This is a genomic window from Citrobacter sp. CK188, from assembly GCF_030333525.1.
Taxonomy (GTDB): domain Bacteria; phylum Pseudomonadota; class Gammaproteobacteria; order Enterobacterales; family Enterobacteriaceae; genus Citrobacter_B; species Citrobacter_B koseri.
Window position 1 is genome coordinate 173015 of the sequence record NZ_JAOWFU010000024.1, and the last position, 57671, is coordinate 230685.

Here is a 57671-nt window from a genome sequence, read left to right on the forward strand (position 1 = left end):
GTCTGATACGCGACGGTGACGTTAACTGCCTGCGCCTGGAATGCAATAAACGCCAGTGCGGCGAGAAGTGTGTTACGCGATGAAATACCCATTATTGTCTGCTCCCCTGTCTTGTTATGGGGGCAGTATTTCGTTGCGGCCGTGTTTGATAAAGGAATTAAAAATTCTTGCTAATAGCAAAGCGTTTTTAGAAAAAAAACGGGAATGGTTAGTGTGGAAATGTATTTAGCATTGAGTTGCAGGCCAGATCAGGCGCTTGCGCCGCCATCCGGCAATCCATGCCTGATGGCGCTGCGCTTATCAGCGCCTACCACGACAACAACCCCCTGCAAATTATTGCGATTTTGTTACATTCATTCCATAACCACACCCGGATGATTGCCAGCGCAGCGGGGGCAGGCATCATAGGGGCATTATTCGGCAAGAGAGTAAGCATATGATTCGTGTGGTGCTGGTTGATGACCATGTGGTGGTGCGTTCCGGCTTTGCGCAATTATTAAGTCTTGAAGACGATCTGGACGTAGCAGGCCAGTACAGCAGCGCGGCGGAAGCCTGGCCCGCATTATTGCGCGATGACGTTAACGTCGCGGTGCTGGATATCGCGATGCCGGACGAAAACGGGCTGAGTCTGTTAAAGCGGCTACGCGCGCAAAAACCCACGTTTCGCGCCATCGTCCTCAGCATTTACGACACGCCAGCGTTTGTGCAAAGCGCGCTGGATGCAGGCGCCAGCGGCTATCTGACTAAACGCTGCGGGCCGGAAGAGCTGGTTCAGGCGGTGCGTTCCGTCGGTATGGGCGGCCACTATCTGTGCGCCGATGCGTTGCGGGCGCTGCGCGGCGGCGAACAGCCGGCGCAGGTGCTGGAGGTGTTAACCCCCCGTGAGCGAGAAGTTTTTGATTTACTGGTCAAAGGCGACAGCGTCAAAGAGATCGCATTTAAGCTCGACCTCAGCCATAAAACCGTTCACGTCCACCGTGCTAACGTATTGGGTAAATTGCAGTGCCACAGTACCATCGAGCTGGTGCATTTCGCCCTCGACCACCAGTTGCTGACGGGGCACTGATGTCTCGCGGCGTGCGTTACTGGGTGATCTCACTGTTTATCCTGCTGGCCTGGGGAACAGGTTGGCTGATGCTATGGACGCTGGGCTTTTACCTGACCCATAATGGCCAACAGGCGGCGCTCTTTTTGCCGCACGGCGTTTATCTTGCGCTGTTGATTTTACTCTCCCGCCGTTACTGGCCCGCGCTGATACTGCCGCCAGTGCTGATGCCGTTATGGCTCCATAGCGAGCAATTGCTCAGCGGCTACGTCCTGCTGGCGGCGCCGCTGATCTGCCTGATCCCGGCCAGCATCGGACAAAAATTCTGGCACCGTTTTCCCCTGTACTGGCAGCGCCTCACGCTGCTGCTGGCCGCCGTCACGCTGGCCTCGCTGCTGAATACCGCCCTGCTGTCGCCCTTTATAAAAAGCCCGGCAATGCTGACTGGCCTGGCGTCGTTTACCGGCGGCGTGCTGCTCACCCCCTTTGTTTATCTGGTATTTGAATTTTTACGCCAGCAGCACCGTTATCACCTGTTGGGGCTGGATACCAACAACCCGCCGCTGCGCACTTCGCTGATCATCTGGTGCAGCCTGTTCTTTATTATCGGCATCGGCACGCAAATGGTGCTGTCGCCGGAAATTGAACGCCTGCTGCTGATCGTGGTGTTCCTGCCTAACGTGGTGATGGCGTGGAAGTTTGGCTGGCAGGGCGGCGTGCTCTCCGGGCTGCTGGGCAGCATGATGATCACCATCGCCCGCCAGGTCGGCGTCGGGTTTAACAACCTGGTCGAACTGGAGATTTTCCTCGCCACCCAGGCGCTACTCGGTATAGGTCTTGGGATCGCCATCAGCCGCCAGCAGCATCTGGCGCAAAACCTGCACCACTATCGCCAGCGTCTGGAGGCGGAGCTGGCGGCGCGCCGGGCGCTGACCGAAAAGCTGATCCATACCGAAGAGGATACGCGCAAAAACCTGGCGCGCGAGCTGCACGACGAGATCGGGCAGAACATCACCGCCATTCAGATCCAGTCACAGCTCGTGAAACGCGCGCGCGATCCGGCGCAGACGCAGGCCGCCGCCAGCCAGATAAACGATCTCGCCCGCCGTATTCACCACTCAACCCGCCAGCTGTTACGCCAGCTACGTCCCCCCGCGCTGGATGAGCTGTCGTTCAAAGAGGCGCTGCATCATCTGGTCAACGAATTCGCGTTCCCCGAACGTGGGATTCGCTGCCAGTTTGAGTATCGCCTTACGCTTACCCCGGAAAATGAAACCGTCAGGTTTACCCTCTACCGCCTGTTGCAGGAACTGCTGAACAACGTCTGTAAACATGCCGAAGCCAGCGAGGTCACGATTCTGTTAAGCCAGCAGAAACAGACCCTCCATCTGGAAGTTCGGGACAACGGCACCGGCATCCAGCCTGAAAAAATGCCGGGATTCGGTATTCAGGGGATGCGAGAACGGGTCAGCGCGCTGGGCGGCGAACTGACGCTCGAATCGCTGCACGGCACGCGGGTAATTGTTAACTTGCCCACAATTTTGCAACAAACCACGCCCTGACCAGGAAAAAGTCTTAGTCACTGCGGACTTTCTCTCATCCCCTTTGGTTTTCACTTTCCTATAGTCAGCACAAACGGAGACGGCCATGCACCCACGCCCAGTAAACGAAACAGACCAACGATACCGGGCGCTACGCCTGCGGTTGCTGATGTGCATGGTCATTGGGTACGCCGCGTTTTACCTGACGCGAAAAAGCGTGAATTACGTACTTCCGGCGCTGCAAACGGATCTGGGACTCGATAAAGGCGATATCGGCCTGTTGGGTTCACTGTTTTACCTGACCTACGGCCTGTCGAAGTTTACCGCCGGGCTGTGGCACGACAGCCACGGGCAGCGCTGGTTTATGGGCGTCGGCCTGTTCGCCACCGGCCTGCTGAATGTGGTGTTCGCCTTTGGCGAGTCGCTGACGCTGCTGCTGGCGGTCTGGACGCTGAACGGTTTCTTTCAGGGCTGGGGATGGCCGCCCTGCGCCCGACTGCTGACCCACTGGTATTCGCGCAACGAGCGCGGCTTCTGGTGGGGCTGCTGGAATATGTCGATCAACATCGGCGGGGCAATTATCCCGCTAATTAGCGCTTTCGCCGCCCACTGGTGGGGCTGGCAGGCGGCGATGCTGGCGCCGGGAATCATCAGCATGGCATTAGGTATCTGGCTCACGTTACAGCTGAAAGGCACGCCGCAGGAAGAGGGATTGCCAACGGTCGGCGCATGGCGTCATGACCCGCTGGAGCTGCGCCAGGAGCAGCAAAGCCCGCCGATGGGGCTGTGGCAGATGCTGCGCGCCACGATGCTGAAAAACCCGATGATCTGGCTGCTGGGCGTCTCATATGTGCTGGTCTATCTGATCCGCATCGCCCTCAACGACTGGGGCAACATCTGGCTCACGGAAAGCCACGGCGTTAATCTGCTCAGCGCCAACGCCACGGTGATGCTGTTTGAAGTTGGCGGTCTGCTCGGCGCATTGTTCGCTGGTTGGGGGTCGGATTTGCTGTTCAGCGGCCAGCGCGCGCCGATGATTTTGCTGTTCACGCTGGGGCTGATGGTGTCCGTCGCCGCATTGTGGTTAGCGCCGGTACACCATTACGCACTGCTGGCGGTCTGTTTCTTTACGGTGGGCTTTTTCGTTTTTGGCCCGCAAATGTTGATTGGCCTTGCCGCCGTCGAGTGCGGGCACAAAGCGGCGGCCGGTTCCATCACCGGGTTTCTCGGCCTGTTCGCCTATCTGGGGGCAGCGCTGGCGGGCTGGCCTCTGTCGCTGGTCATTGAACGCTACGGCTGGTCGGGCATGTTCAGTCTGCTCTCGGTCGCCGCGGTACTTATGGGTTTATTGCTGATGCCGCTACTGATGGCGGGCATCACCACCTCGCTCAGTCAAAGGATAAAACAATGAAATTGACGCTTACCTCTACCCTGATTGCATCCGGCATTGCGCTGGCAACCTTAACCGGCGCCGCGCAGGCCAAAGGCCGCCTGGTGGTTTATTGCAGCGCCACCAATGAAATGTGCGAAGCAGAAACCAAAGCGTTTGGCGACAAATATGACGTCAAAACCTCGTTCATTCGCAACGGCTCCGGCAGTACGCTGGCGAAAGTCGATGCCGAGAAGAAAAACCCGCAGGCGGACGTCTGGTACGGCGGGACGCTGGACCCTCAGTCTCAGGCGGGTGAAATGGGGCTGCTGCAACCCTACAAGTCTCCCAATCTTGAGCAGGTCATGGAGAAATTCCGCGATCCGGCAAAAGTAAAAGGCAACCTCTCTTCAGCGGTGTATGTCGGTATTCTCGGCTTTGGCGTCAATACCCAGCGCCTGAAAGAGAAAAATCTGCCGGTACCAAAATGCTGGAAAGACCTGACCAAACCGGAATACAAAGGCGAAATTCAGATTGCCGACCCACAAAGTTCAGGCACCGCGTATACCGCACTGGCGACCTTCGCCCAGCTGTGGGGAGAAGATCAGGCCTTTGATTACCTGAAACAGCTCAACGCCAACGTGTCTCAGTACACCAAATCCGGTATTGCCCCGGCACGTAACGCCGCCCGTGGCGAAACCGCTATCGGCATTGGCTTCCTGCACGACTATTCGCTGGAAAAAGAACAGGGCGCGCCGCTGGAGCTGATCTCTCCGTGCGAAGGCACCGGCTATGAAATTGGCGGCGTCAGCATCCTGAAAGGCGCACGCAACCTCGACAACGCCAAACTGTTCGTGGACTGGGTGCTGTCAAAAGAAGCACAAGAACTGGCGTGGAAGAAAGGCAAGTCTTATCAGATCCTGACCAACACCACAGCGAAAACATCACCGAACTCGCTGAAGCTCGACGACCTGAAGCTCATCAACTACGACATGGATAAATACGGTTCTACCGACGTCCGTAAGCAGCTTATCAATAAGTGGGTTAGCGAAGTGAAGATGGGTAAATAAGCCCACATTGCGTTCATTTGCCGGGTGGCGGCGTAACGCCGTACCCGGCCCACAATACCGGAACCGCTATGTCACACACACTTGCACACCATCCCGTGAAAAAACGGGATGCGATATTCTTTTGGGTTCTGCTGGGCTGGCTGGCGTTTGCCCTGCTGCCGAGCTGGAGCCTGGATTACGGCCTGCTGGAGTCCACGGGCGATGAAATCCTTGAATCCTACGGCTGGTCACAGCTCAATATCAGTTGGCTGTGGTATCTGCTGCCGAGCCTGCTGCTGATTCGCCCGTTCCATGAAGCCAGGCGCGAACAGCGCAGCCGCCATTACCTTGATGCGGGCTGGGCGCTGTTGTGTATGGCCTTTATCGTCGTCAGCGCCACCGTTGAAGGTCGTGGTTTAGGCTACGCCACTATCGTGCTGTTCGTCGCGCTGGGCGCGATCATGACGCTGGCGTTGACCCGTCTGGAATGGCTGGGCGGCGACCGCTTCGTGATCGGCTCACTTACCGCCATTGTGGCGCTGATCGGCATCTTTATCGTCTGGCCGAGTATCGCGATTTTCATCCCGATGTTCACCAACGACGCCGGGGAATTCGCGCCGCTGGCGTTTATGACGGTGCTGTCGCAGGCGCATATAATCCAGGTGATCCTCAACTCCATCGCCCTGTCGATTGCGGTGGGCGTGGGCTGTACCTTCTTCGGCCTGGTACTGGCGATTTACACCACCCGCATTGCCAAACGCAGCGCCATTATTGGCCACATCTTCTCGATTTTGCCAATCGTCACGCCGCCGTTCGTAGTGGGTTTAGGCGTTACGCTGATGATGGGACGCTCCGGCTACGTCACCGAATTTATGGTCGAGTGGTTCGGGCTGACCAACACCAACTGGCTGTACGGGTTTACCGGCATCTGGCTGGCGCAGGTGCTGGCATTCACCCCGATGGCGTTTATGATCCTCGACGGGGCGATCAAAACCATTCATCCATCGCTGGAAGAAGCCTCGTACACCCTGCGCGCCAGCCGCTGGCAGACCTTTAACGGTGTGTTTGTCCCGCTGCTGAAACCGGCGCTGGCGAACGCCTTTTTAATTGTGGTGGTGCAGTCGCTGGCCGACTTCAGTAACCCGTTAGTGCTCGGCGGTAACTTCGACGTGCTGGCGACGCAGATCTATTTCTATATCACCGGTTCGCAGCTTGATTATCAGGCCGCCAGTACGCTGGGCGCGTTCCTGCTGCTGTTCTCGCTGCTGGTGTTCTGTGTGCAGTATATGTGGATCGGTAAGCGCTCTTACGTCACGGTCTCCGGGAAATCGTACCGTGGCGACGTCCAGCCGCTGCCTGTAACCCTGGTGTGGAGCGTCATCGCCATTCTGGCCGTGTGGATAGCCTTCAACGCCCTGCTCTACGGCAGCATTTTCTACGGTAGCTTCACCGTCAACTGGGGCGTGGATTACACCCTGACGCTGGCGAACTTTATCAAGCTGTTCGGCCAGGGTATGAGCGACGGCGCGTGGCCTTCCCTGCTTGATACGTTGCTCTACGCCGGAATTGCCGCGCCGATCACCGCCATCTTCGGTCTGCTGATCGCCTGGATTGTGGTACGCCAGCAGTTCAAAGGCAAAAAGACTATCGAGTTCACCACCATGCTGTGCTTCGCCGTACCGGGCACCGTGGCGGGCGTGTCGTACATCCTCGCCTTTAACAGCGCCCCGGTGTACCTCACCGGAACGGCGGCGATTGTGATTATTTCGATGGTGATGCGTAACGTGCCGGTTGGGATTCGCGCCGGGATCGCCGGATTAGGCCAGATCGATAAATCGCTGGATGAAGCGTCGCTCAGCCTGCGCGCCGGGAGCTTACGCACCATCACGCACATCCTGCTGCCGCTGCTGCGCCCGGCGATCCTCTCGGCGCTGATCTACAGCTTTGTGCGCGCCATTACCACCGTCAGCGCCATTGTATTCCTCGTCACGCCAGACACCCGCGTGGCGACGGCCTACATCCTCAACCGCGTGGAAGACGGCGAATACGGCGTGGCGATCGCCTACGGCTCGATTCTGATCGTGGTGATGCTGGCGATTATTTTCATCTTTGACTGGCTGATCGGGGAAGCGCGTATCTCCCGTTCAAAAGCCAAAAACCAGGCGTAATGGAGCGCACTATGAGTCAGAAAAATTTTGTTGAACTGCGCAACGTCACCAAACGATTCGGCAGCAACACGGTTATCGATAATATCAATCTCACCATCCCGCAGGGGCAAATGGTGACGCTGCTCGGCCCTTCCGGCTGCGGCAAAACGACCATTTTGCGTCTGGTGGCCGGGCTGGAAAAACCGAGCGAAGGACAGATTTTCATTGATGGCGAAGACGTCACCCATCGCTCTATTCAGCAGCGTGATATCTGTATGGTCTTTCAGTCTTATGCCCTGTTCCCGCACATGTCGCTGGGAGAAAACGTCGGCTACGGTCTGAAGATGCTTGGCGTGTCGCGCAGCGAAGTGAAAGCCCGTGTGCAAGAGGCGCTGGCGATGGTGGATCTGGAAGGATTCGAAGACCGCTATGTTGATCAGATCTCCGGCGGTCAGCAGCAGCGCGTGGCGCTGGCGCGCGCGCTGATCCTCAAGCCGAAGGTGCTGCTGTTTGATGAGCCGTTAAGTAACCTCGACGCTAACCTGCGTCGCAGCATGCGCGACAAGATCCGCGAACTGCAAAAGCAGTTTGATATCACCTCGCTGTACGTCACCCACGATCAGAGCGAAGCCTTTGCGGTTTCCGATACCGTACTGGTGATGAACAAGGGGCATATTATGCAGATCGGTTCGCCGCAGGATCTCTACCGTCAACCTGCGTCACGCTTTATGGCGAGCTTTATGGGCGATGCCAACCTGTTCCCGGCGACGTTCAGTCAGGAGTATGTGGATATCTACGGCTATCGGCTGCCGCGCCCGGCGCACTTTGCCGCCCAGGGTTCCGGCACCGTTGGCGTGCGCCCGGAAGCGATTACCTTGAGCGATCGCGGCGAAGAGAGCCAGCGCTGTGTGATTCAGCATGTCGCCTATATGGGGCCGCAGTATGAGGTGACGGTGGCGTGGCACGGACAGGAGATTTTATTGCAGGTTAACGCCACCCGATTGCAGCCGGACGTGGGGGAAAATTATTACCTCGAAATCCACCCGTACGGGATGTTTGTTTTAGCAGACGCAGTGTAATTGATGCCGGGTGGCGCTACGCTTACCCGGCCTACGGTTCGTGCACGTTGTAGGCCGGGTAAGGCATCAGCCCACACACTCAACGTTGCGCGTTCAATTCAGCAATATCCTTCGGCGTCGTCCGGCAACAGCCGCCAATCAGCTTCGCACCCGCCGCCAGCCACTGCGGTAAATACTCCGCCAGCGTGGCGCACGCTTCGCCGTGATGATGCCAGGTTTTGCTTACCGCATCGTACCGCTCGCCCGAATTGGGATAAACCACCAGCGGCAGCGCGGTCAGCCCGTGCAAATGCTGCAATGCGGCGGTGACGTTTTCCAGCGCGATACAGTTTACGCCAGTCGCCACAACCTGCGGGCAAGCGTTGAGAAACGTCGCCACGTCACGTAGCGGCGTACCGTCGCTCAGATGCTCGCTGTCGCGCAGCGTAAACGAAAACCATGCCCGCGCCCGTGGATATTCGGTTAACAACTCAGCCAGCGCTTTAATCTCAATAAAATTCGGCAGCGTTTCGCAGGCCAGCAGGTCAACGCCCGCATCCAGCAGCGCTTCCACACGCGGGCGATGAAAAGCCTGGAACGCTTCGGGAGTACATACGTAATCCCCGCGATATTCCGCACCGTCGGCCAGATACGCGCCATATGGCCCGACGGAACCCGCCACCAGCAGCGTGCCCGCCTGCGGGTTCTCAGCCAGATACGCTTCCCGCGCTTTGCGCGCCAGTTCCACGCTCTTGCCGATCAGCGCTTTCGACTGCGCTTCATCAAACCCACGCGCGGCAAGTCCTGCGGGCGTTGCCTGGTAGCTGGCGGTAATCGCGCATTGCGCCCCCGCCCGGTAGTAATCAAGGTGGACTTCGCGGATCAGCGCCGGGTTTTCTACCAGCACCTTCGCTGACCACAGGCTATCGGCTAAATCACAGCCGCGCGCTTCCAGTTCCGTCGCCATCGCCCCGTCCAGCAACAGGAAATCCTGTTTATCAAGGATGGCGCTCAACGGATTATGTTGCGACATAGTCTGGCTCCTGTTTCTGCTTATGAAATCGGCAATGAAACAAGCACCATAACACAGCGCGCCGGGCGGTAATCGGGAGCGCTACGCAATTATTAAAGACCCGTCAGCCTTGTACCAGCCGCAAACGCGCGCGCCGGGCGCTCAGCACCGGGTGAGGAGTAACAATGAGATAAAGAAAGGGTCGCCAGCTCATAATGCCTCCGCTGCCAGAATCTCTTACAACTCTGGCAACAAGGCGGCGCACCGGCGCTCAGACAGAAGTGGGAACATACCGTCCCCACTCATACGACGGAATGAGGACAACGTCAGGATCCGGGGTCAATATCAGCCGACAAACTGACGTCAGCCCGGCAGAATGGCGAAAAACCTTCAGGGTGTGGCATCATAACGCGCAGATAACAACAAATTCAGGGTGATGAATGTGAAACCGGTAACGCTCTATGATGTTGCAGACCGTGCAGGCGTCTCTTATCAGACCGTCTCTCGCGTGGTGAATCAGGCCAGCCACGTTTCCGCCAAAACCCGTGAAAAAGTCGAAGCCGCGATGGCGGAGCTGAATTACATTCCCAATCGCGTCGCGCAGCAGCTGGCGGGTAAACAAACTCCTCTCATCGGCGTCGCCACCGCTAACCTCGCGCTGCACGCGCCGTCGCAAATTGTCGCGGCGATTAAATCCCGCGCCGACAGGTCAGGCGCCAGCGTGGTGATCGCGATGGTGGAGCGCAACGGGGTAGACGCCTGCAAAGCGGCGGTACATAACCTGCTGGCGCAGCGGGTAAGCGGGTTGATCATCAACTACCCGCTTGATGAGAACGATGCCATTGCCGTTGCCGCCGCCTGCGGCAACGTGCCGGTACTGTTTCTCGACGTGTCCGATCGGTTCCCCGTTAACAGCATTATTTTTTCCCATGACGACGGCGCGCGTCTGGGCGTTGAGCATCTGGTAGAACACGGGCACCAGCGCATCGCGCTGTTGACAGGGCCGCGCTCGTCCGTCTCTGCACGGCTAAGACTGGCGGGCTGGCATAAATATCTGACCCACTATCAGCTGCGACCGGTGGCAGAAACGGAAGGCGACTGGAGCGCGATGTCCGGTTTCCAGCAAACCATGCAGATGCTCAATGACGGAACGATGCCCACCGCAATACTGGTGGCTAACGATCAGATGGCGCTGGGCGCCATGCGGGCGATCGCCGAGTTTGGCCTGCGCATCCCGCAGGATATCTCGGTGATAGGCTACGATGACACCGAAGACAGCGCCTGCTACATCCCACCGCTGACCACCATCAGACAGAATTTCCCCCTGCTTGGCGCAACCAGCGTCGACAAACTGCTGCAACTCTCCCGTGGCGAACCCGCCACCGATAACCAGCGACTCCCCGTTTCATTGGTTCAGCGTAAAACCGTGCAGCCCCCCAATGCTCAGGTCACTTCTCCGCAGGCGTTGGCCGACTCCCTGATCCAACTGGCTCGGCAGGTTTCGCTGTTAGCGCCGAAAATGTGAACGTATAACAATTGTGTGAGTCAGTTCACTCATTGAACCTCCTGTCCTTTACAGCAGGAATCCCTTCTTCGTATTTTGACTGAAATTGTGAGCGAATAACAAACCCAATCAGGATACCGCTATGCCCCAGAATACAGATTCACTCGCCGTCGTTCTGAAACGTCGCGACTGGGAAAACCCTGGCGTAACGCAACTTAATCGCCTGGAGGCGCACCCTCCTTTTTGCAGCTGGCGTAATGCCGATGACGCCCGCGTGAACCGTGACTCCGCACAAAAGCGCAGCCTGAACGGTGAATGGACGTTTGCCTGGTTTTCAGCGCCTGAAGCAGTACCAGAGAGCTGGCGGACAAGCGATCTGCAACAGGCGAATAGCGTGCGCGTGCCGTCTAACTGGCAAATGGACGGTTACGACGCCCCCATTTATACCAACGTCACCTATCCCATTCCGGTTAACCCGCCGTTCGTTCCGGCAGATAACCCAACCGGATGTTACTCGCTCACATTCAGTATTGACGCAGACTGGCTACAGGCAGGCCAGACGCGGATCATTTTTGATGGCGTGAACTCCGCCTTCCATTTGTGGTGCAACGGTCGCTGGGTCGGATACGGTCAGGACAGCCGTCTGCCGTCTGAATTCGATCTCACGCATTTTTTGCTTAAGGGTGAAAACCGCCTCGCGGTAATGGTGCTGCGCTGGAGTGACGGCAGCTATCTGGAAGATCAGGATATGTGGCGGATGAGCGGCATCTTTCGCGACGTCTCGCTGCTGCATAAACCGGCAACGCAAATCCGTGACCTGCGCATCAACACCCGCTTCAACGATGATTTCAGCCGCGCAGTGCTGGAAGCGGAGGTCAGAACAACGGGGGAACGACGCGATGATTTACGCGTGACGGTACAGCTGTGGGATAGCGAAACATTCGTCGGAGAAAAAACCGCTCCGCTCGGCAGCGAGATCATTGATGAGCGCGGCGCTTACCCTGATCGCACAACTCTTCGTCTGAATGTCGAACACCCGGCGCTGTGGAGCGCGGAGACCCCGCATCTGTATCGTACCGTTGTACAGCTACACGCCGCCGATGGCACGCTGATTGAAGCCGAAGCCTGCGACGTCGGTTTCCGTCAGGTCAGCATTGAAAACGGTCTGCTGCTGTTAAACGGTAAACCGCTGCTGATCCGCGGCGCCAACCGCCATGAACATCACCCGGAAAACGGCCAGGTGATGGATAAAGAGACCATGATTAAAGACATTCTGCTGATGAAGCAGAACAATTTTAACGCCGTGCGCTGCTCCCATTATCCGAATCACCCGCTGTGGTACACCCTGTGCGATCGCTACGGCCTGTACGTGGTGGATGAGGCCAATATCGAAACCCACGGCATGGTGCCGATGAATCGCCTGAGCGACGATCCGGTCTGGCTGCCCGCCATGAGCCAGCGCGTGACGCGGATGGTACAGCGCGATCGCAACCATCCGAGCATTATTATCTGGTCACTGGGCAACGAGTCCGGGCACGGCGCCAACCACGACGCGCTGTACCGCTGGATTAAGTCGGAAGATCCCTCCCGTCCCGTGCAGTATGAAGGCGGCGGCGCGAATACGGCGGCAACCGACATCATTTGCCCGATGTACGCCCGCGTCGATCAGGATCAGCCCTTCCCCGCCGTACCGAAATGGTCGATCAAAAAATGGCTGTCGATGCCGGGCGAGCAGCGCCCGCTGATCCTGTGTGAATACGCCCACGCGATGGGCAACAGCCTCGGCGGTTACGCGAAATACTGGCAGGCGTTTCGCCAGTATCCGCGCCTGCAAGGCGGTTTTGTCTGGGACTGGGTGGATCAGTCGCTTATCAAATATGACGACGACGGTCGGCCGTGGTCAGCCTACGGCGGCGACTTTGGCGACGCGCCTAACGACCGTCAGTTCTGTATGAACGGCCTGGTGTTCGCCGACCGAACGCCGCATCCGTCACTGTATGAAGCCAAACACGCGCAGCAGTTTTTCCAGTTTACGCTGCTGCCGGGAGCCGAATGCCAGATTGAAGTGACCAGCGAATACCTGTTCCGCCATAGCGATAACGAAGTGCTCCACTGGTCACTGGCGCTGGATGGCAACCCGCTGACCGCAGGCGTTGTGACGCTGGATATCCCGCCGCAGGGACGCCAGATCATCACGCTGCCAGCGCTCCCGGAAGCGGAAACCGCAGGCCAGCTGTGGCTGACGGTACGCGTTGAACAACCGCAGGCAACCGCGTGGTCGCAAGCCGGACATATCAGCGTCTGGCAACAGTGGAAGCTCGGCGAAAAACTCGCTACACAGTGGCCACAGCACGCTGGCAACGCGCCACAGCTCACCAGCAGCGGGACGGCATTCCGTATTGTCGCAGGCGAGAAACGCTGGGAGTTCAGCCGCCAGCAGGGCGTATTAACGCAGTTCTGGATTGGCGAAGAGGCACAGTTGCTGACTCCGCTTGTCGATCAGTTCACCCGCGCGCCGCTGGATAACGACATCGGCGTGAGCGAGGCAACCCGCATCGACCCTAACGCCTGGGTTGAACGCTGGAAGGCCGCCGGCCATTACCAGGCTAAAGCGGTATTACTGCAATGCGATGCCGATACGCTTGCCAGCGCGGTACTGATTACCACCGCCCACGCCTGGCAGTATCAGGGCGAGACGCTGTTCATCAGCCGGAAAACCTACCGTATCGACGGCAACGGTGAAATGCAGATAACGGTAGATGTTGATGTCGCCAGCGGGACACCGCATCCGGCGCGCATCGGCCTGAGCTGCCAGCTTGCGCAGGTAGCGGAGCGGGTCAACTGGCTGGGATTAGGCCCGCACGAAAACTACCCGGATCGTCTCTCTGCCGCCTGTTTTGATCGCTGGGATCTGCCGCTGGAAGAGATGTACACCCCGTATGTTTTCCCGAGCGAAAACGGCCTGCGCTGCGGAACGCGTGAATTGCGCTATGGCGCGCATCAGTGGCGCGGCGATTTTCAGTTCAACATCAGCCGCTACGGCCAGAAACAGCTGATGGAAACCAGCCACCGCCATCTGCTCCAGCCGGAAGCGGGCACCTGGCTCAATATTGACGGTTTCCATATGGGCGTGGGCGGCGATGACTCCTGGAGCCCCTCCGTTTCAGCGGAATATCAGCTCAGCGCCGGGCGCTACCACTACCAGATAAGCTGGCGGTAAAAGGGAAACTGCCGGATGGCGGTGCAAGCACCGTATCCGGCCTGCGATACATTTTCTTCCAGGCCCGATAAGCGATAACGCCATCGGGCACCTCGGTTACTCCTCAATCACCTGACGGATTTGTTGCAACGAAGCGGGATCGTCAAGCGTAGACAAATCGCCCGGATCGCGGCCTTCGCAAATCGCCTGGATCGTACGACGCAGCATTTTGCCAGAGCGTGTTTTCGGCAACTGTGAAACAAACCAGACGTGCGCCGGGCGGCCAAAATTACCGATCTGACTGTCCACCAGCGACATAATCGCCTTCTCTTCCGTTTGCGCCACGTCCCTGTCCTCCAGCGTGTCGCTCTGTTTCGGGATCACAAACGCTACCGCCACCTGTCCCTTCAGCGCATCTTTCACCCCCACCACCGCCACTTCCGCCACGTTCGGGTAACTGGAAATGCTTTCCTCGATCTCGCGCGTGCCCAGACGGTGCCCGGCGACGTTGATCACATCATCGGTGCGCCCGAGGATGAAATAATAGCCGTCCGCGTCGCGAATCCCCCAGTCGAAAGTGGCGTACACCTGACGCGAGAACAGCGACCAGTAGGTATTCACAAAACGCGCATCGTCCCCCCAGATAGTCTGAACGCAGCCAGGCGGCAGCGGCCCCTCAATGACCAGCATCCCCTTCTCGTTCACCTCGCAAGGTTCGCCGGTGACCTCGTTGAGCAGCTGCACGTTATAGCCGTACATCGGTACGCCAGGGCTGCCCAGCCGTGAAGGCCGGTCGTCCAGCGCGCGGGCGATCGCCATAATCGGCCAGCCGGACTCGGTCTGCCAGTAGTTGTCGATAACCGGCACATCCAGCGTCTCCGTCACCCAGGCGGCCGTCGGCTCATCCAGCGGCTCACCGGCCAGATAGAGCACCTCCAGCGATGAGAGATCGTGATTGCGGATCTGCGCCGTCGGGAACTTTTTCAACACGCGGATGGCGGTTGGCGCAGAGAACATCCGGCTGACGCGGTATTTCTCTACGATCTTCCACCAGACACCGCAGTCCGGGTACGTCGGCAATCCTTCATAAACGATGGTTGCCATTCCTGCCAGCAACGGCGCGTAGACAATATAGGAGTGCCCCACAACCCAGCCGATATCCGACGCGCAAAAGAACACGCCGCCCGCTTTGCCGCCGAAGATAGTGTCCATCGAGGTTGCCAGCGCCACCGCATAGCCGCCGACGTCGCGCTGTACGCCTTTCGGTTTTCCGGTCGTGCCGGAGGTATAGAGAATGCAGGAGATCTCATTGGATTCCAGCCAGGCCACCGGCACCCGCGCCCCGAGATGCTGCTGACGCAGCGACGCAAAATCGAGATCGCGCGCCGGTACTCGCGCCATTTTCGCCAGCCCGCGATCCACCAGCAAAACGTGGCGCGGCTGATGCTGCGCCTGCGCGATGGCATCATCCAGCAGCTTTTTATACGGCAGAATCTTACCGCCGCGCGCCCCGGCGTCTGCCGAGACAATCAGCACCGGCTTAGCGTCGTCGATTCGCGCCGCTACGCTGTGCGAGGCAAAACCGCCGAACACCACCGAATGAATCGCGCCAATCCGCGCGCAGGCCAGCAGCGTAATGTGCGCCTCGGCAATCATCGGCATGTAAACCAGCACCCGGTCGCCGCGCTGCACGCCCAGCGACAACAGCATTGACGCCACCACGTTCACTTCGTCATACAACTGGCTGAAGGTAAACGTGCGCTCCTCTTCCGTTTCAGAGGAGACGGCAATCAGCGCCAGCGCATCCGGCTGCTTATCCAGCCAGCGGTCGATAGCGTTATGGCACAAATTAGTGGTTCCGCCGCAAAACCAGCGGGCAAACGGCGGATGGCTGTGATCCAGCGTTTGGGTAAACGGCTGCTGCCAGTCGATACGTCGGGCCTGCTCGGCCCAGAACGACGCCGGCTGCGTAATGGAACGCTGATAAAACTCGCTAAAAGACATGAAGCTCTCCTGTTGAACTTACTGCCTGCTGGCTCAGATGACAAATAAGTCGAGGTATTCATTGACCGGCATCTGCTCCAGGCGAGTTCTGTCCAGGGAGACATCCAGAATGCGCTGCTGCTGACGAGTCGGGAACTGACGCGCCAGGTTGATTTTGAATTTATCGATAAGCTTCGGAATGCCGTCGGTACGGCGGCGAGCGTGGCCAATCGGGTACTCCACGACCACCTCGGCAAACTGTGAACCATCGGTAAATTCAAGGGTGATAGCGTTGGCGATGGCGCGTTTTTCCGGGTCGTGGTAGTTAGCGGTAAACGCCGGGTCTTCAAAGCAGGTTATCTTCTCGCGCAGGGCGTCAATGCGTTTGTCCTGCGCTACGCCATCCTCATAATCCGCCGCCGTTAAGCGCCCGAACAGTAGCGGGATCGCCACCATGTACTGAATGCAGTGGTCGCGGTCGGCCGGGTTATTCAACGGCCCTTTTTTGTCGATGATGCGAATGCAGGCTTCATGGGTGCGAATCGTCACTTTCTCAATATCCGCCGCCGTTTTGCCCGCCGCCTGCATCTGTTCAAAAAGGGTCATGGCAGCTTCAACCGCCGTCTGCGAGTGGAACTCCGCCGGGAAGGAGATTTTGAACAGCACGTTTTCCATGACGTAAGAACCATACGGACGCTGGAAGCGGAACGGCTCGCCGTTGAAAGAGACGTCATAAAAGCCCCAGGTTTTCGCCGTCAGCGCCGACGGATAGCCCATCTCGCCAGTTTTTGCCATCAGCGCCAGACGCACCGCACGGGAGGTGGCATCGCCCGCCGCCCAGGACTTACGTGTTCCGGTGTTTGGCGCATGGCGATAGGTACGCAGCGACTGACCATCCACCCACGCCAGCGACACCGCGTTGAGGATCTCATCACGCGTCAGCCCCAGCATTTCGGCGACAACCGCTGTCGAAGCCACTTTGACCAGCAGTACGTGATCCAGGCCGACGCGGTTGAAGGAGTTTTCCAGCGCGATGCAGCCCTGAATCTCATGGGCTTTGATCATCCCGGCCAGCACCTGCTTCATGGTCAGCGGCGCTTTGCCTGCGGCAACCGCATTACGCGACAGCCAGTCCGCGGTTGCCAGAATCCCGCCGAGGTTATCAGAGGGGTGGCCCCACTCTGCCGCCAGCCAGGTATCGTTGAAGTCGAGCCAGCGGATCATCGCGCCGATATTAAACGCCGCCTGCACCGGATCGAGCTGAAACTGGGTGCCCGGTACGCGTACGCCGTTTGGCACGACGGTGCCCGGAACGATCGGCCCCAGCAGTTTTTTACAGGCCGGATATTCCAGCGCTTCCAGACCGCAGCCCAGCGTGTCGAGCAAGCAGTAGTGGGCGGTGTCCCAGGCCACTTTAGAGGTGATGTCGTAGTTCATGACGTAATCGACGATATCCACGATTTCACGGTCAAATTCCGGGCGAATGTTCATTATTTGTGCGGACATAGGGTACATTTCCTGCGTTTTATCGTTAGAGAAATAAAGTTATTGGCGTTGATCCAGCGGAATAAATTCGCGATCTTCCGGGCCGGTATAATTGGCGGAAGGTCGGATAATTTTGTTGTCCTGACGCTGTTCGATGATGTGCGCCGCCCAGCCGGTGACGCGGGCAATCACAAACAGCGGGGTGAACATTTCGGTGGGGACGCCCATCATGTTGTAGGAGACCGCCGAGAACCAGTCGAGGTTGGGGAACATCTTTTTCGATTCCCACATCACGTTTTCCAGACGGTCGGCGATGTTGTACATCTTCAGCGAACCACCGGCCTCCGAAAGCTGTTTCGCCACGCGTTTGATCACCTGATGGCGCGGATCGGCAATGGTGTAGACCGGATGGCCAAAACCAATGATCACCTCTTTATTTTCAATGCGTTTGCGGATATCCGCCTCGGCTTCCTCCGGCGTTTCGTAGCGCTGCTGAATTTCCAGCGATACCTCATTCGCCCCGCCGTGCTTCGGGCCGCGCAGCGCGCCAATCGCGCCGATGATGGCGGAGTAGACATCGGAGCCCGTCCCTGCAATCACCCGGCTGGTGAAAGTGGACGCGTTGAATTCATGCTCGGCATACAGCACCAGCGAGATGTGCATCGCCTTTTCCCAGCTTTGCGACGGCTTCTCGCCATGCAGCAGATGCAGGAAATGGCTACCGACGGAGTCGTCGTCAGTTTCCGGCTGAATACGTTCGCCGTTATGGCTGTAGTGATACCAGTAAAGCAGGATGGAACTGAGCGAGGCCAGCAGTTTGTCGGCGATATCGCGCGCGCCGGAAACGGTATGCCCCTCTTTTTCCGGCAGCGTACAGCCGAGCGCCGACACGCCGGTGCGCATGACGTCCATCGGGTGCGACGCCGCAGGCAATGCTTCCAGCACGGTGCGTACATTGGCCGGTAATCCACGCAATGCTTTCAGCTTATTTTTATAGGCATGGAGTTCATCGCTATTGGGCAATTTGCCGTGAATTAACAGATGCGCGACTTCTTCAAATTCACAATGCTCCGCGAGATCGAGAATATCGTACCCGCGATAGTGTAAGTCGTTGCCGCTTTTTCCCACGGTACACAACGCGGTATTTCCGGCCGGAACGCCCGATAATGCGACAGATTTCTTGGGCTTAATGACATGGGTGTTGTTTTGCAGGATCGTCGTATCGCTCATGTTGTCCTCGTCATTGTTATATGTAGGGTATTGAGGGTGTACGTTTCGCCGCCGTAGGCCTGATAAGGCGCAGCCGCCATCAGGCATTGCCGGATGGCACTTCGTTTATCCGGCCTACGGCTCTACTTCAGGTTCAGCGCATCCAGCTTCTCTTCGTACTGGTAATAATTGATGCTTTCGTACAGCTCGTTGCGGGTCTGCATGATGTCGATAACGTTTTTTTGCGTGCCTTCCTGGCGCAGCACGTTATAGACACGCTCGGCAGCGCGATTCATGGCGCGAAATGCCGACAGCGGATAGAGCGCCATTGCCACGTTAGCGCTGCGCAGTTCGTCGGTGGTAAACAGCGGCGTCGCGCCAAACTCCGTGATATTCGCCAGGATCGGCACCGGTACGGCATCGGCGAACTGGCGATACATTGACAGCTCAGTAATCGCTTCCGGGAACAGCATGTCGGCCCCCGCTTCCACATAAGCCCGCGCGCGATCGATCGCCGCCTCTAATCCTTCCACCGCCAGCGCATCGGTACGCGCCATGATCACGAAGTCAGGATCGGTACGCGCATCCACCGCCGCACGAATTCTGTCCACCATCTCCTCTTTGGACACGATCGCCTTATTCGGGCGATGGCCGCAGCGTTTCGCGCCGATCTGATCTTCGATATGCAGCGCAGCGGCGCCGGCTTTGATCATCGACTTCACCGTGCGCGCCACGTTAAAGGCGGAGGAACCAAAGCCGATGTCGGCATCCACCAGCAGCGGCAGCGGGCAGACGTCGGTAATACGGCGGATGTCGGTCAACACATCATCCAGCGTGGAGATCCCCAGGTCAGGCAGACCCAGCGATCCCGCCGCCACGCCGCCGCCGGAAAGGTAAATCGCCTGATAGCCTGCGCGCTGGGCCAGCAATGCGTGATTGGCATTGATGGCGCCGACGATCTGTAAGGGGTTTTCTTTGGTGAGCGCAGCGCGAAACGCCTGGCCCGGAGAGTGTAGAGACATATCCCGTCCTCTTGTTATCAACTTGTTACTTAATGTTGATTCACATAAAGCAAAGGGAATGCCAGAGCGGTCGCTGAAAAAGAGAGAATTTTGTTTTTTCTTATAATTCAAACAAATAAAAAAAATACAAACTTAACCATACCTTTCATCAGGACAAAAGCGTGTCAGCTAACGTTTCATGAAACGGTTCGCGCTGTTTCATTGCAACATTTATGAAACACGACTAAAACAAAATCTCGGTCCCTCAATACAACATCAACTGCTATGGCTGACACGCACCTTCCCGCTCGCGATAATCATGACAAGCCGGTGATCTGGACGGTCTCGGTAACGCGTCTGTTCGAGTTGTTTCGCGACATCAGCCTGGAGTTCGACCATCTGGCGACCATCACCCCCATCCAGCTTGGGTTTGAAAAAGCGGTGAACTATATCCGTAAAAAACTGGCGACCGAGCGCTGTGACGCCATTATCGCGGCGGGTTCCAACGGCGCTTATTTAAAAAGCCGCCTCTCCATACCGGTGATCCTGATTAAACCCAGCGGATTCGACGTGCTCCAGGCGCTGGCGAAAGCCGGAAAACTGACTTCGTCCATTGGCGTTATCACCTACCAGGAGACGATCCCCGCGCTGATCGCCTTTCAAAAAACGTTTAATTTGCGTCTGGAACAGCGCAGCTACATCACCGAAGAGGATGCCCGTGGGCAAATTAATGAACTGAAAGCCAACGGCATTGAGGCGGTAGTCGGCGCAGGGCTAATTACCGATCTGGCGGAAGAAGCCGGGATGACCGGCATTTTTATCTATTCTGCGGCCACCGTGCGTCAGGCGTTTAGCGATGCGCTGGATATGACCCGGCTGACGCTGCAACATAGCGGCCAATATGCCTCCGGCAACGGGCTGCGCACCCGCTACGATCTGGGAGATATGCGCGGCCATTCCGCGCAAATGGAGCAGGTTCGCCATACGATCATGCTGTACGCCCGCTCCAGCGCGGCGGTGTTGATTCAGGGTGAGACCGGCACCGGTAAAGAGCTGGCGGCGCAGGCGATTCACCGCGAGTTTTTTGCCCGTCGGGGCCAGCGCAGCGGTAAAAAAACGCCTCCGTTTGTGGCCATTAACTGCGGCGCAATTACCGAATCGCTGCTTGAAGCAGAGTTATTCGGTTATGAGGAGGGGGCATTTACCGGTTCCCGACGCGGCGGACGCGCCGGTCTGTTTGAAATCGCCCACGGCGGGACGCTGTTTCTGGATGAGATCGGGGAAATGCCCCTGCCCTTACAGACCCGCCTGCTGCGCGTACTGGAAGAGAAAGAGGTGACGCGCGTTGGCGGGCATCAGCCTGTCCCGGTGGATGTACGGGTTATCAGCGCCACGCACTGCAATCTGGAACAGGCGATAAAGCAGGGGCAATTTCGCACCGATCTGTTTTATCGTCTCAGCATTCTGCGCCTGACGCTTCCGCCCCTTCGGGAGCGCCCGTCAGATATCGTGCCGCTGGCGGAGGGATTTTTGAAACAGTCCCTGGCGGCATTAGACGCGCCGTTTGGCGAATCGGTGCGCGAGGGGCTGGCGCAAAGCCAGACCATTCTTCTGCGCTATGCCTGGCCCGGCAATATTCGCGAGCTGCGGAATATGATGGAGCGCCTGGCGCTTTTTTTAAGCGTCGAGCCGCAGCCCAGTCTGGATAGCCAGTTTTTACAGCAATTTTTACCCGAGCTGGCGACAATTCCCGAAGCGCCATCAGCGCTTACGCCGCAGCAGGTTCTGGCGCAGTTTAACGGCGATAAAACCGCGGCGGCGCGATATCTGGGTATTAGCCGGACGACATTCTGGCGACGATTAAAAGAGTGAAGGTTTATTGCCGGATGGCGCTGACGCTTATCCGGCCTACGAGAAGAGTGAGAACTTATCGCCGGATGGCGCTAACGCTTATCCGGCCTACGAGCAGAGTGAGAACTTATCGCCGGATGGCGCTAACGCTTATCCGGCCTACGAGCAGAGTGAGAACTTATCGCCGGATGGCGCTGGCGCTTATCCGGCCTACGAGCTACGAGCAGCACTGAACCGTAGGCCGGATAAGACGTTTACGTCGCCATCCGGCACGATGACAGCTTATTTTTTCTTGTAGATATCCGCAGTACCATGAATTTTATTATCGGTTTGCCCGGAGGTCAGTACGACCACATCAGCCCCTTTTTCATCGGCCTTTTTAAGCAGATCCTCTTTTGCCTCCATAGTTGACGTCTCGTTGCTGGTATTAATGGTGCCTATCTTCGTGTATTGCGACTCCACTTTCTCAAACTCGACCTTTGTCAACAGTTCCGCGGCATAGACGTTGGTTACGACAAACGCTAACGCACCAATCAATACTTTATATCCTGTCTTCATATAAAAGCTCCGGTTGTGTTATTACGCTATCATCGCCTTCTCGGAACGGATGCTCTGTTCTGAGTGATTAAATAACTAGTTGAGATTAGCGGAAAAATCCAGTCAGCCGGATGTATCATAATTTGTGATCTTTCTCTCACCCCTGCACTTTTACTATAAATAGTATGGCGTTAACTATCAGGCCCTGGAAATCTCACTATGGAACCTCTGCACGCGGTTGTCCTGACCGTCAGCCTGTTCGTCTTAACCTTCTTTAACCCCGGCGCAAACCTCTTTGTGGTGGTACAAACCAGCCTCGCCTCCGGGCGTCGGGCCGGTGTATTAACAGGGCTGGGCGTGGCGCTTGGCGATGCGATTTATTCCGGGCTGGGACTGTTTGGCATGGCGACCCTGATTACCCAGTGCGAAGAAATTTTCTCACTGATCAAAATCGTCGGCGGCGCATATTTGTTATGGTTTGCCTGGAACAGCATCCGCCATCAGGCCACCCCGCAAATGCCGACTCTGCAACAGCCCATTTCCGCCCCCTGGAGCGTATTCTTCCGCCGGGGACTGTTAACCGATCTGTCAAATCCGCAGACGGTGCTGTTTTTCATCAGTATTTTCTCGGTCACGCTCAGCGCGGAAACCCCGACATGGGCAAGACTGATGGCCTGGGCCGGCATCGTGCTCTCTTCCGTCATCTGGCGCATCTTCCTGAGCCAGGCCTTTTCCCTACCGGCGGTACGCCGCGCTTACGGGCGGATTCAGCGCATTGCCAGCAGGGTGATTGGCGCGATCATCGGCGTGTTCGCCCTCAGGCTGATTTACGAAGGCGTGAACCACCGCTAGCCAGTAGCAGAGCGGCCACATAACAGAGTGCCACCGCCAGACTCATTTTCAGCATGGTTTCGCCGCCCAGCCCCGACAACGGCGCGGCGATGCCACCGAAAACAAACATGCTCATCCCCATCAGCGCGGAGGCGGTTCCTGACTCCTGAACCTCCACCACGCTCATCGCCTCTGCGCCCGCCACGGTGCCAATTCCGCTGCAAAAGGCGACGGTAAAAAAGAGCGCCACCAGCGCCAGAACCGGCTGCTGTAGCCAGGCGCAGAGCAAGGTGATTAACGCGCAGATGACGGCCAACAGCAAGCCGCCGCGCAGCAGCGTCATTGCCGTGATTCGACGCGCAAGACGGGAAAAAATCAGCGAGGCGACGATCAGCCCGATCCCATTAAGGCCAAACAGCAGGCTGAACTGCATCGGGCTTAAGCCATACTCGCTTTGCAGCACAAATGACGAAGAGCCGATATAAGCAAACAACCCCGCCAGCATGAAGGCCTGCATCAGGCAAAAGCGCATAAAGAGACGATTTTTCACCACGCTGCGCCCGGTCGAAAATAACGATGCGCCGCGCGTTCGCTGCGGCAGCGTCTCACTGATAAACAGGATGCAGCAGAGCAAAAGCAGTGTCGCAATCCCCGCCATTACCCAAAACAACATACGCCAGTCAAACGCGGTGGCAATGTAGCCGCCCAGAACCGGAGAAAGCACCGGGGCGATGCCGTTCACCGTCATGAGCAGCGCGAAGAACTGGGTCAGGGTCACACCCTGATATTTATCCCGCGCAATAGAGCGCGAGAGCACCGAACCACCGGCCCCCGCCGCGCCCTGCACAAAGCGCCAGACGATCAGCCAGTGAATATCCTGAGTTGTCGCGCACAGTACCGAAGAGGCAATAAACAGCAACAGCGACAGGATCAACGGAACCTTACGACCAATCCGGTCGCTGAGCGGGCCAAACAGCAGTTGCCCAAGCCCAAGGCCGATCAGCGAAGACGTCAGCGTCAGTTGCGTCAGGGTGGTCGTCGTTGCCAGCTGTTCGGACATCTCCGGCAGAGCGGGCAGATAAAGATCGGTACACAGCGGCCCGATCCCGGTTAACAAACCGAGGATCAGCACCCACGAAAGCGACACGCGCGCCATAAAAACACCTCCCTCTGATTACCGGGCCCCGCCGCCGAGCGACTGCCAGAGCGTTATGCGGTTTTCATTGTCCGTCAGTTGCAGGGCGATAAGCGTCTGCTGCGCCGACCACAGCGTGCGTTGCGCCGTCAGTACGGTCAGATAATCCCCGACCCCGGCGCGATAGCGACGCATCCCGACATCCAGCGTTTTTTGTTCTGCGGCGACATACTGGCGCTGGGCATCCAGCTGTTCATCCAGTGTCGCACGCCGGGCAAGCGCATCAGCCACATCTTTGAACGCGCTTTGCACCGTTTTTTCATAGGTAGCAATGAGTCCCCGTTTTTGCGCTTCGGCATAGCGGAGCTGCGCCAGGTTGCTGCCGCCGGTAAACAGCGGCAGCGTAATGGAAGGCGCAAACGACCACACCTTCATGCCATGACTGAACAAGGACGAGAGCGCATCGCTGCCAACACCGGCGCTTGCCGTCAGGGAGATGGTCGGGAAGAAATTCGCTCGCGCCGCGCCAATATCGGCATTGGCGCTTTTCAGGTTATGTTCCGCTTCCTGAATATCCGGCCGACGCAACAGCACGGAAGAAGAGACGCCAGCGGGCACCAGCGTAATCACCTGCGCATCAAGGCTTTCCAGCGTACCGGGCAGCACGCTTTCCGGCAGCGTTGTGCCCGCCAGCAGGTTCAGGGCGTTGATATCCTGCGCCACCTGAGTCTGATAGCTGGCTACGCTGGCGCGCGCCTGCTGGTAAACGCTCATCGCTTCACTGACATCCGTTGCGGCGGCTGTCCCGACCTGCTGCTGACGTTGAACAATTTTCAGCGAGTTTTCCGCACTGGCCATTGTCTCCCTGGCCAGCGCCAGATTGCTGTTATCTGCCGCCAGGGTCAGCCACGCGGTGCTGATCTCGGCAATTAACGTCAAACGGGTGTTCTGCGCGGTAAATTCGCTGGCAAGCCAGGTTTCTCGCGCCGCCCGCGACAGGCTCTGATTGCGGCCAAACAGATCCAGCTCAAAGCTGGACACCGCGCCATCGGCTTCAGCGCTCGTTCCGGTTCCGTTCGCCAGCGTACGGCTGCGTGTAGAACTGAGTGAAGCATTCACCGTCGGGAACAACGAGGCACGCGCTTCGCCATACAACGCCCGTGCGGAGTCGATATCGGCAATCGCCTTTTGTATATCACGGTTACTGTTAAGGGCGGTGTTCACCACCTGTTGCAGCCGCGCGTCGTTAACAATCTGCTGCCAGTCGCGGCTGACAGCGTTCCCCTGCCCCTGCGCGCCCGGTAAACTTGCCGGAACCGGCGCATCGGGCGTGCTGTAGTGCGGATCAAGCGACACACACCCTGCGCTCAGGAGAGCGAAAACAAAGAGAAAAATACGCAACATAACTTACTCCTGACGACGGGACTTGCGGGTAAACAGATGCCTAACCAGCACGAAGAACAGCGGGACGAAGAAGATAGCCAACAGCGTGGCGGTTAATGTCCCACCGATGATTCCGGTCCCGATCGCCACACGGCTGTTCGCCCCGGCCCCTGTGGCGATAGCCAGCGGCGTAACCCCGGCAATAAAGGCCAGAGAGGTCATAATGATTGGGCGCAAACGGGTCTGCGCCGCTCGCAGCGCAGCCCGGCTCAGGGAATAGCCTTCCGCAACCGCAGCTTCGGCAAATTCGACGATCAGAATGGCGTTTTTCGACGACAGGCCGATGGTGGTCAGCAGCGCGACCTGGAAGTAAACATCATTATTTAAATCACGCATCCAGGCCGCCAGCACCGCGCCTAACAGCCCCAGAGGGATGACCAGAATCACCGAAAACGGTACCGACCAGCTTTCATACAGCGCCGCCAGGCAGAGGAAAACCACCAGAATAGAGATGGCGTACAAGCTCATAGCCTGACCGCTGGCCAGCTTTTCCTGCAATGACAACCCGCTCCACGCCCATGTGGTGCCAGCAGGCAAGCTGTTTGCCAGCGCTTCCATTTTGTCCATCGCGGCGCCGGAGCTGAAACCGCTGGCGTTTTCTCCCTGAATCTCATAGGCGGCAGAGCCGTTGTAGCGCACCAGACTTTCCGGGCCGTACTCCCAACGAGTGGTGGCGAAGGCGGAAAAGGGCGTCATGCTGTTATCGCTGCCGCGCACGAACCATTTGCCCAGATCCGCAGGCGAAGAACGGAACTCGCTGTCGCCCTGAATGTAGACCTTCTTCACGCGGCCGCGATCGATAAAGTCATTGACATAGGTTCCCCCCCAGGCGCTGGATAAGGTGCTGGTCACATCGCTTAAGCCAAGCCCCAGCGAGACGGCCTTATTGCTGTCGATATCCACCTGAAGCTGCGGCATTTGCGGCAGGTCATTTGCGCGCACGGCGTGCAGAATATCGCTCTGGTTTGCCTGGGCGATCAGCTGATTACGCATCTGTAACAGGGTATCGCGATCGGTCGCCCCATTCGCCATCAGCTCAAAAGAGAAGCCGTTGCTTTGCCCCAGCCCCTCAACCGACGGCGGCGTCATCGCAAAAAGCGTCGCATCGCGAATAGCGCCCAGTTCTTTACTGGCACGCAGCGCAATAGCCTGTGCGGTATTTTCTTCGCCTTTACGCTCCGACCAGTTTTTCAGCGAAACGAACGCCATCCCGGCATTCTGCCCGCTGCCGCTGAAGCTAAAACCATCGACGGTAAAAATAACGTCCGTATTGGCCTTCTCTTTATTGAGAAACCAGTCTGTCACCTGACGATTGACCTCTGCGGTTCGCGACGCCGTCGCCCCTGCGGGCAGGGTGTACTGCACCATAATTTCACCCTGATCTTCGGTCGGTAAGAAGCTGCCGGGCAGCTTCCACATCGCCAGCGCCATCGCCCCGCATAACAGCGCATAAACGCCCATCACGCTGACGCTGCGACGCAGCACATGCAGGACGCCGCGCTGATAACCCTGTTCAGTTCGGCTATAGAATCGGTTGAATATCCCGAAGAAGCCCTTTTTATGCGGCGCGGTATGGCTAAGAATCGAACCGCACAGGGCTGGGGTCAGGGTCAACGCCACCACGACCGAGAGCAGCATTGCCGAGATAATCGTCACAGAGAACTGGCGATAAATGACGCCGGTAGAGCCGCCAAAGAACGCCATCGGCAGGAATACCGCAGACAAAACAAGAGCGATAGCCACCAGCGCGCCAGCGATTTCCCCCATCGATTTTTCGGTAGCTTCGCGCGCGGGCAGCCCTTCATCGCGCATAATACGCTCGACGTTTTCCACCACCACAATGGCGTCATCGACCAGCAGGCCTATCGCCAGCACCATTGCAAACAGCGTCAGCGTATTGATGGAGTAACCAAACAGCGCCAGCACGCCAAAAGTACCGAGCAGCACGACCGGAACCGCCAGCGCCGGAATCAGCGTGGCGCGAAGATTCTGCAAGAACAGGTACATCACGCAGACCACCAGAATGATGGCTTCAAACAGCGTCTGAACCACATCCTCTACGGAGATCTTAATAAATTCGGTGCTGTCTTTCGGATACGCCACGTCATAGCCCTGCGGCATATCCCGTTTAAATTCAGCGACTTTATCTTTTACCAGCGTGGCGGTATCCAGCGCGTTCGCCCCCGGCGCAAGCATGACCGCAACCCCCGCAGCCGGATGACCGTTGAGTTTAGCGATGGCGGTGTAGTCTTCACTGCCCATCTCCACGCGCGCCACATCCTGGATGCGTACCACGGCCCCGTCAGACTGGCTTTTGATAATGATCTTTTTGAATTGTTCTACCGTCTGCATGCGTGACTGCGCGCGAACCGTAGCGGTCAATTGCTGTGTGTCAGGGGAAGGTAACGCACCGATTTTCCCGGCGGAAACCTGAACGTTTTGCGCTTCAATGGCGCTCTGCACATCCGACGGCATCAAAGAATAGGAGGCCAGTTTCGCCGGGTCCAGCCAGATACGCATGGCGTATTCCGCCCCAAACACCTGTAGGCTCCCGACCCCTTCCACGCGTGCCAGCGGGTCCTGTACGTTACTCACCAGCCAGTCAGCGATATCTGAGCTGCTCGCCCGGTCGGACTTATCATACACGGAGGCAATCAGCAGGAAGTTACTTTGCGATTTTACCACCGTGACGCCGGATTGTTGAACCTCGCTCGGCAAGCGGGATTCCGCCTGCTGCACCTTGTTCTGTACCTGCACCTGCGCGGTGTCAGGGTCGGTGCCCTGTTCAAAGGTGACATCAATACTGACCGAACCATCGGAACTGCTGGTCGAGGTAAAATAGAGCAGGTTATCCAGCCCGGTAAGCTGCTGTTCAATCACCTGAGTCACGCTGTTTTCCAGCGTTTCGGCGGAAGCGCCGGTATAGGTCGCCGAGATTTTCACCGACGGCGGCGCCACGTCAGGATACTGCGCAACCGGCAGCGTTTTAATCGCCAGAATACCGGCCAGCATGATCAGAATGGCGATAACCCAGGCGAAAACGGGCCTGCGCACAAAGAAACGGGAGAACATCAGCCTTTGCCTCCGTTCAGTTGTACATCAACGGCGTTAACCTGCTGACCCGGCGTGACCTTACTTGATCCCTCAACGATCAACCGGTCGCCGCTACGCAAACCGTCCAGCACCAGCCATTTATCCCCATAGGTATCGCCTGTTTCCAGGGTACGCTGCGCCACTTTATTGTCTTTAGTGACCACCAGCGCTGTCGCATTGCCTTTCGCATCGCGCGTGATCCCCTGCTGCGGCGCGAGGATCGCATCGTTCATGATCCCTTCATCAATGCGGGCGCGAACGAACATACCGGGTAACAGCTGCTGTTGAGGGTTGGGGAAAATCGCCCGCAGCGTGACTGAGCCTGTAGACTCATCTACCGCCACTTCCGTCAGCGCTAACTTTCCTTTTTCGCTATAGGTCGTGCCATCTTCAAGCGTCAGCGTCACGTTCAGGGTATCGCTGTTGGTCGCCAGAGACTGCTTACGCAGGCGCAGCAAATCCACGCTGGAGCGGGTAAGATCGACATACATGGTGTCGAGCCCACGAATGGTCGCCAGCGCCGTCTCCTGTGAAGCCGTCACCAGCGCGCCGGGCGTGACGGATGAGATACCAATGCGCCCGGAAACCGGGGCGGTAATGGTGGTCCAGTCCAGATTGATACGCGCGCTTTCTAATGCGGCTTTCTTTGCCTCCACGCTGGCTTTGTCCTGGGCACAGGTGGCCTGCGCATCATCGGCATCCTGGCGGGAAACACCGTCATCGTTAACCAGCCGCGCGTAACGTTGCGCCTTCTGGCAGTCGGCATTCACCAGCGCCTGCGCCTGTCTGAGCGAGGCATTCGCTTCGTTCCATGCGGCGCGATAGCTGGCGGGATCGATCTGATACAGCGCCTGCCCCGCTTTGACGATATCGCCCTCATTAAACAGGCGTTTTTGAATAATCCCCCCCACCTGCGGGCGAACTTCGGCACTGAGTGCTGCGCTGGTGCGTCCGGTCAGTTCACTGACCACAGAAACGGGTTCTGTTTTAAGGGTCACGACGCCCACTTCCTGAGACGGAGAAGCGGTATTGTCGGTTTGCGTATTATCACAGCCGGATAATAACAATAGCGCGATAATTGATGTTGTTATGTATTTCATCTTTTTTCCAGGGTGAGAAACGCCTGCCCCGTTAAAATTAACAAGGTAGCACCAGGCGACTGAACGTTATTTCAGGTACAGCGGTATCGCGTCATGAGGTATTTCTCACAACGACAATAAGGGAAATAATTTATTTCCCTTTGATTATTAGATTCTTTATTCAGCCATTCACAAGCATGGTAACGATATCCCGGTATATCTCCTGTAACGCATCAGGGTCACTTTTTTGCGGCGTCAGGCGACGGTAAACCGCCCCTTCCATCATGGTTGCAATCACTTCAACACAGCAACGGATGCGGGCCTCGCTGAGTTGCGGACACGTTTTTCTCAGGTGCGCGCAGGCGTTGTCGAACATCCGCGCATCCGCCTCTTCGAGCATCGCGGCAACATGAGGATTGCGGGTCGATTCAGCCGCCATCTCCAGCATCAGCGCATCATCATCCTCGCTCAGCGTTTGCCGCCAGGCCAGGATTCCGGGGATACGCTCCGTCTGGGTTTTATCTTCTATCTGTGTAATGCGATAGTCGATAATACGGCGGATCATCTCTTCGATAATGGCATCTTTACTGGCGAAGTAGCGATAGATTTGCCCCACGCTGAGACGGGCTTCAGCAGCGATCTGCGACATGCTGGCGCCGTGAAATCCGCTGGCGCGAAAGCACTGGCGCGCGGCGTTGATGATCTCATCCTGTCGTTGTTTCTGGCGGATTTCCAGCTTGCTGCTCATCACATCTCCTCGTCACCTCAAAAGTGAGAATGATCGTTCTCATTTTGGCCAATTATACGTCTCCTGCGCACATTGAAAAGGATTTTTTTGCTTATTATTTTCCTGCATTATTTGCCAGGAAAATAATGGAGAGATTATGGAGATTTAATGAAAAAAATCTGAAAATCAAATGGAGAGAATATTTAAATTTATTTCTTTGCCCCTGACTTTCCAATTCCCCGGTACAATTCATTGATGCGCTTAACGGACTTAATCGAACGCTGCGGGGCTGTCGAAGCGACAGACAACACGATCATTTCCAGGCAAACCAGCACCGTACCGTGCAACGGCATTTTCCCGTTCTCACCGCCGCGCGGCACATTGATCACCACATCCGCCTCCTTGCTAAAACGTGATTCCAGCGCATTGGTCAGTAAAATCACCGGCACGCCCAACCGCTTCGCCTCGCGGATGGTCGTCAACCCTTCGCGATGCGGCGATTTCTGCGCCATCATAATCAGCACATCCCCCCGCTGTAGCGCAATCAGCTGTTCCGCCAGGTTAATCCCGGTACGATTAAACGCCACCGACGGCAAGCCAATACGGCTGAGCAGACGCGCCGTGTAGTCCGCAAGTATCCCGGATGCGCCAATGCCAAATATCCCCACCTGACGCGCCTCCACCAACAGTGCGACCGCCTGCGCAATCGCGTAACGGTTTTGCGGCGTAGACAGCACGTCGCAGGTGCGCTGATGCCCTTGCAGAACAAAATCAATGCTCGAATTTACATCGCAGGAAAGCGTATTCACCGTGGTCGTCATTTTCTCTTCCGAGGTGATACCCGGGCCAAACCAGTGTTCGATGGTCTGTTTTAAATCGCGCAGCCCGGCAAACCCCAATGCCTGAATCGCCCGGACAACCGTCGCGTCAGAAGTTTGAGTGGCGGCCGCAATTTCTATCGCCGTAAATTCCAGTACCACTTCCCGGTTCTCATGGATATAACGCGCCACCGCCTGCATCCTCGGCGAAAGCAGATGCGCCCGCGCCCGGAAGCGATCGCCGTAAACATCAATACGATTTTTCACTTTCTTCGCCGTCAGCATGGTTATTTCCCCTCCGGTAAGTGGCGCCCGGCAATATGCGACTGTACCTGTGCAACCATCAGGCTGAGTGATGCAAAGGAGTTCGAAATCGCCTCTTCACGGGAGATCAAAACGTAGTGCCCGCGCTGGCAAGCGGTAAGAAACTCGCACCAGCCCGGCAACACGGCATCCATCGCGGCAATTTCATCCTGCGGCTTACCACCGGTATCACCGCGCCAGGTGGCAAAAACAAAATCCGCGTCCATCTCTGGCAGACGCTCCGCGCTCACGTCAATCCGCCCTCCCGGCGGAATGCTGTCGATCAGTTTCGGGAAGGAAAACCCGGCATCGCGCAGGACGCGTCCTAACGAATGATAGGTGTGCAACGCATTGATTTTTCCCTGGTTTGCCTGAATGACTGACACCGTAATGTATTGGGTATCCACCGTGTGTTTCAACCGGTCAATCTCTTCCCGGTAGCGACGCTCCAGAATAGCCAGTCGCGCCTGAGTTCCGGTAAGCTGCGCGAGCTTGCGGTAAATTTCCGGCGCGCCGCCGTCGAGATGATCAATGCTCACCGTCGGGGCGATTTTCTCCAGTTGTTCGATGGGCGTATGGCGACTCGGCTCGGTGATGATCAAATCGGGTTTCGCGGCGACAATCGCTTCAATATCAATGTCCGCCGTACCAATAAACTTTATCGTTGAATGATCAAAATCGACGCCGGTCAGCAGCGCGCCCGAACGCAGGAAATGGCTGCCGTCAGGACGCGTTCTGCCGTGGCTGGCGACCGGCGGAACGCCCAGCTCAATCAGCGGAATGGTGATATCAAGATCGTGTAGCGACACAATGCGCTGCGGATGCAGCGGCACGTTCACCACGCGTCCGAGATCGTCGGTAAAAGGCCGGGTGGCAACCTCTGCCTGTACAGAGCCCCCCAGCAGCAGCAACAGCGAAAAAAGTAAACGCATACACCCTCTTAAAAATTACAAACGATCCCGACGACGCCAGAGCAACAGTAAAAAGAAAGGACCGCCGACCAGCGCAATCACGATCCCCGCCGGTATTTGCAGCGGCGCAAAGGCCAGACGCCCGATGGTATCCGTGAGCAGCACCAGCAGAGCGCCAATGAGCGCACTGCCCCACAGCAGCGCCATTTGCCCTCCGCGCAGGCAAAAACGCGCCATATGCGGCGCCATCAGGCCGACAAACCCCAGGCTGCCCACGCAGGAGACGCTGGCGGCGGTCAGAAATACCGGCGCCATAAAACGCAGCAGCGCCAGATGAGACAGACGCACCCCGAGCCCGGTCGCGGTGTGATTACCCAGCAGCGCCACATCCGATGCTCTCGCCGTCGCAAACAGCAGAACAGCCGCAGGCAACGCCCACCCCAGCGCCACCCACAGCAACGGCCAGGTGGCGGCGTGCAGGCTTCCGGCCAGCCAGACCAGCGCCGTTTGCACATCGCGGACATCGGCTGTCGTCATAAAAACGCCCATTCCCGCAGCAAAGAACCACGAGACGCCAATGCCGATCAGCACAAATCGCGGGCGGGAGAAATCACGGGCCAGCAGCATGACCAGCGCGGCGACCATTAATCCGCCAGCAATACCCGCCAGCGGTCGCCAGACCAGGCTGACCGACGGGAAGAGCAGCACTAACGCCAGTACCACCACGCTACTCCCCTCTTTCACGCCGATAAGACCGGGGTCCGCCAGGCCGTTACGGGTAATCGACTGCATCGCCGCGCCAGCCAGCCCCAGCATTGCTCCACACAGCAGCGCCATCAGCAAACGCGGAAGACGGACATCCCAGACAACATACTGCTGTTGCTCCGTTAACGCCTGCGGAGAGAACAACGCACGCCCGATGGCGGAAGCCGGAACGGGAAGCGACCCCTGCAACACGCCCGAAACCAGCAGTACGGCGGCCAGCGTGGCAAACCCCAGCACACACCACACCGTTTTCAGCCGGACAAGGCGTGAGAATTTCCCCACCCGCCATGCGCGCAGCCCGGCACGCGCCAGAACAACGCTCATTTAAGAAATCTCGACGCAATGAAAATAAACACCGGCGCGCCGACCAGCGCGGTCATCACTCCTGTAGCCAGCTCCTGTGGGGCAAGCAGGGTTCGGGCAACGATATCCGCCAGTAGCAGCACTGCCGCCCCCAGCAGCGCCGCCAGCGGGAGCATCTGGCGAATGTCTTCCGTCACCAGACGTCTGATGACGCCCGGAACCAACAGCCCGATAAAACCCAGCGGCCCGGCGACGGATACCGCCGCGCCGCACAGCAGCGCAATGGCGATCATCGCCATCAGACGAATGCGCAGAATATTAACGCCCAACCCACAGGCCATCCGGTCGCCTAGCGCCAGAATATTCAGCCCCGGCGCTATCGCTATCGCCAGTACAACGCCAACCAGCGACGGCAGGAGGGCCTGGCGTACTTTTTCCCAACTCATCCCCGCGAGATCGCCCACCAGCCAGGTGCGCATCGCCAGCAACGTCTGCTCATCCAGAATAAGGATTGCCGCCGTGAGCGACGACACCATCGCCGACAGCGCCACGCCGCAGAGCGTGACCTTCAGCGGCGTCAGTCCGCCACGCCCGGCAGAAGAGAGCGCCATCACCAGCGAAAAGAGTGCCGCTGCGCCCCCTGCCGCAACCAGTGACTGACTGAGCCCCGCGACGCCCAGCGCGGTACACAGCACTACGGAGAACGCGGCTCCCGCATTCAGCCCCAGAATGTGCGGTTCGCCCAGCGGGTTGCGAATCAATGCCTGTAACAGAACGCCGGCTACGCCCAAAGCCGCGCCAACCAGCATGGCCGCAGCCATACGCAACAGACGCAGAGAAATAACGATTCGGTGATCAAAGTTTTTGGCATCGAAGTGAAATAACGCCTGAATGACGGTCTGCGGACTGACGGCACGCGCCCCGACGCCCAGATGAATCACCGCCAGCATAAACAGCAGCAGTAGCAAGACAGGAAGCGCCAGCAGAAATCGACCACGACGGCGGCCTGATGCGATGACCATAGCCGTCATTCTTCCGCTCCAGCCCTGGCACGAAACGGCATGAAGAATGGCTTTCCGGTCAACGGATTCACCGACATCTGCACATCGACGTCAAACACCGATTTGATCAGCTCCGGCGTACAGTGCTCTCCTTCATGTACGATCCCCTCCAGCCGTCCCTGTCTGAGAAAGACCAGCATATCGCCGTAATTCACCGCGAAATTGAGATCATGTAACACCACCACCACGGTACGACCATGATGACGGGTCAGGGAGTGCAGAAGCTCAAGGATCTCTACCTGATAACGCAGATCGAGAAAGGTTGTAGGCTCATCCAGCAAAATAAACGGCGTTTGCTGCGCCAGCGCCATCGCAATCCAGCACCGCTGGCGCTGCCCGCCGGAGAGACTCTCTACCGGCAAATGGGCGAAGTCGGTTGTTCCGGTGAGCTGTAACGCCTGCTCTACGGCCTGTGCGTCATCATCGGTCCATTGCTGGAGAAAATTCTGCCAGGGAAAACGCCCGCGCGAAACCAGTTCAAAAACCGTTAATCCCTCCGGCACCAGCGGGGATTGCGGCAGGATGCCAAGCTGACGCGAAACCGCTTTGGTCGGCTGTTGATGAATCGCTTTACCATCAAGCAGCACGCTGCCGCCCAACGGCTTCAGCATTCGGGCAATCGTACTTAATAAGGTGGATTTGCCTGAGCCGTTCGCCCCGGCCAGCACCGTCATTTTACCTTGCGGGATAGTGAGGCAGACGTCATGCACGATGGCGTGGTGACGATAGCCAGCAGAAAGCTGTTTCAGCTCAATGCCCGTTCTGTGGGCGGTGTTTTCCACATGCTGTGGCATGTTCACTCCTGCGCCGTCGCAGCCTGGCAAAGCCAGCGCGCGCAGCCTTTCAAATAAAAATAAAACTCATTCTCTTTAAGATCTTGCTGGGTTGCGCTGTAGTAGTCAAGCAATTACGCCCTGTAGTTACCTCACCGTACGCACGCAATAAAAACGCCGCAGAAAAAGACGAACAAACTTATAAAAACAGATAAATATCAATAAATTAAAGATTATTTTCCCACAATAACACTACGGTTTTATGACGTTACCCCCGCTGTAGTTTCTTTTTCATTTTTACGTTTACTACTACAAACGCCCATGATTGAATGATTCTCAATTACACATCTGACGCCGTTTACGTTGGTTAAAAGATGGATAAAACGCATGGCTAGCAAGCCGGGCAATGAACTGGATAAACCTGTTTCCCCTCCCGTTTTTGGCAGGGTATTTTGCGGAATAAATAAAAGATGGCTAAGTTAACTCCTTATTTTTCTGGGATGAAAGGGCGAGCGCTGTGCTCCGCTCTGTTTTTGGGTATCACGACGGCTCCTGCGGTCATGGCGGCGGAAAAAGAAAACTCGCCGCTCAAAAATGAAGAGACGATGACCGTGCGCGCAGACGCCTCTTCTGCCGATCAGGCCGTCACATCAGGTTATCAACCGCTGAGTTCGTCCACCGCCACGCTGACGTCGATGCCGCTGCTGGATATCCCGCAGGTGGTCAATACCGTCAGCGACAAAGTGCTGGAAGATCAGCACGCCACAACGCTCGATGAAGCGCTGTATAACGTCAGCAACGTCGTGCAAACCAACACGCTGGGCGGAACGCAGGATGCGTTTGTTCGCCGTGGTTTCGGCGCGAATCGTGACGGTTCCGTGATGACCAACGGTCTTAAAACCGTATTGCCGCGCAGTTTCAACGCGGCCACGTCGCGGGTGGAAGTGCTGAAAGGCCCGGCCTCCACGCTGTACGGTATTCTCGATCCCGGCGGCCTGATTAACGTCGTGACCAAACGTCCGCAAACGCAATTTGGCGGCTCGATTTCCGCTACCTCCTCCAGCTTCGGCGGCGGCACAGGCCAGTTTGACATCACCGGGCCGATTGAAGGCACCCAACTGGCGTATCGCCTGATCGGTGAGTATCAGCACGAGGACTACTGGCGCAACTATGGTACTAACCAGAGCAGCTTCATCTCCCCTTCCCTGACCTGGTTTGGCGACAACGCGACGGTCAACGTGCTCTATTCGCACCGTAATTACAAAGCCCCGTTCGATCGCGGCACCATTTTCGATCTCAATACCAAACAGCCGGTTAACGTGGATCGGAAAACCCGCTTTGATGAGAAATTCAATATCACCGATGGCGAATCGGATCTGGCGCAGCTCAATGCCGAATATCGCTTCAACAGCGCGTGGACGGCGAAGTTTGATTACAGCTTCAGCCAGGATAAATACAGCGATAACCAGGCTCGCGTGATGGCTTATGATTCCGCTACCGGGAACCTGACCCGCCGCGTGGATGCGACGCAAGGCTCCACCCAACGGATGCACGCGACCCGCGCCGATTTACAAGGAAACGTGGATATCGCTGGTTTCTATAACGAGATCCTGACCGGCGTCTCTTATGAGAATTACGATCTGCTGCGCACGGATATGATTCGCTGTAAGAACGTGAAAGGCTTTAATATTTACAATCCGGTCTACGGTACGCTCGGCAAATGCACCAGCGTCTCGGCCTCCGACAGCGACCAGACGATTAAGCAGGAGAGCTATTCCGCTTACGTACAGGATGCGCTGTATCTGACCGATAAGTGGATCGCCGTCGCCGGGATGCGCTATCAGTACTACACCGAATATGCCGGAAAGGGCCGCCCGTTCAACGTCAACACCGACAGCACGGATCAGCAGTGGGTGCCGAAATTCGGCATGGTCTATAAGCTGACCCCTTCTGTGTCGCTGTTCAGCAACGTATCGCGCGCCTTTATGCCGCAATACTCTATTGCCAGCTACATTGGCGATCTGCCGCCGGAAACCTCTACCGCCTATGAAGTGGGGGCGAAATTCGATCTCTTTGACGGCATCACCGCCAATATCGCCCTGTTCAATATTGATAAGCGCAACGTGCTGTACAACGAAATCGTGGATGGCGAAACCGTGGCGAAAACCGCAGGGCGCGTACGCTCACAGGGGGTGGAAGTGGATGTCGCAGGCTCGCTGACGCCCAATACCAATATCATCGCCAGCTACGGTTATACCGCAGCAAAAGTCACGGAAGATCCCGATTACAAAGGGAAACCGCTGCCTAACGTACCGCGTCATACCGGTTCATTGTTCCTGACCTATGACATTCACAACGCCTTTATGGGCAATACGTTGACCATTGGCGGCGGCGGACATGGCGTAAGCCGTCGCTCCGCCACCAACGGCGCGGACTATTATCTGCCTGGTTATTTTGTGGCCGATGCCTTCGCAGCCTATAAGATGAAACTGCAATACCCGGTGACTCTGCAACTCAACGTGAAAAACGTGTTTGATAAAACGTATTACACCTCATCCATTGCCACCAATAATCTGGGTAATCAGATTGGCGACCCGCGTGAAGTTCAGTTCACGGTAAAAATGGAGTTCTGATCCTTCTCGTCCAAATACCCTGTCAATTCTGGCAGGGTATTCCCGCTATTCCCTCACATTAAGATGAATAAACTCACACCGCCCAATGAACGCAAAAATGCGCGCCTCATCAACTTTCTTAACTGAACTGTATCAGATTTAACATTTTGTGATTTTTATCGCGGATAAATTTTAATCTTCCGCTATTTTTAAATTCCCTTTCACTCATGGAGGACGATGTAATGAAACACAAATCGTTTTATCGCCTCATTGCCGCAGGCGGTCTGCACTTCTGGTATAACCTCGATCCGCGTATTTCTAACGACTTTCCGCGTTAATTCTCCTTAGCCGTTCAACATCAATAAAAAATTAACTGAACACTACGTTTGGTCGGTATTTCTTGCGCCTGTTAAAGGCACAAAAATAACGTTCACGTAGCGCGACATGCTATTGGAGAAATAATATGAAACGTATTCCTGAGCCGTTCCGCATTAAAATGGTAGAAAACATTCGTATGACCACCTGGGACGACCGTGTTAAAGCGCTTGAAGAAGCGGGATATAACCCTTTTCTGCTCAGAAGCGATGATGTATATATCGACCTGTTGACCGACTCCGGCACTGGCGCAATGAGCGATCGTCAATGGTCAGGCCTGATGATGGGCGATGAAGCCTACGCCGGCTCACGCAACTATTACCATCTGTGCGACAAAGTAAAAGAGCTGATCGGCTACCCGTTTACGATCCCAACACACCAGGGACGCGGCGCCGAGCAAATTCTGTTTCCCTGCCTGATTGCCCGCCGCAACGCCGAAAAACCGGTCTTTATTTCCAACTTCCACTTTGATACGACCGCCGCCCATGTCGAATTAAACGGCGCGAAAGCCATCAACGTGGTGACGCCAAAAGCGTTCGACACCACCTCATGGTACGACTGGAAAGGCAACTTTGATATCGACCTGCTCAACGCCACTATCGCGGAACATGGCGCAGAAAACGTCGCGGCGATTATCACCACCGTCACCTGCAACAGCTCAGGCGGCCAGCCGGTTTCCATCGCCAATATGCGCGAGGTGTATCAAATAGCGAAGCGGCACAATATTCCGGTGGTCATCGACTCCGCCCGCTTCTGCGAAAACGCCTGGTTTATTAAACAGCGCGAAGAGGGATACGCAGATAAAACGGTGAAAGAGATCGTCCGTGAGATGTACCAGTATGGGGATATGCTGACCATGTCGGCGAAGAAAGATCCGATGGTCAATATCGGCGGGCTGTGCTGCTTCCGTGATGATGAAGATCTGTTCAACGACGTGCGCATTCGCTGCGTGCCGATGGAAGGGTTTGTCACTTACGGCGGGCTGGCGGGGCGCGATATGGAAGCGCTGGCGATCGGCCTCGAAGAAGGGATGAATGAAGATTTCCTCGCCTATCGGATTAACCAGGTGGAATACCTGGGCGAACGGCTGCGCGAAGGGGGGATTCCAATCCAGTATCCAACCGGGGGCCACGCGGTATTTGTCGATGCGAAGCTGCTGCTGCCGCACATTCCGGCAGAACAGTTCCCGGCTCATGCGCTGAATAACGAACTGTACCTGGAAGCCGGGATTCGCAGCGTGGAAATTGGCTCTCTGCTACTTGGGCGCGATCCGGCCACTGGCAAACAAAAACCGTCGCCAATGGAGTTGCTGCGTCTGACGATCCCCCGCCGGGTCTACACCAACGATCACATGGACTATATCGCGGATGCGTTAATCGCCGTAAAAGCCCGCGCCGCATCGATCAAAGGGCTGACTTTCACCTATGAACCGCCGGTGCTGCGCCACTTTGTGGCCCGGCTGAAACCGGTGAAATAACGTTCTGATACGCGCTCCCCTGCGGGAGCGCGATTCCGCTATTTAATACGATATTCAACGCATTCAGGCATGAGAAAAACGGGATCGCCCTTTTCTCTGCACAATGACGGGCATAGCCACGCGAGGAAAACGCACTATGGCTACATTATCGGTCGCAAATAAAGCGCCGTCGCTGATCGGCGGGGCAATGATTATCGGTGGAACCATTATTGGCGCGGGCATGTTTTCTCTCCCGGTGGTGATGTCTGGCGCCTGGTTTTTCTGGTCACTGCTGGCATTAATTTTTACCTGGTTTTGTATGCTGCATTCCGGGTTAATGATCCTGGAAGCAAACCTGAATTATCATATTGGCGCCAGCTTCGACACGATTACCAAAGACCTGCTGGGAAATCGCTGGAATATTATTAACGGTCTGACCGTCGCGTTCGTGCTGTATATTCTGACTTACGCCTATATTTCCGCCAGCGGTTCGGTTATTCACCATACCTTTGCACAAATGGGGATCGTCTTTCCGGCCAGGCTCGGCGGGTTATTATTCGCCCTGGCGGTAGCGTTTATTGTCTGGCTAAGCACCCGGGCGGTGAGCCGTATGACGACCATTGTGCTGGGCGCCAAAATTCTCACCTTCTTTATGACGTTTGGCGGTTTGCTCTGGCACGTCCAGCCGACGATTTTACTCAATACCGCTGAAGTCAGCCCCAGCTACCTGCCCTACGTCCTGATGACGTTGCCGTTCTGTCTCGCCTCATTTGGTTATCACGGCAACGTGCCCAGCCTGATGAAATATTACGGCAAAGATCCGTTGACCATCCGCCGCTGCCTGCTGCTGGGAACGTTGATGGCGCTGGTGCTGTATATCATCTGGCTGGTCGGTACGATGGGGAATATTCCGCGTCCGGCGTTTATTGAGATCGCCGAAAAAGGCGGCAATATCGACGTGCTGGTACAGACGCTGAGCGGTTTGCTGAACAGCTCAACGCTCGATCTGCTGCTGACCGTCTTCTCCAACTTTGCCGTCGCCAGTTCGTTCCTCGGCGTTACGCTGGGATTATTTGATTACCTCGCCGATCTCTTCAGGTTCGACGACTCGCCAAAAGGACGTTTCAAAACTGCGCTGGTCACGTTTCTTCCGCCCATCACCGGCGGTTTAATCTGGCCAAATGGGTTTATCTACGCCATCGGTTTTGCCGGGCTGGCCGCCACCGTCTGGGCGGCGATTGTCCCGGCGCTGCTGGCGCGCGCATCGCGCAAACGCTTTAACAGCCCGCACTATCGGGTATGGGGAGGCAACGCGATGATCGTCCTGATTTTATGCTTTGGGGCAGCTAACGCGCTTATCCATATTCTATCCAGCATTAACCTTCTGCCGGTATACCGGTAGTACGCCGTGCGCGGCGGCATAAAATAAAAAGGGAACCGCCGGGTTCCCTTTTCAACACTGGTGACGCGCTGTGCGAAAGTCTAAAAGATCCCTTTCTGACGCACTTTACTCATCTTCTGCGTCGGCGCGTCTACGGTACTGAGATCGACTTCTTCAGCATTTACGGATTTAGCCGGTTCCGCCGTTGACGTACGCCCCGTTACGCGCAGCTGTTGCAACAGCAGATGCTGCTGTTCCAGCAAGACTTTGAGCTGGGCGACCTCTTCGCGCAGTTTTGCCGTCTCCTCATGCTGCGTGTTATCCGATGGCGCTGCGGCGACCTGCTGTTTTTGCAGGGTCTGCGCCATCAGCGTACGCATTTGCGCCAGCTGCTGTTCGCTGAAGTCTTTCTCTTTTTCTTCATCGCCATCGCCGGTCATGAGGGCGACGGGCAGCAAATTGCTCTCCTGCAATTCCGCGCAAAGGGATTCGAGGCTCAAACCTTCCCGGCTCAGGGATTCTGCAACATGGCTGCACAATTGCGGGTTGAGAAGATGCAATTGCAGGCCGGACAGATAGATATTGCGATGAAACTGGCGGATCTCCATGTTGGCGTCATTGACGTCGCTCCCGTCCCGCTGCACTGCGCCATACCATTTTTTTAGTTGCAGCATCGCGCGCAAATCCGCGCGCGATCGCTCTGGCGACAAATGCAATGAGAGGTTAACACGGCGGATCTGCCTGTTACTCATCGTCGCCTACCTCAACCATTTGCGGCGAATCAATCTGCTCAACGCCTGACTCAGCATGGTACAGGCAGATCTCGCGAGAGAGCGCGCTTTGCGGGTTGTCGAGCGTCACCACGCGTTCGCCGAGCGTCGAATAGGCCTGACGCAGAGCGGATTCGATCAGATGCGCGCCGCCGCCGACCAGATAAACGCGGTTAGGGTTTTTAGCGAATTTCTTCGCTTCATAAGCCACCTGATCGCCAAGTTCCTGAATCTTGATCTCGATCCGTTCAAGGATCTCGTCAATCCGCGATTCATCGTTAATGACGCTTCTGACAAAATCCAGATCGTTGCGACGCTTGATCAGCTCGTTCGCCACCAGGTAGCTGGAGTCGCTGTCCGCCGCCGCCAGTAATTTACGCGTGGCGTCCGTCACCATCGCCACGCCGATTTCGTTGTTGCCGTAAATTGCGGAAACATCGTCAAACTCGCCGACAATCACCCCCATGTCCAGCGTTGTCCCGCCGCAGTCGATGACCAGCGACTTGGTGAATTCATTCACGTTGGAGTTAAGCAGATGCGACAGCGCCGCAGGCAGGCTCTCCGGCATAACATGCACATCAACGATACGGAACAGCTCGCCTTTATTCAGCGAGATCTCACGCATCAGGTTGCGACGTTTCGCTTCGATGCGCTCATCGTTACGCTGGCAATCGTCCGGCTTGTAGAATTGCGTAATCGGCAGTGTGACGATAACTTCAACGTCACGCGGCGTCAGGCCGGTTTGCAGCAGCGCATGATGAACCGCCAGCAGATTCAAATCATCATACTGGTATTCGATGTGCGTCGTGGAAAGCGCTTTATCCGAGGTCGCATCATAGGTGTATTTCGTGGTGCCGATGGTGTAGTTGTATACCGACTGACCACGCAGCAACGCCGCGCTTTTCCAGTCCTTACGGAAGGAGTTCGGCGAAACAACGGTCTTCAGCGTACCGTTTTCAATCCAGCTAATTTTCACATTGGTTGAGCCATCATCAATGGCGAATTTCATACGTGTTGCGGTCATGGGTTTTAACTCAATCTAAGGGTCATTTTTACAGCGTCGCCTCTTCCGTCAGAATGCGGCGAGCGCCGAGGTAATGCGATTGCCAGAAATCATCTGAAAGCTGGCTAATGCGGATATTTAGCCCGCTACGCGGGGCCTCAATAAACTCATCGTTTCCAAGGTAGACGCCAACATGGTCGGCGCCCGGTCGCTGGTTAATGTTAAAAAACACCAGATCGCCGCGACGGAGTTTATCTACGCGAATATGTTTAAGAGTGGGGTCCTGATACATGCCGTTTGCCGTGCGGGGTAGCTTGCGCTCCAGCACATGATTGAAGGCGTAGAAAACCAGGCCACTGCAATCAAATCCTTCCAGCGGATTTTTACCGCCCCAGACATAGGGCTTACCTAACTGGTCTTCCAGACGCTTGATGACGGTATGTAATCGGGACGCCAGTTTCGGGCTGATGCGCCCCGTTTTGTCCTTCCCTTTGCGCGCCTGACTCCACAGTGTGTCGGAGCTTCCCAGGCTACCGGGCTGCCAGCGAGCATGCATTGCCAGCATCTCGCGGTTTTTAGTGCGGTCAGCCAGTTTTTTCGCCGTTTCCCGCTGCTTTTGTTCCGGCGTTAACAGTACGACGGCAGTCCGTTTTTTCACTTTCGCCATCAGCCGCTCGCGATTTTTTTTCCGCATCTGCAACGCGTTTTCCTGCTGCGTCATACCCGCTTCTACAGGCTTCGGCTTTGCGATGCTGTAGCCCGTCGGCATCAGCAATAACAGGATGAGAGAAAAAAAAGGTACCTGGCGGCACAGAACATGCCGGGCAGGTACAAAACGGACAGAACGGATGAAACGTTTCACAGCAATAACGATCTGATTAATGGTTTTTCGTCAGTTTATCGGTCAGCGGTTTAATGACTTTTTCGCCATGCTGCCCAAAGAACTGGTACAGAGAATCACTGGCGGAATGCGTCAGCACCATAATTTCAATGCGGCGGTTCGCGGAACTCAGCGGATGTTGCGGGTCAAGCAACATCTGATCCGCCATGCCGCTCACTTGCAGAATTTTGCTTTGATCCAGCCCCCCGGTGGTCAGAACCGCCCGCGCCTGCATGGCGCGTTCACCGGACAGGTTCCAGTTGTTATAAAGCACCTGATCGCGAAAACGCGTGGCATCGGTATGGCCGGTGATGATGATCTTGTTGTCGATCTTGTTCAGTTCCGGCGCAAACTCCGTCAGTAAGCGTTTGAAAAACGGCGTCAGGATTGCGCTACTGCGCTGGAACATCTCGCGTTTTTGATCGTCCGAGACCAGAATACGCAGCCCCTGCGGCACAATTTCCATTTTCAGGTTGGCTTGCGCATCGTACGTCGAGGTGATTTTCATGATAATGCGCGCCAGATCTTCAATCTCATTACGCGAGCGGGCGTTCACATCGTCCAGGCTTTCCGTCTGTTTCGCCTGCTGAGCAACCTGCTTCTCCGCATCGGTCAACGGTTTTGACGACTCTGCCGTTTTCGACGGTTTAGGCGTTTTCGGATGACGGCTGTCAATCAGCGAAAGCTGCCCGCCCTGCCCCTCTTTTTGCGTAATGGGCGTTAATGAGTTGCCTTCAAAGACCGACTCACCATTAAGCATGGAGACAATCTCTTTACGTTCTTCTTCCGTTACCGCGCCCATGATCCACAGCACCATAAACAGCGCCATCATTGCCAGCGTGAAGTCTGCGAAGGCCACTTTCCAGGCGCCGCCATGAAATTCATCATGGCTTTTACGCGAGGAGCGTTTGATGATCGTGGTATGTTCTTTGCTGCGGTTACGCATCAGGCATCACCCATCATCTGGTTTACCCAACCGTCCAGCGTCGCGAATGTCGGTTTCGTGTCCATCGGCAGCATTTTGCGCCCGGCATCGACCGCCAGCAGCGTCGGCTTACCGGCAACGTGGTTCACCAGTACGGTACGCACGCACTCCAGCACCGAGATTTGCTTTTTGGTGCGTTGCTCCATGGCGTTCGCCACCGGGTCCATCAGGCAGTAACAGAAGAATACGCCGAGGAAGGTTCCCACCAGAGCGGCCGCAACCTTCACGCCGATGACCGCAATCGAGCCGTCAATGGATTGCATGGTAATGATGATGCCAAGTACCGCCGCGCAGATGCCGAATCCAGGCATCGCTTCCGCAGTACGTTGCAAAGAGCGGGACGGTTGCAGAAGGTTCTCTTCCATTGCCACCAGTTCCTGTTCGAGAATCCCTTCCAGCTCGTGCTCGTTGATTTTCCCCATCGCCATCAGGCGGAAGTTATCGGAGATGAACGTCACCAGCGCTTTGTCGTGCAGCATGAGGGGGTATTTCTGGAATAACGCGCTGTTTTCCGGTGCTTCGATATGCTCATCCAGCACCTTCAGGCCGCCGTCCTGCACCAGTTCCAGCAGTTCATACAGCAGCATCAGCAGCTGGCGCTGATACTCATCGGTATATTCGTTTTTGCGCATAATGCCGCGAAACTGACGGTACATTTCGCTCAGCACCGCTTTGGGGTTCGCCAGTACCATCGCCCCCAGTCCCGCGCCAAGAATAATGATGATTTCACCCGGCTGCCAGAATGAGGCGAGGTGTCCGCCTGACAAAATAAAGCCGCCGACAACACACCCCATGATGATGAGAATACCTAAGAATTTCTGCATAAACCTTTCACTTCTGGAAAAAAGACTGAATTTTTTGCGCAATGATTTTATTGAGCTGACATACCCTGGCCTCGGTTAAATTGAGGACCAGCGCAATTTCCTTCAGGCTCATTTCATGCTGGTAATAGAGCGTGAGAATAAGTTGCTCACGCTCATCAAGACTCGCCAACGCGTTGCGTAGCGTTCTGCTGACGATGATCTCTTCTTCAAGCGGACGGCTATCCAGCGCCCCCGCATATACGTCATTACCCAGAAGATCGTCGAGACTCTCCAGCGTTTTGGCGCAATCGAGTAAGAGATATTCCTGATACTCTTCAGCCGTAATGGAAAGATGGTGGCTGATATCCTCAAAGCTGGGCGTACGCCCCAGCTGACGCGCAATCTCGCGGATTGCGTCATTGAGCTTATGCGTTTTCTGTCGCAAACGACGCGGACGCCAGTCAAGCAACCGCAGCTCATCCAGTACCGCGCCGCGAACGCGTTGTATGGCATAAGCGGCAAACTGCTCATCAGGATGGCCGTAACGGCGCAACGAGGTTAACAACCCCATTAGCGCGATCTGTTCCATATCATCCCGATCAATAACGCTACTGGTCTGGTAAGCGAGTTGCTTCACCACTTTGTTGACGAGCGGCAGATACGTGCTGACATAGCGCGCTTCATCCGCAGGCGTCAGCGTTTCACTTGCGATAAAATCCATCATGTCCAATACGGCTTATCAATCACTGGAAGACCATTTTGCTGATGATGACGTCATCAAAGGGGACGTCCATCTTCAGGCTGTCAAATCTGGCGGCATAGGCGGCTTTGAGTTTGTCGTGCAGGTTGCTGACGCTTAGCGCACGCACGGCGTCATAGTCCATTTCGGAAAACAGATTGACGGTCGCTCCACGAATCGCAGGGATCATGTCTTGCGCCGTCCGCGCGTTTTCCGCGCTCATGGTCGCCAGGTTCAGTTCCAGCATCAGATAACGCTCCGCATTACCTTTCCCTTTCAGGGTGATGAGGATGTTTTTAATTTCCACGAACTCCACCTGTTGCGGCGTGGAGGATTTAAATAAGCTCGTCAACGGATTGCTCTCCGATGCCGTGTCCGCGCGAAGTAGCCAGGTGCCGGCAACGGTTAAACATGCCGTCAGTAAAGCGGTAACCAAAGCGATCGCCAGCCCAAAGGAGATTGTTTTTGCGTTCATAAATGTCTTTTTGTTAAACGGTCAGTAATACCGAATCATCTTCACGGCGGGTGCTTTCTGATTCCGGCAGACCTGCCGCGATCTCATCTCCCGCCTGAATGATGGCGTGTTGTTGTGCGAACTGCTGTTCTTTGCCCTGCTGCTGCCCTGACTGAGAGGAGACCTGCACGTTTACCTGAACAAAGTTCTGTTCGGTCAGACTCTGGCGCAGATCGTTGCTCGTTTGCTGAAGCGCACGATAGACCTCAGCATGGCTGGCGTTGATTTGTACCTGTACGCGCCCGTTATCAAGCTGCAACGAGATGTCGATCTTGCCCATTTCAGGCGGATCGAGACGGATAGTGGCGTGCTGGATCTGGTTCTTCACCTGAAGTTGCAGACGATCGCCCAACGCGCTTTGCAACTGCTGCGTCCAGCGGGAGGTTTCCGTATCAAGTTTTAATGTCGAGGTATGCGCAGACATTGCATCAGGCGTCACCGCCGCCGTTGGCGTCGTGGAGACAACGGAGACCGGCTGCGCATTCACTGTCGGCGTCGCCACAGCGACTGCGGTCATAAGCTGCGGCGTAATGTGCTGCAACCCTGCGGTTGGCGTCTGCGGCGACTCGGTCGCAGGCGTTACGTTAACCCCTGCCGCCAGCATCGGGCGCAGCGTTGGCGATAACGCCCCCTTATCCTGCAACTGTCCCGCCAGTAACGGCTGCGTCTGCAACGTCAGCGCATTCATCTCGTTTTGCGAACGACCCGCGTAGCTGACGGGTTTAACCGGCATCTGCCCGGTCATCAACAGCGCCTGCAACAGCTGCTGTTGCGCATCGTCTTTCAACGGAGAGGCATCCTTCTGATGCCGATCGCCCGTATCGTCCTCGTCCTGCACGCTCACCGGCTGCGCGCTGACGGTAATCCCCAGGGCATTTTTGCCCTGCCCGCCCATCAGCGTGCTGACAACATTCATCAACGCATCGTTGAATCCTGGCTGCGTCTGCCCGGCAGATGACTGAGCGCCGCTCTGCCCGGCGATCGTCTCCGCCTGCATCGGCAAACCGGAAGCGTGCCCCGCATTTTGAGAAAGATTGAGAATATCCATTACCCCATATCCTCTGCGTCCATAAACGCGGCATACGCCGTCGCACCTTCACGATTGCGCATGGCGAGCGCCATTTTGTTCGCGATAATGTCGCTCTGCCCCTGACAGTAATCGCGCACCTGACGGTGAATCTCCCGCAGCTCGTCCAGGGCTTTGCTGTCTGCCGCGTCCAGGGGTTGGCCCCGGACAGCGGTAAGCAATTCAGCAATCTTCAGGTCAACATTCCGTACGGCAGACCAGTTATGGTCGGCTGCGGCCTGGCGTAACGCCTGCATCAGCGTTCGCATCGTCAACGCATAGCTCATGTTCCCTGACCCATTTTTTCCCAGCCGTCCTGAATATTGCCGAGGATAACTTCCACCTCTTCAATATTTTCGACAGACAGCTTGTGGCTGGCGTCATAGAGGCGGTAAACGCAGTAGTCATAAAGATTCGCCAGACTTAATGCCAGCTCGCCGCCTTTTTCAAAATCCAGCGCGCTGGTCAGCGCGTTCAGGATGTCGATGCATTTATTAATGCTTTGCGCCTTACGTTCGTAGCGACGCGCCGCAATATGGCTTTTCGCGCGTACCAGTTCATCCATCAGGCCATTGAACAACATCAGCACTAACTGATGCGGATTCGCTGCTGCGGCCTGAATCGCCAGGTCAGATTGGTGATAGAGGCCGAAGCCTTCCTGCTCGTTACCGTACATTGAAAGTTAAATTCCCTAAGAATTAGCTAAACATACTCATGGTGTTATTCATCTGCGTCATGATCGACTGTAACTGCGTGAACTGCTTCAGGTAGCGGTTATAGGAGGACTCATAACGCGTGTTCATTTTTTCGGTTTTGGTGTCGATGTCGCGCTGCTGTCTGTCGAGCGTTTCCTGGCGACCTTTTAATAAACCGGTGCTGGTATTCAGGTATTTATCCAGCGATTTATCCATCGCTTTAATCAGCCCGTTATTCCCGTTGAAGAAATCAGCGACCGATTGCGGATTTGATTTCAGTTGCTCATTGAGCGTGTCGGCGTCGATCGACAGCTTGCCGTCTTTGTCGGCAGTAATGCCGAACTTCGTCATGTTTTGATCGCCGAAGGTGCCACGCAGCATGTTGCTCAGATCGTTGGTTAACGAGGAGATACTGGCATCACCGGCAAACGCGCCGCGCGAATCAGAGCTGCTGCCGGTCGCCGTCAGCCCGGAGATGGTGTCCTGCAACGTGTTATAGGCATCGATAAAGGCCTGGATTTGCTCCTTTGTCCCCGTGGCATCCGTGTCGACTGAAATAACCAGCGGCTTGTTGGCTTCGGTGGTGCCGGTCAGTTTGATCGAAACGCCGTCTACCAGGTTATCCAGGGTATTGGAGCTGCTGGAGTAAACGGTGCTGGAATCGCCAACGGTGAATTTGGCATCTTTACCGGCGGTAATCACATTCTCGCCATTAAAGATATCCTGACCGTTGGTCATGCCGCTGGTATCCAACTGAATATCGTATTTCTCGCCGCTCTGATCGCTGCTCATCATCAGCGTCACCTTGCCATCAATACGCATCAGCGAAGCGGTAACGCCGTTCTGACCATCGTCAGAGGTCGCGGTGTCAGACGCGCTCGGGAAATCCGCATTATTGATGGCGTCGGCAAAATCAGCGAGGCTGTCTAAATCATCCATCTCAATTTCAAGGCTCTCGCCGTTGAGATTGATCTTCAGCGTACCGCTGGCGTTTTTAATCGCCTCATCATCAAGCCCGTCAAACCCTTTCTGCTGCGCAGAAGCCAGTTGGGTAACGTTCAGGCTGTATGTCCCTTTACGGGCAGACGCGCTGGCGGTGATGGTCGCGATCCCTTCCTGGTTCATGGTCGCGGTATTTTTCAGCACGCTGGTGCTGGAGGAATTCAGCCCGGTGATTGCCGAACGGAAATCCGACAGGGCGGTACGCAGCGAGGAAAGCGCTTTTTTCTGCGCTTCCAGCGTGGAAGTCTGTGATTTCAGCGAGGTTTGCAGCGCAAGAATGTCATAGCCTGCCAACTGTGTGGCCAGTGTCGTTGGATCAAAATCAGACATAGTGGGTTTCTCCGGGCACGCGCGCCGCTTTCAACATACAGTAGATAAAGCAACTATCGTGCCAATTTTTTAATAAGTATTTATCAATGAGTTACGTAAGAGGAGGAATGTCCCCTTCCGCAATTTCCGGCAGAAGGAAGCGCATTGCCGGATACAAAAACACCGCCATACAGCGGTGTTTTAGGGGCAGATATCCGCGAAGGATTAACCCAGCAGAGACATCACCATGCTGGACATGCTGTTGGACTGTTTCAGCATGGACATGCTGGTTTGCGCCAGCATCTGGTTACGGGTCATGGAGGAGGCTTCGCTGGCGAAGTCCGCATCCTGAATGTTGCTCAGCGCCAGATCGGTGTTGTCTTTCATGTTCGCCAGGTTAGCCGCGGTGTGGCCCAGGCGGTTAATGCTCGCACCCATTTTGGAACGCACGGCGCCGACGTCATTCAGCGTGGTTTCCAGGTTGTTCATCAGATCTTTCGCGCCGGCAGCGTCAGTAATGTTGATGCCGCTGGCCGAGTAGTAGCTGCTGCCTGTATCGCTAATCGTGCCAAAACCGCCGCTGGCATCAATCAGCGAGTCGGTGCCAGAACCTTTCAGCTCTTTAGACAGATCAACCTGCATGGTTTCATCGGTGGAAGAGCCAATCTGGAAGTTCATCGCTTCGCCAAACTTACCGGAAGCGCCGAACAGTTTGTCACCTGCATAGGAGGTGTTGTTCATGATGTTCTGCAACTCAGAGTTCAGGTCGTTCAGCTCGGCGTTGATGGCATCGCGGTCTTTGGTGGTGTTGGTGTCGTTCGCTGCCTGGGTGGCAAGGTCTTTCATGCGGTACATGATGTTGCTCACTTCGTCGAACGCACCTTCGGAGGTCTGTAGCAGCGCAGTGGCATCAGAGATGTTGCGCTGTGCAACGGCCATGCCGTTGGTCTGGCCCTGCAAACGGGTGGCAATCTGTAGACCCGCCGCATCGTCCGCTGCGGAGTTAATACGCTTGCCAGTACCCAGACGTTCCATTGCGGTGGACAGCAGATTGTTGGATTTATTCAGGGCATTGGTGGATGCCATGGAAGAAGCGCTGGTGAAAATAGAAAGCGACATAGATATTCCTTATTCATTCAGGTCATTCATTCGTTGTACTGACTCAAAACGACACATCCATTTCGAAAATTAAATCCGACGACGTTCGAATGACCATTTTTCAGGCAACCCGGGGAAAAAATGGCGAAGAAAGACGGCAAAAAGGAGCTGCACGGCAACAGCAGACACAAAAAAAGCCGCACCCCGTGCAGGATGCAGCGTCATAAGGACACATCGCCTGCCTTTCCAGGCAAGCGGCGGCTTACTGTTAACCCAGCAGGGACATCACCATGCTGGACATGCTGTTGGACTGTTTCAGCATGGACATGCTGGTCTGCGCCAGCATCTGGTTACGCGTCATGGAGGAGGCTTCGCTGGCGAAGTCCGCATCCTGAATATTGCTCAACGCCAGATCGGTGTTGTCTTTCATGTTTGCCAGGTTGGCCGCGGTGTGGCCCAGACGGTTAATGCTCGCACCCATTTTGGAGCGCACGGCGCCGACGTCATTCAGCGCCGTTTCCAGAGAGTTCATCATCGCCGTAGCGTCGGAGGCGCTCCCGATGTTGATACCGGAAGCGGTGTTGTTCCAGTCACCGATACCCGAGAAACCAGAAGCGCTAAACAGGCCACTCGCTGTACCGCCCAGTTCATCACCCAGGCTCACGGTCATGGTTTCTCCAGAGGAAGAACCAATCTGGAAGTTCAGGGAATCGGCAAATTTACCGCCGGTACCGAATAATTTATCGCCCGCATAAGACGTGTTGCCCATGATGTTTTTCAGTTCGGCATTCAGGTCGTTCATTTCAGCGTTGATGGCATCACGGTCTTTGGTGGTGTTGGTGTCGTTCGCTGCCTGGGTGGCGAGATCTTTCATGCGGTACATGATGTTGCTCACTTCGTCGAACGCGCCTTCTGCGGTTTGCAGCAATGCGGTGGCATCAGAGATGTTACGCTGCGCAACGGCCATGCCGTTGGTCTGACCCTGAAGGCGAGTGGCAATCTGCAAGCCCGCCGCATCGTCCGCTGCGGAGTTGATGCGTTTGCCGGTGCCCAGACGCTCCATTGCGGTAGACAGCAGATTGTTGGATTTATTCAGGGCATTGGTGGATGCCATAGAAGAAGCACTGGTGAAAATCGAAAGCGACATAATATATTTCTCCTTGGATTACCTGTCTGTTTTATCAGGTTCTTGTCGTTGCTGACTGATAAAAACGACCCACCACAACGAAAAATTAAATTCATTTAATGAAAATTTATTTAAAGATTTGTCACCCTCTTTTTTCAAGACGAAAAATATCCAATTAATTATTCTTATTATACCATCCTCAATAAACCACCTTTAGCCCGGCAATAAAACCAACCCCATAATTATGCAATCAGGCGACACAAACGATAAAAAAATTAACTCCGCTCCTTTATTTTTTCTTGTTTATTGTTTTAATCTGCCAAAAAATATACCCACACCCCATGAAAGGAGATTGATGAACACAAATTTTTCACATTCGCATGGCCTGATTTTACATAAGGATCTTTTAACTATTTCGATTAACTTTTAATCAGAAGAATTAATAATAAGGCGAATCTTTCACTGCAAATGAGGTTGCACATCACATTTTTATCGCGTAAAAAGAGCGCCAGGAAAAGATGATTCCGCGATAATCAGAACAACAGCAGGCCGCTGGTGTCTTGTTTCTGAGTGCTGTTCAGGCTGAAAAACAAACTCAGCCATCGGCAAAAGCGCTTTTCGTTTCCTCACCTCCCGCAGGCAAGCGGCATTCATTAAGAATTTCAAATGGAATTAACAGATAGTCAACATCCGTGTTCAGGCTATATTTTCTTGCGATATTTAGCCGTTGCATTTACTGGGGTGGTATATCCATCGATGAATAAATGAATAAACGCTATTACTCCGTTAATAACTGGCTGGTTGATATCCCCTCGGGATCTATTCTCCATTTAACAACAGGGGAACGTAAACGTCTGGGAGAATATCAACTCAAGCTCCTTGAAACGCTCATGCAAGATGCGGGAAAGATCTTTACGCGTGAAGAACTCACCACGCTGGTCTGGGAACGCCGCGTCATCGGTAATAACAGTCTGCCCAATGCCATCCACGCGCTGCGTACGGCACTGGAAGACGACGGCAAAAAGCAAAAAATCATCAAAACCATCCCTAAAAAAGGGTATTTGCTTGAGCCTGATTATTGCTGCTTTATCGAAAAAGAAGAGAGCGAGGTTCGCGATCCCGAAGAAAATCATCTTCCGCTGGAAGAAAACGCCCCCTCCGATTTAGCCGGGGAATATGAGGTTGTCGACGAGACATCACTTCCTGTCGCGGAACAAGTGAACGATATCGTCCGCGTAACGCCGCCTGCAACGACCAGGCCAGTGAAAAAATCCATCCACTGGACCACCGTGTTTTTACTGCTCGCGCTGACGGCGATCGGCAGCATACTCTTTACCGGCTGGTACATGAAACTGAAAGGCCATGAGCATCTGGTCGCCCAGGAGATACAGCCTAACGTTTACAGCAACATCAACCTGTATTCCATTGGGACGAGCAGCGAGCCGTCTTATGACGCCAATAACTTGTATACCAAGCTGAAAGACACTTTTTATACCATTAATCAGCAGATCAAAATGCAGTCAGTCAGGATGAGCGTCTACTTTAGCATCACCAATTCATCGCTGAACTACACGTTCGCCCTTACCAGCCAGTGCGACAAAAAGCAGTTAGCGATGACGATTTATCACTGGCGTATCGATCCGACACGGCTGAACAACCTGATTATGCGTGAAACCCGGAGAAAACTGAATGAAATGGCAACATGCAAAGAAAGTTAATCTTGTGATTTTGTTGAGTATTTCCGTGCTTCTCGCCATCGCATTCGGCACCAGTGCCCTCACAGGCGGCGCAGAGCGACCCAATACGGATGTGGAAGGGACTTTCCAGCTTGGTTTCTATGACCTGATGTCGCAGACGAAAGAAATTTATAATTCACGGATGAAAACAACGAAAGGCACCATTCTGGCGACCATTACCAGCCCTGATGACAATCGTTTCGTACTAAAGGAAAAATTTACGCCGACGTCAGGGAAAAACGGCAAACTCTATTTTTACCTGACGCCCATCTACTACACCACCACGCACAAGGGGCTGATGATAGATGGTCTGGTCGATATGCTGATGAACACCAATTTCTGGATGGAGCCGCTGGCATTTAACGGGCAACCGCTAGTGGTAGGGCAAAGCGGGTCGATTTTTCTCTACCCCATCCAGCAGTAAGTCAAAACCGGAGGCGGAGGCCCGCTTCCGGTTACGATAATCACCCCAGCAAATTTTTTACCGTCGCCAGCCTGACGTTTGCCTGCGCGCCCAGCGCCCTGGAGAGGGTGCTGTAGCTGCTGGCGCTGCTCGCCAGCGCTTCCCCCAGGCCGCGCGCGGTTTCCCGGGCCTGCGCCGGGCTGTATACCGTCGCCATATCATTGATGCGCGACGCCACGCGCTCCTGCTGTTGACGAAGCCTGCTGCGCTGGGTGGTAATGTGCTCCAGCGTATTTTGCAGCTTTACCTGACTTTCCCTTTCCCGACGCGTCGCCAGCGAAACAACCTCATCGCTGCTTGCCGTTTCCGCCTGTGGCGTGAGCAACGTAAACGCATCGGCGGGGAAATGCCTGCCCTCTCCGCGCACGGTGAGCTGTTGGCTGACCCGCTCCCAACGGCTTTCATCCACGCTGAACATCAGTTGCCCGTTTGCCGTCTGACGCGCATGAATCCCCAGACGGCCCAGCCCCACATTCAACTGGGTCAACGTCTGACGCGGCGTCGCCTCTTCCGGCAAAGAAATGGCGGTCATCTCACGCTGTCGCCCGCCCAGTGAAAATACCAGCGTTTCTCCCCCCGGCAGGCTGAGAAGCCTCTCACTGCCGGGAAGCGTAAAGTTAACCGTGCTTTTTTGCTCCAGCGACGCGGTCAGATGGCGATCGACAGTGCCGCCGGAAAGCTGCGTCCGACGCATCAAATGTTTTTGCAGCGTATTCGCCGGCTGCGTCGCATCGCCGCGAAGCGACGACTGACGTACCTGCAACAATTGTGTTTCCGTCTGCGCCAGATAGCTGTCAGCCTGCTGCACTGCCGTGAGTTGTTGATTTAGCTGTACGTTGTAGCGCATCGGACGGCGGGACAACAGCGCCGATTCGGGGAACGCATTGCGGGTCGCGGTGATTTCTGGCGCGTTGACGCGGCCGACCGTTTGCGGCGCATCAATGCTTCCGCGCCCGGTTGCGGGCGCGGAAGTCGTAAGGGACGTTGTTTTTAAACCTACCTGCATAACAATTACAACAGACTAAACAAGTTAAGCTGACTCACCATACTGTAAGCCTTATTGGTGATCTGCACCGACTGCGTATACAGTTGCAGGTTGATACTGGTGGTCGCCCAGTCCGTTTCGGACAGGTCCCGTACAACCTGATCGTTCGCAAGGCTGACATCGCTGTGTGCATCGCTGAGCAGCGTCAGGCGGTTCTGACGGCCGCCAAGATCGGTGAAGAGGCTGGAGATGTTATCGCTGGTATTTTGCGCGACACCGATCATCTCCTCCAGCTCGTCTTTATAGTCAGCGTAATTCGCGTTCGGGTCCTGCATTTTGTCGCTGAGCGCTTTCAATTTATTCAGCATCTCAAGGTCGTTTCCTGAACCGGAGAATGCCTGAACAACATGGGTGTTTTCCGTAATAGAGACGCCGTTCGCGACAATCGTTTCGCGGCTGCTGTCATTGCCGCCGTACACATACTGCCCTTTCGCCTCGTCCCACGTTACCGTCTGGCTGTCGGTCTGCGTGCCGGAAAACAGATAGCTGCCGTTTTCATTTTTAGCGTTCAGGGTGGCGACCAGCGAATCCAGCATTGAAGAAAGCTCCATGCCGTAACCCGCCATATCTTTCTGGCTGAGCGTACTGTTATTCGCCAGCTTCAGCTTATCGCCGACCGCCAGCATCTGGTTACTGAGCGCGGTGATGTTCGACTCCTGAATCGACAGCGCGCCGCTCAGGCTGGAAATATTGCTCTGATACTGTTTAATCGCAGACTGCTCACGGTTCAGTTGCACCAGACGACTTGCGGAAACAGGATCGTCAGACGGCACATTAATGCGCTTTTGCGTCGACATCTGCTCCATCAACTTACTGATACGCGTGCCGTTAACGCCTAATTGCGCCAGCATGGCATTTGAGTTGTAAAGACTACTAATACGCATAATTTAAATTCTCTGATGGCGCTTAAAACATCCCCAGCAGGTCGCTGAAGATCTGATTTCCGGTGGAGATCACCTTCATGTTCGACTGGTAAGCCTGCATGTAGATCTGTAGATTAATCGCCTCTTCATCCTGGTTTACCGCGCTCAGGTTATCGCGCTGATTCTGCGCCTGGTCGCGCACCGTCGACGCCGCTTCCATTTCTGTTTTGCTCTGCTTACTGGCAATACCGATAGTGGAAATGATCGCCGCCGCCCCTTCGCTCAGGCTCATATTTCCCAGACCCGGAATATCCGTTTTCTGGTTTTTCAGTTCGATCAGCGCCTTCAGGTTATCACCGTTGCCCGGTACGCCCGTGCCGTCGTCGGCCTGGATGCCGGACAGCGCCAGTTCTTCAGGCTTCAGATCCGTCACCTGCAACATGCCCGCAGGATTGCTCGGATCGAAAGTAAACAGCGGCTTGCCTGAATTGCCATTCAGGTCATAGCCCTTCGCCAGCTGATCGTTAAACAGTTTTGCCACCGATTCCGCCATCCCTTGCACCGAATCTTTCATCTGTTGGAGGGTGCCGGTTTCATAATCATACAGCGCGCCAAGTTGACCGCCCGCCGACGGGTTCAGCGTGAACTCGCTGGTGGAAAATTTCAGCGTCAGCGTGGAGTTGCCGTTGGCGTCCTGCCCCGCGCTGAGCTGCCCGGCGACCTTACCGCTCACCAGCGGCTGACCGTTCGCCATTGAGACGGTGTACCCGCTGGAACCATCGTCCGTCACCTTCACGTCCGCCAGCGTACTTAACTGTTTTACCAGTTCATCACGCTGATCGCGCAGTACGCTGCTGTTACCGCCGGTTGACTCCATGTCGGTAATTTTTTTGTTGTAGTCCGCAATACTGGTACTCAGGGTGTTGATCTGGTCAACCATCGCGTTGCGCTGGGTGTTGATCGACTCTTTCTGGCTGGAGATGAAGTTGTTAACGTTATTGAAACGGGTCGCCAGCGCGCCCGCCTGGTTAATAAGCTGCTGACGCAGCGCCGGGGATTCCGGCGTCTGGGTCAATGCGCTCAGGGCGCTGACAAAATCATCCAGCCCGTTACCAAGACTGGTAGAGTCGGTGCCGATCACCTGTTCCAGCGCGCCGATATATTGATTTCCGGTTTCGAAATAGCTGGCTTTCGAGTTGGTCTGCCACACCTGATTAACCAGATACTGACTGGAGATGCGACGAATACTGTCGACCTGTACCCCGTTCCCGGCGGTAAAACCCGTTTCTCCCATTGGGCCGATGGAGCTTTGGATAATGCCCTGGCGGCTGTACCCCGGCGTCAGCAGGTTAGCGATGTTCATCGAGGTGACATTCATGCCCACCTGGGCTGCCTGCAAACCGCTGAAGGCAATATTAATCATACTCATGGCTTACTCCTGCCCGCGCATTACCGGAACCACAGGCGTTTTAAGTTCTTTCGGTTGCTCTTCTAAAGCGGTCATTTCATCCGTTTTCT

The 57671-nt window shown here is 55.8% G+C and carries 50 protein-coding genes (2 of these 50 running past the window's edge); 16 read left to right on the forward strand and 34 right to left on the reverse strand.

The features are described from left to right. A protein-coding gene (gene tauA, locus OGV67_RS03495; protein ID WP_115615023.1) for a taurine ABC transporter substrate-binding protein crosses the window boundary here: on the reverse strand, positions 1–92 show its 5' portion. Its footprint begins 871 nt before the window's first position; 92 of the gene's 963 nt are visible here — the first part of the coding sequence; it begins with the start codon at positions 90–92; its stop codon lies off the left edge, out of view. A gap of 344 nt (positions 93–436) precedes the next feature. On the opposite strand from tauA, the gene OGV67_RS03500 reads away from it, so the two are divergent. The 6 genes from OGV67_RS03500 to fbpC all read left to right on the forward strand — a co-directional run bounded on the left by OGV67_RS03500 (position 437) and on the right by fbpC (position 8230). After that, positions 437–1066 carry a response regulator transcription factor gene (locus OGV67_RS03500; RefSeq protein WP_047458568.1) on the forward strand — a complete coding sequence of 210 codons (630 nt, stop codon included), beginning with the start codon at positions 437–439 and terminating at the stop codon, positions 1064–1066. After that, positions 1066–2607 carry an MASE1 domain-containing sensor histidine kinase gene (locus tag OGV67_RS03505; RefSeq protein WP_104869015.1) on the forward strand — a complete coding sequence of 514 codons (1542 nt, stop codon included), beginning with the start codon at positions 1066–1068 and terminating at the stop codon, positions 2605–2607. The genes OGV67_RS03500 and OGV67_RS03505 overlap by 1 nt, the downstream gene beginning before the upstream one ends. Positions 2608–2692: 85 nt before the next feature. After that, positions 2693–3997, forward strand: coding sequence for an MFS transporter family glucose-6-phosphate receptor UhpC (gene uhpC / locus OGV67_RS03510; RefSeq protein ID WP_104869016.1), 1305 nt, complete (start codon positions 2693–2695; stop codon positions 3995–3997). Then, entirely contained in the window at positions 3994–5025 is a 1032-nt protein-coding gene (locus tag OGV67_RS03515; RefSeq protein WP_115615024.1) for an ABC transporter substrate-binding protein, read from the forward strand. Before uhpC ends, OGV67_RS03515 begins: the two co-directional genes overlap by 4 nt. A 68-nt stretch (positions 5026–5093) precedes the next feature. Further along, entirely contained in the window at positions 5094–7172 is a 2079-nt protein-coding gene (locus OGV67_RS03520; protein ID WP_286464931.1) for an ABC transporter permease, read from the forward strand. A gap of 11 nt (positions 7173–7183) precedes the next feature. Beyond that, positions 7184–8230, forward strand: coding sequence for a ferric ABC transporter ATP-binding protein (gene fbpC, locus OGV67_RS03525; protein ID WP_024130614.1), 1047 nt, complete (start codon positions 7184–7186; stop codon positions 8228–8230). A gap of 79 nt (positions 8231–8309) precedes the next feature. Here the strand turns inward: fbpC and mmuM are convergent, their stop codons facing one another. Continuing rightward, complete coding sequence (gene mmuM / locus OGV67_RS03530; RefSeq protein ID WP_115615025.1) at positions 8310–9242, reverse strand: homocysteine S-methyltransferase; 933 nt, start codon at positions 9240–9242, stop codon at positions 8310–8312. Positions 9243–9663: 421 nt separating this feature from the next. On the opposite strand from mmuM, the gene OGV67_RS03535 reads away from it, so the two are divergent. After that, entirely contained in the window at positions 9664–10746 is a 1083-nt protein-coding gene (locus OGV67_RS03535) for a LacI family DNA-binding transcriptional regulator (protein ID WP_060815881.1), read from the forward strand. A 121-nt stretch (positions 10747–10867) separates the two neighbouring features. Continuing rightward, entirely contained in the window at positions 10868–13945 is a 3078-nt protein-coding gene (locus tag OGV67_RS03540; protein ID WP_115615026.1) for a beta-galactosidase, read from the forward strand. A gap of 96 nt (positions 13946–14041) precedes the next feature. On the opposite strand, the gene prpE is transcribed toward OGV67_RS03540, so the two are convergent. The 4 genes from prpE to prpB form a co-directional block, all read right to left on the reverse strand. Next, positions 14042–15928: a propionate--CoA ligase gene (gene prpE / locus OGV67_RS03545; protein ID WP_115615027.1), complete on the reverse strand. Its 1887-nt coding sequence runs from the start codon at positions 15926–15928 to the stop codon at positions 14042–14044. Positions 15929–15961: 33 nt separating this feature from the next. Next, positions 15962–17413 (reverse strand): bifunctional 2-methylcitrate dehydratase/aconitate hydratase, encoded by a 1452-nt coding sequence (locus OGV67_RS03550; protein WP_115615028.1) that lies wholly within the window; start codon positions 17411–17413, stop codon positions 15962–15964. Positions 17414–17452: 39 nt separating this feature from the next. Continuing rightward, the gene (gene prpC, locus OGV67_RS03555) at positions 17453–18622 is read right to left on the reverse strand and encodes a bifunctional 2-methylcitrate synthase/citrate synthase (RefSeq protein WP_047458582.1); all 1170 of its coding nucleotides are present in this window, start codon (positions 18620–18622) and stop codon (positions 17453–17455) included. A 122-nt stretch (positions 18623–18744) separates the two neighbouring features. Further along, positions 18745–19623, reverse strand: coding sequence for a methylisocitrate lyase (prpB, locus tag OGV67_RS03560; RefSeq protein ID WP_024130618.1), 879 nt, complete (start codon positions 19621–19623; stop codon positions 18745–18747). A 264-nt stretch (positions 19624–19887) separates the two neighbouring features. Here prpB and prpR point away from each other — a divergent pair, with 264 nt between their 5' ends. Beyond that, positions 19888–21474: a propionate catabolism operon regulatory protein PrpR gene (prpR, locus tag OGV67_RS03565; protein ID WP_058668678.1), complete on the forward strand. Its 1587-nt coding sequence runs from the start codon at positions 19888–19890 to the stop codon at positions 21472–21474. 261 nt (positions 21475–21735) lie between these two features. Here prpR and yahO read toward each other — a convergent pair whose 3' ends face one another. Further along, a complete protein-coding gene (gene yahO, locus OGV67_RS03570) occupies positions 21736–22011 on the reverse strand; it encodes a DUF1471 family periplasmic protein YahO (RefSeq protein WP_012133651.1) in 276 nt (91 codons plus the stop codon). Between the two features lie 198 nt (positions 22012–22209). On the opposite strand from yahO, the gene OGV67_RS03575 reads away from it, so the two are divergent. Further along, entirely contained in the window at positions 22210–22842 is a 633-nt protein-coding gene (locus tag OGV67_RS03575; protein WP_012133652.1) for a LysE family transporter, read from the forward strand. Here the strand turns inward: OGV67_RS03575 and OGV67_RS03580 are convergent. The 10 genes from OGV67_RS03580 to OGV67_RS03625 all read right to left on the reverse strand — a co-directional run bounded on the left by OGV67_RS03580 (position 22808) and on the right by OGV67_RS03625 (position 35253). Beyond that, positions 22808–23977 (reverse strand): multidrug effflux MFS transporter, encoded by a 1170-nt coding sequence (locus tag OGV67_RS03580; protein ID WP_115615029.1) that lies wholly within the window; start codon positions 23975–23977, stop codon positions 22808–22810. The genes OGV67_RS03575 and OGV67_RS03580 overlap by 35 nt on opposite strands. Positions 23978–23995: 18 nt before the next feature. After that, on the reverse strand, positions 23996–25360 hold the full coding sequence (locus tag OGV67_RS03585) for an efflux transporter outer membrane subunit (RefSeq protein ID WP_115615030.1): 1365 nt from the start codon (positions 25358–25360) through the stop codon (positions 23996–23998). A 3-nt stretch (positions 25361–25363) separates the two neighbouring features. After that, positions 25364–28471 carry an efflux RND transporter permease subunit gene (locus OGV67_RS03590; RefSeq protein ID WP_286464935.1) on the reverse strand — a complete coding sequence of 1036 codons (3108 nt, stop codon included), beginning with the start codon at positions 28469–28471 and terminating at the stop codon, positions 25364–25366. After that, positions 28471–29592 (reverse strand): efflux RND transporter periplasmic adaptor subunit, encoded by a 1122-nt coding sequence (locus OGV67_RS03595; protein WP_012133656.1) that lies wholly within the window; start codon positions 29590–29592, stop codon positions 28471–28473. The genes OGV67_RS03590 and OGV67_RS03595 overlap by 1 nt, the downstream gene beginning before the upstream one ends. Before the next feature lie 160 nt (positions 29593–29752). Beyond that, positions 29753–30319, reverse strand: coding sequence for a TetR/AcrR family transcriptional regulator (locus OGV67_RS03600; protein ID WP_049009383.1), 567 nt, complete (start codon positions 30317–30319; stop codon positions 29753–29755). A gap of 188 nt (positions 30320–30507) precedes the next feature. After that, positions 30508–31401, reverse strand: coding sequence for a MurR/RpiR family transcriptional regulator (locus tag OGV67_RS03605; RefSeq protein WP_012133660.1), 894 nt, complete (start codon positions 31399–31401; stop codon positions 30508–30510). A 2-nt stretch (positions 31402–31403) separates the two neighbouring features. Further along, positions 31404–32351 (reverse strand): iron-siderophore ABC transporter substrate-binding protein, encoded by a 948-nt coding sequence (locus OGV67_RS03610; protein ID WP_115615031.1) that lies wholly within the window; start codon positions 32349–32351, stop codon positions 31404–31406. Positions 32352–32366: 15 nt separating this feature from the next. After that, on the reverse strand, positions 32367–33419 hold the full coding sequence (locus OGV67_RS03615; RefSeq protein WP_115615032.1) for a FecCD family ABC transporter permease: 1053 nt from the start codon (positions 33417–33419) through the stop codon (positions 32367–32369). Next, on the reverse strand, positions 33416–34429 hold the full coding sequence (locus OGV67_RS03620; protein WP_049008662.1) for a FecCD family ABC transporter permease: 1014 nt from the start codon (positions 34427–34429) through the stop codon (positions 33416–33418). The genes OGV67_RS03615 and OGV67_RS03620 overlap by 4 nt, the downstream gene beginning before the upstream one ends. Next, positions 34426–35253: an ABC transporter ATP-binding protein gene (locus OGV67_RS03625; RefSeq protein WP_012133664.1), complete on the reverse strand. Its 828-nt coding sequence runs from the start codon at positions 35251–35253 to the stop codon at positions 34426–34428. The genes OGV67_RS03620 and OGV67_RS03625 overlap by 4 nt, the downstream gene beginning before the upstream one ends. Before the next feature lie 449 nt (positions 35254–35702). Between OGV67_RS03625 and OGV67_RS03630 the strand changes: the two genes are divergently transcribed. The 4 genes from OGV67_RS03630 (at position 35703) to mtr (ending at position 41077) form a co-directional block, all read left to right on the forward strand. Next, complete coding sequence (locus OGV67_RS03630) at positions 35703–37865, forward strand: TonB-dependent siderophore receptor (RefSeq protein ID WP_286464941.1); 2163 nt, start codon at positions 35703–35705, stop codon at positions 37863–37865. 221 nt (positions 37866–38086) lie between these two features. Beyond that, positions 38087–38182, forward strand: coding sequence for a tryptophanase leader peptide (gene tnaC, locus OGV67_RS03635; protein WP_024130621.1), 96 nt, complete (start codon positions 38087–38089; stop codon positions 38180–38182). Positions 38183–38307: 125 nt separating this feature from the next. Continuing rightward, the gene (gene tnaA, locus OGV67_RS03640; protein ID WP_012133668.1) at positions 38308–39696 is read left to right on the forward strand and encodes a tryptophanase; all 1389 of its coding nucleotides are present in this window, start codon (positions 38308–38310) and stop codon (positions 39694–39696) included. A 136-nt stretch (positions 39697–39832) separates the two neighbouring features. After that, on the forward strand, positions 39833–41077 hold the full coding sequence (gene mtr, locus OGV67_RS03645; protein ID WP_024130622.1) for a tryptophan permease: 1245 nt from the start codon (positions 39833–39835) through the stop codon (positions 41075–41077). Between the two features lie 80 nt (positions 41078–41157). Here mtr and OGV67_RS03650 read toward each other — a convergent pair whose 3' ends face one another. The 13 genes from OGV67_RS03650 to OGV67_RS03710 all read right to left on the reverse strand — a co-directional run bounded on the left by OGV67_RS03650 (position 41158) and on the right by OGV67_RS03710 (position 52067). Then, positions 41158–41808, reverse strand: a complete 651-nt coding sequence (locus OGV67_RS03650) for a hypothetical protein (protein WP_115615034.1) — start codon at positions 41806–41808, stop codon at positions 41158–41160. Beyond that, positions 41801–42835 (reverse strand): plasmid segregation protein ParM domain-containing protein, encoded by a 1035-nt coding sequence (gene parM, locus OGV67_RS03655; protein ID WP_196491298.1) that lies wholly within the window; start codon positions 42833–42835, stop codon positions 41801–41803. Before parM ends, OGV67_RS03650 begins: the two co-directional genes overlap by 8 nt. A 43-nt stretch (positions 42836–42878) precedes the next feature. Continuing rightward, positions 42879–43691, reverse strand: coding sequence for a C40 family peptidase (locus OGV67_RS03660; protein ID WP_258865979.1), 813 nt, complete (start codon positions 43689–43691; stop codon positions 42879–42881). A 16-nt stretch (positions 43692–43707) separates the two neighbouring features. Then, positions 43708–44655: a putative lateral flagellar export/assembly protein LafU gene (gene lafU, locus OGV67_RS03665; RefSeq protein ID WP_012133673.1), complete on the reverse strand. Its 948-nt coding sequence runs from the start codon at positions 44653–44655 to the stop codon at positions 43708–43710. Then, complete coding sequence (gene motA, locus OGV67_RS03670) at positions 44655–45518, reverse strand: flagellar motor stator protein MotA (protein ID WP_012133674.1); 864 nt, start codon at positions 45516–45518, stop codon at positions 44655–44657. Before motA ends, lafU begins: the two co-directional genes overlap by 1 nt. 7 nt (positions 45519–45525) lie before the next feature. Beyond that, entirely contained in the window at positions 45526–46221 is a 696-nt protein-coding gene (locus OGV67_RS03675; RefSeq protein ID WP_012133675.1) for a FliA/WhiG family RNA polymerase sigma factor, read from the reverse strand. A gap of 19 nt (positions 46222–46240) precedes the next feature. Next, entirely contained in the window at positions 46241–46711 is a 471-nt protein-coding gene (locus tag OGV67_RS03680) for a flagellar basal body-associated FliL family protein (protein ID WP_012133676.1), read from the reverse strand. Positions 46712–46724: 13 nt separating this feature from the next. Then, the gene (locus OGV67_RS03685; protein ID WP_115615035.1) at positions 46725–47798 is read right to left on the reverse strand and encodes a flagellar hook-length control protein FliK; all 1074 of its coding nucleotides are present in this window, start codon (positions 47796–47798) and stop codon (positions 46725–46727) included. Continuing rightward, positions 47798–48103 carry a hypothetical protein gene (locus tag OGV67_RS03690; RefSeq protein ID WP_049011587.1) on the reverse strand — a complete coding sequence of 102 codons (306 nt, stop codon included), beginning with the start codon at positions 48101–48103 and terminating at the stop codon, positions 47798–47800. Before OGV67_RS03690 ends, OGV67_RS03685 begins: the two co-directional genes overlap by 1 nt. Continuing rightward, positions 48100–48492 (reverse strand): flagellar export chaperone FliS, encoded by a 393-nt coding sequence (fliS, locus tag OGV67_RS03695; protein ID WP_012133681.1) that lies wholly within the window; start codon positions 48490–48492, stop codon positions 48100–48102. The genes OGV67_RS03690 and fliS overlap by 4 nt, the downstream gene beginning before the upstream one ends. Before the next feature lie 22 nt (positions 48493–48514). Further along, a complete protein-coding gene (gene fliD / locus OGV67_RS03700) occupies positions 48515–49843 on the reverse strand; it encodes a flagellar filament capping protein FliD (RefSeq protein WP_047458617.1) in 1329 nt (442 codons plus the stop codon). Positions 49844–50047: 204 nt separating this feature from the next. After that, positions 50048–50941, reverse strand: coding sequence for a flagellin N-terminal helical domain-containing protein (locus OGV67_RS03705; RefSeq protein WP_058668671.1), 894 nt, complete (start codon positions 50939–50941; stop codon positions 50048–50050). A 247-nt stretch (positions 50942–51188) separates the two neighbouring features. Further along, a complete protein-coding gene (locus OGV67_RS03710; RefSeq protein WP_024130628.1) occupies positions 51189–52067 on the reverse strand; it encodes a flagellin N-terminal helical domain-containing protein in 879 nt (292 codons plus the stop codon). A gap of 743 nt (positions 52068–52810) precedes the next feature. On the opposite strand from OGV67_RS03710, the gene OGV67_RS03715 reads away from it, so the two are divergent. Then, positions 52811–53764, forward strand: a complete 954-nt coding sequence (locus OGV67_RS03715) for a winged helix-turn-helix domain-containing protein (RefSeq protein ID WP_047458621.1) — start codon at positions 52811–52813, stop codon at positions 53762–53764. Beyond that, a complete protein-coding gene (locus OGV67_RS03720) occupies positions 53736–54206 on the forward strand; it encodes a hypothetical protein (RefSeq protein WP_047458624.1) in 471 nt (156 codons plus the stop codon). The genes OGV67_RS03715 and OGV67_RS03720 overlap by 29 nt, the downstream gene beginning before the upstream one ends. Positions 54207–54246: 40 nt before the next feature. Here OGV67_RS03720 and OGV67_RS03725 read toward each other — a convergent pair whose 3' ends face one another. The 4 genes in view from OGV67_RS03725 to OGV67_RS03740 are tightly spaced (at most 22 nt apart) and all read right to left on the reverse strand, a layout consistent with a single transcriptional unit that may run on beyond the window. Next, positions 54247–55251 (reverse strand): hypothetical protein, encoded by a 1005-nt coding sequence (locus tag OGV67_RS03725; RefSeq protein ID WP_115615036.1) that lies wholly within the window; start codon positions 55249–55251, stop codon positions 54247–54249. Between the two features lie 5 nt (positions 55252–55256). Beyond that, positions 55257–56174 carry a flagellar hook-associated protein FlgL gene (flgL, locus tag OGV67_RS03730; RefSeq protein WP_275055224.1) on the reverse strand — a complete coding sequence of 306 codons (918 nt, stop codon included), beginning with the start codon at positions 56172–56174 and terminating at the stop codon, positions 55257–55259. A gap of 22 nt (positions 56175–56196) precedes the next feature. Further along, the gene (gene flgK, locus OGV67_RS03735) at positions 56197–57582 is read right to left on the reverse strand and encodes a flagellar hook-associated protein FlgK (RefSeq protein WP_115615038.1); all 1386 of its coding nucleotides are present in this window, start codon (positions 57580–57582) and stop codon (positions 56197–56199) included. 3 nt (positions 57583–57585) lie between these two features. Next, on the reverse strand, positions 57586–57671 hold the 3' end of the coding sequence (locus OGV67_RS03740; protein WP_012133693.1) for a rod-binding protein. It continues 304 nt past the right edge of the window; only the last 86 of its 390 coding nucleotides appear in the window; its start codon lies beyond the right edge, outside the window; the stop codon is at positions 57586–57588.

Bases quoted from the DNA above. Each gene is read 5' to 3' on its own strand.
- OGV67_RS03675 (WP_012133675.1), bottom strand. From the start codon at position 46,221: ATGATGGATTTTATCGCAAGTGAAACGCTGACGCCTGCGGATGAAGCG.
- OGV67_RS03575 (WP_012133652.1), top strand. From the start codon at position 22,210: ATGGAACCTCTGCACGCGGTTGTCCTGACCGTCAGCCTGTTCGTCTTA.
- OGV67_RS03625 (WP_012133664.1), bottom strand. From the start codon at position 35,253: ATGCCACAGCATGTGGAAAACACCGCCCACAGAACGGGCATTGAGCTG.
- fbpC (WP_024130614.1), top strand. From the start codon at position 7,184: ATGAGTCAGAAAAATTTTGTTGAACTGCGCAACGTCACCAAACGATTC.
- OGV67_RS03725 (WP_115615036.1), bottom strand. From the start codon at position 55,251: ATGCAGGTAGGTTTAAAAACAACGTCCCTTACGACTTCCGCGCCCGCA.
- OGV67_RS03600 (WP_049009383.1), bottom strand. From the start codon at position 30,319: ATGAGCAGCAAGCTGGAAATCCGCCAGAAACAACGACAGGATGAGATC.
- OGV67_RS03520 (WP_286464931.1), top strand. From the start codon at position 5,094: ATGTCACACACACTTGCACACCATCCCGTGAAAAAACGGGATGCGATA.
- mmuM (WP_115615025.1), bottom strand. From the start codon at position 9,242: ATGTCGCAACATAATCCGTTGAGCGCCATCCTTGATAAACAGGATTTC.
- OGV67_RS03505 (WP_104869015.1), top strand. From the start codon at position 1,066: ATGTCTCGCGGCGTGCGTTACTGGGTGATCTCACTGTTTATCCTGCTG.
- OGV67_RS03630 (WP_286464941.1), top strand. From the start codon at position 35,703: ATGGCTAAGTTAACTCCTTATTTTTCTGGGATGAAAGGGCGAGCGCTG.
- OGV67_RS03590 (WP_286464935.1), bottom strand. From the start codon at position 28,471: ATGTTCTCCCGTTTCTTTGTGCGCAGGCCCGTTTTCGCCTGGGTTATC.
- motA (WP_012133674.1), bottom strand. From the start codon at position 45,518: ATGCAGAAATTCTTAGGTATTCTCATCATCATGGGGTGTGTTGTCGGC.
- lafU (WP_012133673.1), bottom strand. From the start codon at position 44,655: ATGCGTAACCGCAGCAAAGAACATACCACGATCATCAAACGCTCCTCG.
- OGV67_RS03720 (WP_047458624.1), top strand. From the start codon at position 53,736: ATGAAATGGCAACATGCAAAGAAAGTTAATCTTGTGATTTTGTTGAGT.
- OGV67_RS03650 (WP_115615034.1), bottom strand. From the start codon at position 41,808: ATGAGTAACAGGCAGATCCGCCGTGTTAACCTCTCATTGCATTTGTCG.
- OGV67_RS03705 (WP_058668671.1), bottom strand. From the start codon at position 50,941: ATGTCGCTTTCTATTTTCACCAGCGCTTCTTCCATGGCATCCACCAAT.
- OGV67_RS03620 (WP_049008662.1), bottom strand. From the start codon at position 34,429: ATGACGGCTATGGTCATCGCATCAGGCCGCCGTCGTGGTCGATTTCTG.
- prpC (WP_047458582.1), bottom strand. From the start codon at position 18,622: ATGAGCGATACGACGATCCTGCAAAACAACACCCATGTCATTAAGCCC.
- parM (WP_196491298.1), bottom strand. From the start codon at position 42,835: ATGAAATTCGCCATTGATGATGGCTCAACCAATGTGAAAATTAGCTGG.
- flgK (WP_115615038.1), bottom strand. From the start codon at position 57,582: ATGAGTATGATTAATATTGCCTTCAGCGGTTTGCAGGCAGCCCAGGTG.
- OGV67_RS03580 (WP_115615029.1), bottom strand. From the start codon at position 23,977: ATGGCGCGCGTGTCGCTTTCGTGGGTGCTGATCCTCGGTTTGTTAACC.
- OGV67_RS03605 (WP_012133660.1), bottom strand. From the start codon at position 31,401: ATGCTGACGGCGAAGAAAGTGAAAAATCGTATTGATGTTTACGGCGAT.
- prpB (WP_024130618.1), bottom strand. From the start codon at position 19,623: ATGTCTCTACACTCTCCGGGCCAGGCGTTTCGCGCTGCGCTCACCAAA.
- OGV67_RS03615 (WP_115615032.1), bottom strand. From the start codon at position 33,419: ATGAGCGTTGTTCTGGCGCGTGCCGGGCTGCGCGCATGGCGGGTGGGG.
- OGV67_RS03540 (WP_115615026.1), top strand. From the start codon at position 10,868: ATGCCCCAGAATACAGATTCACTCGCCGTCGTTCTGAAACGTCGCGAC.
- OGV67_RS03710 (WP_024130628.1), bottom strand. From the start codon at position 52,067: ATGTCGCTTTCGATTTTCACCAGTGCTTCTTCTATGGCATCCACCAAT.
- yahO (WP_012133651.1), bottom strand. From the start codon at position 22,011: ATGAAGACAGGATATAAAGTATTGATTGGTGCGTTAGCGTTTGTCGTA.
- flgL (WP_275055224.1), bottom strand. From the start codon at position 56,174: ATGCGTATTAGTAGTCTTTACAACTCAAATGCCATGCTGGCGCAATTA.
- uhpC (WP_104869016.1), top strand. From the start codon at position 2,693: ATGCACCCACGCCCAGTAAACGAAACAGACCAACGATACCGGGCGCTA.
- fliS (WP_012133681.1), bottom strand. From the start codon at position 48,492: ATGTACGGTAACGAGCAGGAAGGCTTCGGCCTCTATCACCAATCTGAC.
- OGV67_RS03500 (WP_047458568.1), top strand. From the start codon at position 437: ATGATTCGTGTGGTGCTGGTTGATGACCATGTGGTGGTGCGTTCCGGC.
- prpE (WP_115615027.1), bottom strand. From the start codon at position 15,928: ATGTCTTTTAGCGAGTTTTATCAGCGTTCCATTACGCAGCCGGCGTCG.
- OGV67_RS03595 (WP_012133656.1), bottom strand. From the start codon at position 29,592: ATGAAATACATAACAACATCAATTATCGCGCTATTGTTATTATCCGGC.
- OGV67_RS03550 (WP_115615028.1), bottom strand. From the start codon at position 17,413: ATGTCCGCACAAATAATGAACATTCGCCCGGAATTTGACCGTGAAATC.
- fliD (WP_047458617.1), bottom strand. From the start codon at position 49,843: ATGTCTGATTTTGATCCAACGACACTGGCCACACAGTTGGCAGGCTAT.
- OGV67_RS03610 (WP_115615031.1), bottom strand. From the start codon at position 32,351: ATGCGTTTACTTTTTTCGCTGTTGCTGCTGCTGGGGGGCTCTGTACAG.
- OGV67_RS03680 (WP_012133676.1), bottom strand. From the start codon at position 46,711: ATGAACGCAAAAACAATCTCCTTTGGGCTGGCGATCGCTTTGGTTACC.
- OGV67_RS03515 (WP_115615024.1), top strand. From the start codon at position 3,994: ATGAAATTGACGCTTACCTCTACCCTGATTGCATCCGGCATTGCGCTG.
- tnaC (WP_024130621.1), top strand. From the start codon at position 38,087: ATGAAACACAAATCGTTTTATCGCCTCATTGCCGCAGGCGGTCTGCAC.
- OGV67_RS03715 (WP_047458621.1), top strand. From the start codon at position 52,811: ATGAATAAACGCTATTACTCCGTTAATAACTGGCTGGTTGATATCCCC.
- tnaA (WP_012133668.1), top strand. From the start codon at position 38,308: ATGAAACGTATTCCTGAGCCGTTCCGCATTAAAATGGTAGAAAACATT.
- prpR (WP_058668678.1), top strand. From the start codon at position 19,888: ATGGCTGACACGCACCTTCCCGCTCGCGATAATCATGACAAGCCGGTG.
- OGV67_RS03690 (WP_049011587.1), bottom strand. From the start codon at position 48,103: ATGAGCTATGCGTTGACGATGCGAACGCTGATGCAGGCGTTACGCCAG.
- OGV67_RS03585 (WP_115615030.1), bottom strand. From the start codon at position 25,360: ATGTTGCGTATTTTTCTCTTTGTTTTCGCTCTCCTGAGCGCAGGGTGT.
- mtr (WP_024130622.1), top strand. From the start codon at position 39,833: ATGGCTACATTATCGGTCGCAAATAAAGCGCCGTCGCTGATCGGCGGG.
- OGV67_RS03685 (WP_115615035.1), bottom strand. From the start codon at position 47,798: ATGGATATTCTCAATCTTTCTCAAAATGCGGGGCACGCTTCCGGTTTG.